This window comes from Nonomuraea sp. NPDC059023, from assembly GCF_042740095.1.
GTDB lineage: Bacteria > Actinomycetota > Actinomycetes > Streptosporangiales > Streptosporangiaceae > Nonomuraea.
In genome coordinates this window covers 57672-113306 of record NZ_JBHYIO010000035.1, presented here as the reverse complement: position 1 = coordinate 113306, position 55635 = coordinate 57672, and the positions used below count along the sequence as shown (strand labels likewise).

The window sequence follows — 55635 nt, the reverse complement described above, 5'->3', positions numbered from 1 at the left end:
GCTGGTCGGCCTGGTACCCCCCACCTCGGGCCAGGTCCTGTACCAGGGCGAGCCCCTGGACCCGCGCCGCATGCGCGCCTTCCGGCGCCGCGTCCAGCTCGTCCTCCAGGACCCCGGCGGCGCCCTGAACCCCCGCCAGAACGTCTTCGACGCCGTCGCCGAAGGCCCCCGCCTGCACGGCGAGAACAACCGACGCCTACGCACCAGACCCGAACCGCAACCGCACACCGGCGACACCGGGTGGCAGCGTGGCCGCGGCGGACGCCCGCCGCACGCCGAGGGCGAAGAGCCGCTGCCCCGCGACCCTGAGGGGCTTCCACCCCGCGACAGCGACGAGCTGTCGTTCCGCGCCGACGAGGCGCCGTGGCGCCGCGAGCATGAAGGGCGCCTGGGCGGTGAGGGGTTGACCCAGCGGGTGCGGGAGGCGCTCTCCAAGGCCGGGCTGCGGCCGCCGGAGGAGTTCTACCGCCGCTTCCCGCACGAGCTGTCCGGCGGGCAGCAGCAGCGTGTGGTCATCGCGGGCGCGCTCGCCCTCGACCCGGCGGTGATCGTCGCCGACGAGCCCGTGGCCTCGCTGGACGCCTCCGTACGCGGCGAGATCCTCAAGCTCATCCTGTCCCTGCGCGACGAGCTGGGCCTGTCGGCGCTCGTGGTCAGCCACGACCTCGGCCTGGCCTGGAACATCGCCGACCGGGTCGCGGTCATGTATCTGGGCAGGATCGTCGAGACCGGCACCGTCGAGGACGTCCTGCTGAGGCCCCGCCACCCCTACACCCGGGCGCTGCTGTCGGTCCTGCCCGACTCGCCCCAGCGGATCGTGCTCACCGGCGAGCCGCCCGACCCCACCCGCGTGCCCTCGGGGTGCCGCTTTCACCCCAGGTGTCCCGTCCGTGTCGCCGGATGCGAAACGATCGATCTGCCCGTCCTGTCCCCGGCCGATTCCGTGGCCTGTTCGGAGGTACCTCAGTGAACCGCCTCATCCCCCCGCCCGCCCTGCGCCCCGGCGACCGGGTCGCCGTCATCGTCGCCTCCAGCCCGTGCAATCAGACCAAGCTGGCAGGAGGCGTCGCGGCGCTCAAGGCGTTCGGGCTGGAGCCCGAGGTCTTCGACTCCGCGCGGGCCGCCGGGACCGGCTTCGACTACCTCGCCGGTGACGACGCCCTGCGCGCCGCCGACCTCACCAGGGCGCTGGCCGACCCCGCGTACGCCGGAGTGCTCATGGCGGGTGGCGGCTACGGCGCCCAGCGCACGCTGGAGCTCGTCGACTGGTCGCGGATCGACCCGGCGGCGCCCAAGGTCGTGGCGGGCTACTCCGACGTGACCGCGCTGCTCGAGGCGGTGGCCGTCAAGCTCGGGTGGGGCAGCTTCTTCGGGCCGATGGTGGCCTGCGACGCCTTCCACGAGGGTGCGGGCTCCTACGCCTTCGACAAGCTCATGGCCATGATCACCACGCCCGTCACGGAGCTGAGGTTCGCCGGCGCGCGCGCCGTCGTGCCCGGTGTGGCGGAAGGCGTCACCGTCGGTGGCAACGCGAGCCTGCTGGCCGCCGGCGTCGGCACCGACACGTCGCTGCCGGCCAAGGGCGCCATCCTGTTCCTGGAGGACGTGGACGAGTACACCTTCCGCCTCGACCGCATCTTCACCCAGCTACGCCGTTCCACCTACACCGACGGGGTGGCCGGGATCCTGCTCGGCACGTTCACCGAGTGCGGCGACCCTGGTGATGTGGAACGGCTGCTCGCCGACCGCTTCGGCGACCTGGGCGTGCCGGTGCTGGCCGGGGCGGACATCGGCCACAACGTGCCCATGCAGACCTACCCCGTCGGCGTGCCCGCCCGCCTCGACGCCGACGCCGGGGTGCTGACCCTGCTCAAGCCCGCCCTGGCATAACCCGCCGCGCCCTGCCTGTGCCCTGCGGCGGCAGGGCGCACCAGGGCGTAACCTCGTGGGTTGTGCCGAGCATTCCGCAGCCCCTCGTACCCGATGACGACGGCAGCGCCGACGTCGCCGTCGCCGCCGCGCTGTCCGCCTACGCGGCGGGCGAGGCCGACGCCGCCCAGGTGCTGTCGGCGCTGAGCGGCGCGCGGCTGCTGGTGCCCGTGGTGGCGCTGCTGACCTCCTCCGAGGTCGGCGAGCACGGGCTCAGGCAGGAGAAGGAGAGCGAGATGGCCCTGCCCAAGCTCGTCGGCCAGGACGGGCGGGAGGCGGTGCTCGCCTTCACCTCGGCGCGGTCCCTGGCCCTGTGGCGGGCCGACGCGCGGCCGATCCAGGTGAGCACCCTCGACGTGTGCCGGGCGGCCGCCGCGGAGAAGGCCGCCGCCGTGGTGGTGGACGTGGCCGGGCCCGTGTCCTTCGTCATCGAGGGCGAGGTGCTGGCGGCGCTGGCCGCGATCGCCACCGGCGACACCGCCGAGGGTGTCACCGTCGCCCGCCTCGAACCGGCCAAGCGCGGCCTGCGCTGGCCCTGGCGCCGCAACTAGCCGCGTGGCCCCGCTCGGGGGCCGGTGGATGGTCGCCGCGTGTTGAGCTTGTCGCGGGTGCCAAGGGTGGCTCTGGGGTGTGCGGGCGGTTGACCCTTCGCGCGTGCGTACGGACTGGGTCTTTCGCCTGTGCGGGGCGGGGCCGCGTGGTTACGCTCCAGGGGTGGGCGGCCTCCTCATCGCGGCGAGTGCGCTCGCCGGGCTGCTCTGGGGCGGGTATGTGCGGGCGATGGCCGATGGGTTCGAGGCCGAGCCGGCCGACACGCGGGCCGAGGCCAGGCGGGCGCTGGCGCGGTGGCCGCGGTACCGGTTCCCGCCCTGGTACGAGCTGGCCGGTGCCGCGATCTGCGCGCTGGTGGTCTGGCGGGCGGGCCTGCCGTACCTCTTCTTCGTGCTCGTCGGGATCGCGCTGGCGGTCGTCGACTGGCGTACCTCGCGGCTGCCCGACGTGCTCACGCTGCCCGCCTATCCGCTGCTGGCGCTCACGCTGGTACCCACCGGCGAGGTGGCGCGGGCCCTGCTGGGCGGGGTCGCGCTGGCCTTCCTGTACGGCGTGCTGTGGTTCGTCAGACCGACCGCCATGGGCCTCGGCGACGTCAAGCTGGCCGGGCTGATCGGCATGGCGGCGGGCGCGCTCGGCTGGGAGCAGTGGGTGGCCGCGGCGCTCGGCGGGCAGCTCCTCGGCGCCCTCTACGCGGTCTGGCTGCTGGCCACCAAACGGGGCGGGCGCGACACCCAGTTCCCGTTCGGGCCGTTCATGCTGCTCGGGGCGCTCGGCGCGCTCTGTCTCGGCAACTGAACACCGACATCAGCACACTGCCACGCATGGAAGACTTGGGGGCATGTTGCGCTGGTTGACCGCCGGAGAGTCCCACGGCCCCGAACTCGTTGCCATCCTGGAGGGCCTGCCGGCCGGGGTCGAGGTGACCACGGCCGCCATCGACGAGGCGCTGCGCCGCCGCCGTCTCGGCTATGGGCGCGGCGCCCGGATGAAGTTCGAGCAGGACGAGGTGACGATCGCCGGCGGCGTACGCCACGGCCGCACCATGGGCAGCCCCGTCGCCATCCGCGTCGGCAACACCGAGTGGCCCAAGTGGGAGAAGGTCATGGCGGCCGACCCGGTCGACCCGGCCGAGCTGGAGGGCATGGCGCGCAACGCGCCCCGCTCGCGCCCCCGCCCCGGCCACGCCGACCTGGCCGGCATGCAGAAGTACGGCTTCGACGACGCCCGCAACGTCCTCGACCGGGCCAGCGCCCGCGAGACCGCCGCCCGGGTCGCGCTCGGCGAGGTCGCCAGGCGCTTCCTCAAGCAGGCGCTCGGCGTCGACATCGTCAGCCACGTCACCGAGATCGGCGGCGCGCGCACCCCGGCCGAGATCCTGCCCGGCCCCGGCGACCTCCAGCGCATCGACGACGACCCGGTCCGCTGCTCCGACACCGAGGGCAGCGCCGCGATGGTCGCCGTCATCGACCAGGCGCACAAGGACGGCGACACGCTCGGCGGCGTGGTGGAGGTTCTCGCGTACGGCCTGCCGCCCGGCCTGGGCAGCTACACCCACTGGGACCGCCGCCTCGACTCCCGCCTGGCCGGGGCGCTCATGGGCATCCAGGCCATCAAGGGCGTCGCGGTCGGCGACGGCTTCGAGACCGCCCGCCGTCCGGGATCCCGCGCCCACGACGAGATCGAGTACACCACCGAAGACGGCGTCAAGCGCATCACCAACCGCGCGGGCGGCGTGGAGGGCGGCATGTCCAACGGCGAGATCCTGCGGGTCAGCGCCGCGATGAAGCCGATCTCCACCGTCCCGAGGGCGCTGGCCACCATCGACGTCCTGACCGGCGAGGCGGCCAAGGCCCACCACGAGCGCTCCGACGTCTGCGCGGTCCCGGCCGCCGGCATCGTGGCCGAGGCCATGGTCGCGCTGGTGCTGGCCGACGCGGCGCTCGAGAAGTTCGGTGGCGACTCCGTCGAGGAGGTCGCCCGCAACCTGTCCGGATACCTGTCGTCGATGGTGATCAAATGAGCCGCGCCGTACTCATCGGGCCGCCCGGGTCCGGGAAGTCCACTCTCGGCCGGTTGCTGGCCGACAAGCTCGGGGTCGCCTACCGCGACACCGACGCCGACGTCGAGGCGGTCGCCGGCAAGCCGGTCAGCGACATCTTCATCGAGGACGGCGAGGAGCGCTTCCGCGAGCTGGAGTTCGAGGCCGTACGCGAGGCGCTGGCCGAGCACGACGGCGTGCTGGCGCTGGGCGGCGGCGCCATCCTGCGCGAGGACACCCAGGAGCTGCTCGCCGGCCACCCGGTCGTCTACCTCCAGGTGGGGCTGACCGACGCGGTCCAGCGGGTCGGGCTCGCCTCGGCCAGGCCGCTGCTGGTGCTCAACCCGCGCAGCCAGCTGAAGAAGCTCATGGAGGCCCGGCGCCCGATCTACGAGCGGCTGGCCGTCCTCACGGTCGCCACCGACGGGCGTGAGCCCGCCGAGCTCGTCGAGGAGATCGCGAAGGGGCTCGGGGCATGAGCGTCGGAAGGATCACCGTCAAGGGCGACAGCCCGTACGACGTCGTCATCGGCACCGGCGTGCTGGGCGAGCTGCCCGGCCTGCTGGGCGAGGGCGTGCGCACGGTCGCGGTCGTGCACCCCTCGACGCTGCCCGAGATCTCCCGTCCGGTCTGCGAGGCGCTGAGCAAGGCCGGCTACGACGTGGTCGAACTGCCGGTGCCCGACGGCGAGCAGGCCAAGAGCGTCGAGGTGGCCGCCGGGCTGTGGTCGGCGCTCGGCCGCTACGGCGTCACCCGTTCCGACGCGGTCGTCGGCGTGGGCGGCGGCGCGACCACCGACCTGGCCGGGTTCGTCGCGGGCACGTGGCTGCGCGGCATCAAGGTCGTGCTCGTGCCGACGACGCTGCTGGCCATGGTCGACGCCGCGGTCGGCGGCAAGAACGGCATCGACACCCCCGAGGGCAAGAACCTCGTCGGCACCTTCCTGCCGCCCGCCGGCGTGTTGTGCGACCTGGCGACGCTGCCGTCGATGCCGCGCGCCGACTACGTGGCCGGCCTGGCCGAGGTCATCAAGGGCGGGTTCATCGCCGACCCGACGATCCTCATGCTGATCGAGGACGACCCCGACGCGGCCACGCGGCCCGAGGGCGAGCACACCCGCGAGCTCATCGAGCGCAAGATCCAGGTCAAGGCCGACGTCGTCGGCGCCGACCTGCGCGAGGCGGGCCTGCGCGAGATCCTCAACTACGGCCACACGCTGGCCCACGCCATCGAGCGGCACGAGCACTACCTCATGCGGCACGGCGAGGCCGTGGCCATCGGCATGACATACGCCGCCGAGCTGTCGCGGCTGTCGGGCCGGGCCGACCTCGTCGAGCGGACCAGGAGCATCCTCACCTCGGTGGGCCTGCCGACCTCCTACCGCGCCGACGCCTGGCCGGAACTGCGCGAGCACATGCGCATGGACAAGAAGAACCGCGGCGCCAAGCAGCGCTTCGTCGTCCTGGACGGCCTGGCCAAGCCGGGCCGCCTGGAGGATCCTGCCGAGGAACTGCTGGCGGCGGCGTACAAGGAGATCGCACGATGATCTACGTGCTCAACGGCCCCAACCTGCGCCGCCTCGGCACCCGCGAGCCCGACGTCTACGGCGCCGAGACCTTCGCCGACCTGACCGAGCTGTGCCGGGCCACCGGCCGCGAGCTCGGCGTCGAGGTCGAGGTACGCCAGACCGACGACGAGGCCACGATGATCGGCTGGATCCACGAGGCGGCCGACGGCAAGATCCCGGTGGTGCTCAACCCGGCCGCGTTCACCCACTACTCCTACGGTCTGCGCGACGCGATCGCCCAGCGCACCGCGCCGCTGGTCGAGGTGCACATCTCCAATCCCGCGGCGCGGGAGGAGTTCCGCCACAACTCGGTGGTGGCCGGTGTGGCGACCGGCACGATCGCCGGGTTCGGGCTACGCTCCTACGTCCTCGCCCTGCACGCGATCATGGAGATGGCAAGCAAGTAATGCGGCACTACGGCTCTTTCGTCGCGCTCGGCGACAGCTTCACCGAAGGCCTGAACGACCCCGGCGCCAACGGCCACTACCGCGGCTGGGCCGACCGGGTGGCCGAGCGCCTCGCCGTGGACAACCCCGCCTTCCGGTACGCCAACCTCGCCGTCCGCGGCAGGCTGATCGACCAGATCGTCGCCGAGCAGGTCCCGGTCGCCGCCGAGATGGCCCCCGACCTGGTGAGCCTGTGCGCGGGCGGCAACGACCTGCTGCGCCCCGGCAGCGACCCCGACACGATGGCCAAGAAGCTCGCCGCCGCCGCCCGCACCCTGCGCGCCGCCGGCGCCGACGTTCTGCTGTTCACCGGCGTCGACCCGCGCGACACCCCGCTGATGCGCCACATGCGCGGCAAGTTCGCCGTCTTCTACCTGCACATACGCTCCATCTCCGACCTGTACGGCTGCCGCCTGGTCGACCAGTGGTCCATGCAGGGGCTGCGCGACTGGCGGGCATGGAGCGCCGACCGCCTCCACATGAACGAGGACGGCCACCGCCTGGTCGCCGCCCGGGTCCTGGACGTGCTCGGGGTGCCGTTCGACGAGTCGTGGCAGAAGGAGTGGCCGGAGCGCGCCCTGGACCCCCGTGCCAAGCGGCGCGAGGACGCCCAGTGGCTCAGGGAGCACCTGATGCCCTGGGTCACCCGCCGCCTGCGCGGAACCAGCTCAGGCGATGGCGTCCTCCCGAAACGCCCCGACCTGACCCCCTGGTCGTAGGGCGAAAAAGCCAATCAAAAGCGCCGTCTCCTAGGCTCACTTCCCGTCGGGACCGGAGGGGCAGAGCACGGCGACGTGCCTGACTCGACCCGTGCTGACCGAGGGAACGTGGTGGCGGAGTCGGGGCGGACCCCGCCACCACGCCCTCTCTTCCACTTCAGGGCTTTCATCCGTTTCAGGGCTTTCATCCGTTACGGCGAGCCGCTCCCACGCCACCCGCCGACCCGCGCGGGCGCCGATCGGGGGGATCGCTTCTCACGTCGGACGTGGTCCCCACCGCAACGGCGCCCGTTGACACGCGCCTGGCCGCCTTTCGGGACCTGGCACGATGCGCCTCGTCTTGTGCGCGAAACGCTGCGGCGCGTGTCTTTGGTGCCCTGGCGCGGGCCAGGAGCGTGGGGTGCCCTGGCGCGGGCCAGGAGGGCGCCGTGACGGTGGTCGGCCCGTCCGACGTGAGAAGCGATCCCCCCGATCTGCGCCCGCGCACGTCGGCGGGTGGCGGGTGGGGCGGCTCGCCGTAACGGATCACAGAGCCCTAAGGCGCGCGACCGCGGGAAGAGAGCTACGCGCTGGAGAGGCGCTTGAGGGCGGCACGGGGGACGGCCGGGTCGGTGGTGCGCCAGAACGGGGGAAGCGAGCCGAGGAGGAAGCCGCTGTAGCGGGCGGTGGCCAGGCGTGGGTCGAGGACCGCCACCACGCCCTTGTCGTCCATGGAGCGCAGCAGCCGCCCCGTGCCCTGCGCGAGCAGCAGGGCCGCGTGCGTGGCCGCCACCGTCATGAAGCCGTTGCCGCCGCGAGCCTGCACGTGGCGCTGGCGGGCCGAGGTCAGCGGGTCGTCAGGACGTGGGAACGGCACGCGGTCGATGATGACCAGCCGCAGCGAAGGGCCGGGCACGTCGACGCCCTGCCACAGCGACAGGGTCCCGAACAGGCAGGTCGGCTCGGACTCCGCAAACTGCTTCACCAGCAGCATCGTCGAGTCGTCCCCCTGGCACAGCAGCGGCACGTCCAGCCGCTCCCTGAGCGCCTCGGTGGCGGCCTTGGCGGCGCGCATAGAGGAGAACAGGCCCAGCGTGCGCCCGCCGGCCGCCTCGATCAGCTCGGTGATCTCGTCGAGGTACTGCTGCGGCAGGCCGTCGCGGCCGGGCTGCGGCAGGTGCTTGGCGACGTAGAGGATTCCGGCGCGCGGGTGGTCGAAGGGGGAGCCGACGTCCAGGCCGTTCCAGCCCTTGTCGTCGGTCAGGCCCCACTGCCGCGCCATGCCGTCGAACGTGCCGCCGAGCGCGAGCGTGGCGGAGGTGAGCACGACCGTGCGCTCGCCGAAGAGCTTGTCGCGCAGCATGCCGCCGACGTTGAGCGGCGCGACGCGCAGGACGGGCGGGCGGCGGTCGTTGCCGTCCTCCAGCCAGACGACCTCGGCGCGGTCCTCCTCGCCGGCGTGGCCGTAGGCCTCCAGCATGCGTACGGCGGTGTCGTGGACCTCGTCGAGCGCGTTGAACGCGGCCTTGCGCTGCCCGGCGCGCTCCGGGTCGTCCTTGTCGGCGCCGCGCGGGCCCATCGCGGTCACGCACCGTGCGGCCGAGTCGCGCACGAGCGCGAGCGTCAGGCCGAGCACCTCGGGCAGTTCGTCGATACGGCCGGCGGGCGCCGCGGCCAGCAGCGCCTTGAGATCCTCGCCCGCCTCCATGAGCTGGTCGGAGACCGGCTGGTCGATCAGGCGGGCCACGCGGCGCACCGCCAGCGAGACCGAAGCCTCCGACAGCTCGGAGGTGACCACGGAGGTGACCCGGTCGACCAGTTCGTGGGCCTCGTCCACGACGACGACCTCGTGCTCGGGCAGCACCGGGATCTCGCCCATGGCGTCGATGGCCAGCAGCGCGTGGTTGGTGACCACGACGTCGACCTCGCCGGCGCGGGCTCTGGCCATCTCGGCGAAGCACTCGGCGCCGCTGGGGCAGCGCTGGGCGCCCAGGCACTCGTGGGCGCTCACCGAGAACTGCCGCCAGGCCTGCTCGCTGACGCCGGGCACGAGCTCGTCGCGGTCGCCGGTCTCGGTCTCCTCCGCCCATTCCTGGATGCGCTGGACCATCCGGCCGGTGGCGCTGACCTCGCGCGGGTCGAAGAGCTGGTCCTGCTCGTCCTCTTCCGGCCAGCCGGCGGTGGCCTTGTAGCGGCACAGGTAGTTGCGCCGGCCCTTGAGTATCGCGAACGACGGCTCGTGGGGCAGCTCCTTGGCCAGCGTCTCGGCCAGCCGGGGCAGGTCGCGGTCGACGAGCTGGCGCTGCAGCGCGATGGTGGCGGTGGAGACGACGACGGGGGAGTCGGTGCCCATGGCGTGGCGGATCGAGGGCACGAGGTAGGCCAGCGACTTGCCGGTGCCGGTGCCCGCCTGGACGGCCACGTGCTCCTCGGTGTCGATGGCCCGCTGGACCGCCCGCACCATCTCGATCTGACCGGCCCGCTCGCTCCCTCCGAGAGCGGTGACGGCGGCGCTGAGAAGCTCTTCGACTGGGGGCAGATGGGAGTCCGGCACCCCACAAAGCTACCGGCATTTCCGGGGTAGTCGGGGAGTGATCGAGTGGACGCATCCCGGCGTTACCGAACCGGTCGGGCATCTCGCATGGCACACTTGCGGTCGGAATCCCAACCGGTCAAGAAAGATCTTCCTATCGTGATCAGAGGGGGTTGCGGTGGGTTTGGGTCGGCCGGTTCAGTAGGGTTTTCCGGGGTTGAGTGGACGAATAAAGGCTGGTTAAAGCAGTATGTCTGCCATGTCGGAAGTTGTCCCGTTGCCGTCGTTCGGCGAGGTGTTCTTCGATGCGCGAGGTCAGGAGCGGTGTCTCCGGGTCACCTGGCACGAGGGAACGCTCGTTCTCAGCCTATGGCGTGGGGAGATGTGCACGGCCTCCTTCCGCATGCCCATGGACGACGTCGGGCGCCTGCTCGACACCCTCGACGAGGGCTTCGCGGAGGCGACGGGCGAGCAGCCCGCCGTGCCCGCGCACGACCCCGAGGTGATCCCCGGCACCGGGCAGTACCACCGCCCGCCGGAGAGCGGGCTCCCGCAGCCACCGCACTACTCCCAGGCCCAGGCCGACGAGCGCCCGACCGCGGCGCTGTCGCCCAACGACGTCCTGGTGGCAAGGGGAGCTCCCGCGCCGCCGGACAAGCTGGTGGCCTCCTACGACACCACCCCGCCGCGCGAGATGCCCATCCCGGGGTACGGCGAGCAGCGCCCCGCCTACGGCGACCAGCCGTCGTACGCCGATCAGCAGCATTACGGCGAGCAGCAGCCCTACACCGAGCAACAGCCCGCCTACAACGACACGCCGCTGTACAACGACACGCCCGCCTACGGCGACCAGCAGCACTACGGCGACCGGTCCGGCTACCACCCCGACCAGACCCAGCCGGTCAAGCAGCCCTTCACCGGCCCGCAGTACGCCGAGCCCGCCGCCCAGGCCGACCCGTTCTACCAGCTGCCCGCCACCGAGTCCCGCCACCGGCAGGCCCCGCTGTCCACCGACCCGCTGGGCTTCCCCTCGCAGGCGGCCGAGCCGTACCACCAGCAGCAGGGCGGCCACTACCAGACGAACCAGCAGTACACCCCGCAGCCGGACCCGTACGCGACCGGCCAGCACGCGGCGCCCGCCGCCTACCAGCAGCAGCCGCAGCACCAGCGTGAACGCGGCCAGGGCACGGTTGGGCTCGGCACGCCCATGCACGGCATCCCCGGCGCCGGCCGGCGCGCCCAGCAGGACTACCACTCGGGCGACCACCAGCCCTACCAGGCCCCGGCCGCCAACCCCGTGGACCCGTTGCTGGCCCTGAGCAACCCGGTGCCGCCGCATCACCCCGACCCCGACATCACCCGGCCCTACGTCGGCGACCCGATGTTCTCCACGGGCGAGCGGTTGCGGCCCGAGCAGCAGTACGACGACCGGGGCGACCGTCGCGAGTGGTGAGCCGCGGAGATCGATGACAGCCTCCTGATCGGGCATCATGCCATGTGACACAGCCTGTCACCGCCCGTTCCGAGGAGGCTGCCGTGAACCCGGAGATGGCCCTGCGCCTGCTGCTCGTCGCCGCGGGCGCGCTCCTGGTGGCCGCCGTCGCCAGGCGCAGAGGCTGGCCGGCGCCGCTGCTGCTGGTGCTGGCCGGGCTGATCGCCTCGCCGCTGGTGCCGCCGGTGCCGCTCGACTCCGAGGTCGTGCTGCTGGTCTTCCTGCCGCCGCTGCTCTACTCGGCCGCCCTCGACAGCTCCTACCTGCGCCTGCGCGAGGTGACCAGGCCGGTCGCGCTGCTGTCGGTCGGGCTGGTGCTGTTCACCATGGTCGTGGTCGGGTACGTCGTTCACCTCCTGGTCCCGGCGCTGCCGATGGCCGCCGCCTTCGCCCTGGGCGCCATCATCGCGCCGCCGGACGCGGTCGCCGCCGTCGCCGTGGCGCGCCGGCTGGGGCTGCCGCGCCGTACGCTGACGATCCTTATCGGCGAGAGCCTGTTCAACGACGCCACCGCGCTGACCGCCTACCGGGTGGCGATCGGCGCGGCCACCGGCACGGTCTTCCAGCTGACCGGCGCCGTCGGGCAGTTCCTGTACGCGTCGGTGGTGGGCGTGGTCATCGGCGTGGCGCTGGCGCTGGTGTTCGGATGGCTGCTGCCCCGGCTGAAGGACGCGCTGGTCGAGAACACGATCATGCTGATGATCCCGTTCGGTGCCTACCTGGCCGCCGAGCTGGTGCACGCCTCCGGGGTGATCTCGGTGGTGATCGTCGGCCTCTATCTGGGGGCCCGGATGCACCGGCAGGGGTTCGGCACCCGGCTGGTCGCCTCCGGCGTGTGGAAGACGGTGGACTTCTTCCTGGAGACCATCGTCTTCGCGCTCATCGGGCTGCAGCTCACGTACGTGATCCCGAAGGAGTACACCGGCTGGCAGCTGGCCGGGTACGCGCTGGCGGTGTTCGCGGCGGCCGTGGTGGCCCGTTTCGTGTGGGTCGTCCCCACCTCCTACCTGCAGAAGTCCCGGCCGCCCTGGCCGAACGTGGTGATCGTGGGATGGGCGGGCATGCGGGGCGTGGTCTCGCTGGCCGCCGCCTTCGCCATCCCGGAGGGGTTCGATGGCGCGGATCTGATGATCTTCCTGACGTTCACCACGGTCATCGGGACCCTGCTGGTGCAGGGCCTGACCTTCCCCACGTTGATCCGCCGCCTCAGGGTGACCAGCGAGAACGAGGTCTACGAGGACAACCTCGGCGAGGCAGCCGCCAAGCAGGCCGCCATCCAGGCCGGCCTCGACGCCCTGAACAGGCAGCTCCCGCCGGACGACGAGATGGACGAGATCACCCAGGACGTGGTCGGCCAGCTCCGCCAGAAGACCGAGCGCCGGGCCATGTCGGCGTGGGAACGGCTCGGCGGCGGCACCGCCCAGGGCGGCTCGGAGACGCCGAGCGCCCTGTACCGGCGGCTGCGCGGCGACATGCTGGTGGCCGAGCGCGAGGTGTTCGTCAGGCTGCGCAACGAGCGGCGCATCGACGACGAGGTGATGCGCCGCATGATGGCGGAGCTGGACTTCGAGGAGGCGATCCTGGAGCGCTAGGCGCAGGGGTCCCTGAAGGGGAGGTCGTCGCCGACGTACGCGCGCCAGTCCGCGCGCGACAGCGGCCGCTCCATCCGCGCGCACACCTGGGGCAGCGCCCGCTCCGCGCTGATGGGCAGGTCGCGCAGCGTGCCGTCGTAGCCGAGCACCCGCAGGTCGCCGCCGGGCAGGAAGGCCAGGCGCGGCGCCGCCTCCAGACCGTCCATCTCGGCCCGGGTGGCGGCCACGGTGCGGGCCGCGCCGAGCCGGTGGCCGGTGTCCAGGTCGAAGACGGTCACCTGCTCGTCGTGCGCGAGCACCAGCGTCCTGCCGTCGGGGGAGAAGGCGGCCCCGCGCACCGTTCCCTCCACCTGGAAGACCTGTCCCGCCGGCTTCCAGGTGGCCGCGTCCCACAGTGCCACCCCGCTCCCGCCGTACGGCGAGGCCCCGCGTCCGCCGGAGCGGTCGAGCACCATCCACAGCCTGGCGACGGTGCCGGGCCCCGACGTCCTGGGCAGGACCGTCATCGCGGCCAGGTCGATCACGTCGACCCGCACCGAGTCCCCGGCCAGCAGGTGGCGCCCGTCGGCGCTGAACGACAGGTCCTGGGAGGAGACCGGCCCGAAGACCTTGGCGATCCGGCGGCCGGGCACGTCCACGAGCGCCACGTGCCCGGTTCCGGGGTAGTCGCTGGACCAGATGAACCCGATCGCCACCCACCGCCCGTCGGGGCTGAACACCATCCGCCCCATGTTGTCGGCCACGCCCCGCTGAGGCCGTTCGATGATCCCGGTGCGGCGGCCGGTCGCGGTGTCCCACACCTGGATCGGCGTGGTCTGGTCGTTGGGGACGGCGGTGAGCAGGGTGCGGCCGTCGGGGCTGAGGGCGAGGTCGGGTTCGAGGCCGAACTCGAGCTTGCCGAAGGCCTTGATCGCCGGGCGGGCGGGCGTGAACGACGGCAGCGTCCACGCACGCGCCTCGGAGCCGACCAGCCCGTAGGCGGTGCTCCCGTCGGCGGTCATGCGCAGCCGGGTGGTCCCGGCGGGCAACGTGCGCCCTCCGCCGGTGTACTGGGCCAGGTCGTAGACGGTGGCCTGGCCGCCGTCGTCGAGCAGGGTGAGCCGCTTGTTGTCGGCGCTGAGCGCGGGCCGCTGGGTGAGCGGCGCGGTCGTGGTGAACCGCATCAGCCTGGCCCGGTCGCGTACCCGCCAGAGCGTGACGACCGAGGGCTCGGTCACCACGACGCCGTAGTCGCTGAGGTGGCTGAGCGTCACCATGTACGCCCCGTCGGCGGAGAAGTCGGCGGTCTGCGCCTCGCCGGGGAAGTCCCGCACGCGCTTGCCGTCGGCGAGCCTGATCAACGCCAGGTTGTCCTCCTCCGAGACCGCGGCGCCGGCGCCGTCCGGGGTGATGCCGGCCACCGTGCCGGGCAGCTGGCGGGGCAGGTTCCTGGCCGGGCCCGAGGGCAGCCCGCGCACCGCGCTGCCGCCCTCCTCCTCGCCGGTGTCCATGACGGTGAACCGGTCGCCGGGACCTACCTCCTGGTCACCGGCCCCGTACCGGGCGAACGTGCCCTCCGCCCTGCTCCACAGCCCGATGAACGGCCCGCCCTGGTTGGCGGTGACCTCCAGGTAGCCGCCCGCCGGGCTGAAGCGCAGCGATCCGGGGATGTTGGCGCCGGTGCCGAGCACGTCCTTCGAGCGGTCCTGCGCCACGAGCCTGCCGGTGCGCAGGCTCCACAGCCGGATCTTGCCGGCGGCGCCGAGCGCGAGCGTGTCCCCGTCCGGCGACAGCGCCGCGCGGAACGGCCCGGCCCCGACGCCGCCGAACTCCCGCTTCACCGCGCCGCTGCGCACGTCGTAGACGCGCACCCGGTCGTCCCCGGCGCTCACCAGCAGCGAGCCGTCGCGGCTGAGCGTCCGTCCGGTGTTGGTGAGCAAAGGATCCTTGAAGGTGTGCGTCTCGGGCTGGGCGAGCGAGCTCAGCACCGCCGCCTTCGCCTCCGGCACGGGCGCGATCCGGTACGCGGCCGCGCTCAACGCCATCGCCTTGGCCGGATCGGTCCGGCGCAGCCCGTCGGCCTGCAGCGCCACCAGCCTGGCCCGCTCCTCGGCCCGCTCGTCGGCGAGCTGCTTCCCGCTGGCCTGGCTGAGCCGCGTCTGCTGCCAGGCCAGGATGCCGGCCACGAGCGCGGTGATCGTCAGGACGGCCACGCCGCCGGTCACCAGGCGCCGCCGTCTGGCCCCGCCCCGGTCGTGGCTCCGGCTCGCCTCGACGAAGGCCCGCTCGGTGGCGTTCAGCGTCAGGTGGCCGGGCACGGGACGGTCGACGACCTCGCGCAGGGCCGTACCCCGCAGCAGGTCTTCGTCGCGGCGGCCGTGCGCGGACCAGCGGCGGGCGGCCTCGCCGAGCCTGCGGTGGCGGGCCAGGGCCGCGCGGTCGCCGGCCACCCACTCGTGCAGGCGTGGCCAGGCGCGCAGCAGCGCGGGACGGCCCAGGGAGACGGTGTCGGGGCCGCGCTCGATCAGCCGGGCGCGTTCGAGCTCGGCCAGCACGGGTTCGGCGGCGGGGCGGCCGTCGAGCAGTTCGCCGAGCGTGGCGGAGCGCGGGCTCTCCTCGCCCTCGCGCACGTCGACCAGGCGCAGCAGCACCTGCCGGGCCAGCTCGCGTTCGGCGGACGGCAGCGCGGCGTAGACCTGCTCGGCGACCAGGCCGAGCGCGGGCTCGCCGGCCAGTTCCTCGGGCGGGCGCACCCCGGCCGCCTCCCGCGCACCGGAGGCCATGAGCGGCTCCCCGGCCATGGAGGCGCCGAGCAGCGCGGTGAGCAGGTCGTGCGCGCCCGGCCGCAGCTCGGGGTCCTTGGCCAGCGCGGCGGCCACGTGCGGGCGCAGCGGCGCGGGCACGGGCGACAGGTCGGGTTCGTCGTTGAGCAGCCGGTTGATGACGGCGACCGTCGTCGGCGCGGTGAAGGCGTCCCGGCCGGTGGCGGCGAAGTAGACCAGCGCACCCCAGGCGAAGACGTCGGCGGCGGGCTCGGCCCGGCCGCCGGAGAAGACCTCGGGCGCCATGTACATGGGCGTGCCGGTCAGCTCGCCGGTCGAGGTCATCGACAGGCCCGCGGCGCGGGCGATGCCGAAGTCGATGACGCGCGGGCCGTCCGGCCCGAGCAGGACGTTCTCCGGCTTGAGGTCGCGGTGGACCACTCCGGCGTGGTGGATGGCGGCCAGCGCCGTGGCCACGCCGAGCGCCAGCCGGTGCAGCGCGTCGCCGGTGAACGGCGCGGCCCGGCGCAGGCTGGGACCGGCCACGAACTCGGTGACGAGGTAGGGCCGCTCCCCGGTCAGGTCGTGGTCGATGATGCGGGCGGTGCAGAAGGAGGCGACGCGCTGGGCGGCGCGCACCTCGCGCAGGAACCTCCTGCGCAGCGCGGAGTCCCCCGACAGGTAGGCGTGCAGGACCTTGACCGCCACCCGGTTGGCCGCCTCGTCATAGGCCTCGTAGACGACGCCCTGGCCGCCGGCTCCCAGCCGGCCGGCCAGCCAGTAGTCCCCCAGCCGCAGCGGTTCCCCGTTCACGAGCGGTTAGATGCGCGCTCAGCCCATCTGGTTGTCGACGTAGCACCACCGCCAGCTCTCGCCGGGCTCGAAGGACTGGATGACCGGGTGGCCGTCGCCGCCCGCGTGCTTGCTGGCGTGCCGGGACGGTGAGGAGTCGCAGCAGCCGATATGTCCGCACGACAGGCAGCGCCTCAGGTGCACCCAGCGACCACCGGTCGCCAGGCACTCCTCGCAGCCCTCGGGCGTACGCGCGGGCGGGTCGCCGGCGTTGGAAAGATGTTCGCAGATTGCCATAAGCGAAATCGTAGGACTAGAAGCACATTCCAATTTGGCCGCACCTATTGATCGAGCGCTTGGTCCAGTGGACTCTTTGCTAATCGGGGGCGGCGAAGGGAGCCCTCGTGCTTGAGGTCCGCAACCTCGAGGTGGTCTACGACGACGTGATGCTCGTGCTGCGCGGCGTCAGCCTGAGCGTCCCGCCCGGCTCGATCGTGGCGCTCCTGGGCGCCAACGGAGCGGGCAAGACGACCCTGCTGCGCGCGCTGTCCGGCCTGCTCGACGTGCACGACGGAGAGATCACCAAAGGAACGGTCACCCTTGAAGGCCAGCCGATCCACCACCTCAAACCCGCCCAGATCGTACGGCGCGGCCTCAGCCAGGTCATGGAGGGCCGCCGCATCCTGGCCGAGCTGACCGTGGAGGAGAACCTCAAGGTCGGCGGCCACACCGCGGCGCGATCCCACCTCGACCGGGTCTACGGCCTGTTCCCCGTGCTGGCCGAACGCCGCAAGAGCGTCTCCGGCTACCTGTCCGGCGGCGAGCAGCAGATGCTGGCCGTCGGCCGCGCGCTCATGGCGGGACCGGCGTACCTGCTCCTGGACGAGCCCAGCCTCGGCCTGGCCCCGTCGCTCGTCGCCCAGATCCGCGACCTCATCGTCGAGATCAACAAGCAGGGCACCACCGTCCTGCTGGTCGAGCAGAACGCCACCATGGCGCTGTCGATCGCCGCCCACGGCTACGTGATGGAGACCGGAAAGATCGTGATGGACAAGCCGGCCGCGGAACTGCTGGCCGACGAGGACATCAGGGAGTTCTACCTCGGGCTCGGCGCCGAGGGGGCGGCCAGGTCCTTCCGCGAGGTCAAGCACTACAAACGGAGGAAGAGATGGCTGTCCTGACCGTCGAGGACGTCGGCCTGTCCTTCGCCGGCGTCCGCGCCATCGACGGCGTCTCCTTCGAGGTCGGCCCCACCGAGCTGTTCGCGGTGATCGGCCCCAACGGCGCCGGCAAGACCTCGATCTTCAACGTCCTGTCCGGCGTCTACCGGCCCCAGCGCGGCAAGGTCGTCTTCCTGGAGACCGACCTGCTCGGCCGGCGCCCCGACGAGATCGCCGCGATGGGCCTGGCCCGCACCTTCCAGAACGTCGAGCTCTTCCACAACCTCACCGTCCTGGACAACCTCATGCTCGGCCGCCACTGCCACTTCCGGTACGGGACGCTGTCGGCCATCGCATGGTTCGGCCGGGCCAGAAGGCAGGAACTGGAGGCCAGGGCCAGGATCGAGGACATCATCGACTTCCTGGAGCTGACCGCCTGGCGGCGGCATCCGGTGCGGCTGCTGCCGTACGGGATCCAGAAGCGGGTGGAGCTCGGCCGCGCGCTGGCGATGGAGCCCAGGCTGCTGCTGCTCGACGAGCCCGTCGCCGGCATGAACCTGGAGGAGACCGAGGACATGGCCAGGTTCGTCCTGGACATCCGCGACGAGCTCGGCATCCCGATCGTGCTGGTCGACCACGACATGGGCCTGGTCATGGACCTGGCCGACCGGGTGCTCGTGCTCGACTTCGGCCGCCAGGTGGCCCTCGGCACGCCCGCCGAGGTGCAGCGCGACCCCAAGGTCATCGAGGCGTATCTGGGAGGGACCGCGTGAGGCCGACCATCGTCACCCGGGTCCGGGACCGGGCCGCGCGCACGCCCGGCGTCGTCGCCCTGCGGCACAAGGACTTCGGCGTCTGGCAGGAGATCACCTGGTCCGGCTACTGGAGCCAGGTCGAACTCGTCGCGCACGCCCTGCTGGCCCTCGGGGTCGAGCCGGGCGACCGGGTCGCCGTCCACTCCGAGAACCGCCCGGAATGGCTCTACGCCGACCTGGCCACGGTCGCCGTGCGCGGCATCACCGTCGGCCTCTACCCGACCAACCCGCCCGCCGAGGTCGCGTACCTGCTGGCCGACTCCGGCGCCCGCATCCTGCTGGCCGAGGACCAGGAGCAGCTCGACAAGGCGCTGGCCGTCGAGGACCTGGAGCGCATCGTCTACCTGGAGCCCCGCGGCATCCGCGGCAGGTACGACGACCCGCGCCTGCTCCACTGGCCCGACCTGCTGGCCATCGGCGCCGCCCACCGGGCCGAGCACCCGGACGCGCTGGCCCGCCGCATGGACGAGGCGACGGCCGGCGACGTGGCCACCCTCATCTACACCTCAGGCACCACCGGCCCGCCCAAGGGCGTCATGCTCACCGTCGGCAACATCGAGTTCGCCATCAAGACGCTCGTCGAGGACGGCGGCTTCACCTCGCCGCCGCCCTCGGAACGCGACCTCATCCTGTCCTACCTGCCGCTCTGCCACGTCGCCGAGCGCGCCTTCACCGTCTGGTTCAACGCCGGCGCCGGCGTCCAGGTGAACTTCGCCGAGTCGATCGAGACCGTCCAGGCCAACCTGCGCGAGGTGCAGCCGACGATCCTGTTCGGCGTCCCGCGCATCTGGGAGAAGGTGCTGGCCCAGGTCAACATCAAGCTCGACGCCGCCTCGCCGCTCAAACGGGCCGTGACCAGGCTCTGGCTGCGGGTCGCCGACCGGGCCGGCGACACGCTGGTGCGCACCGGCGGCACCCACACCGCCGCCACCCGCCTGCTCTACGCGCTGGGCTGGGTGTTCTGCTACCGCTCGCTGCGCGAGCGGCTCGGCATGCGCCGCGTCCGCTACGCCGCCTCCGGCGCCGCCCCGATCGCCCCCGACGTGCTCAAGTTCTACATGGGCATCGGCGTGGCCATGCACGAGGTGTACGGCATGAGCGAGAACACCGCCATCGCCACCGCCAACCGTCCCGGCCGGGTCAGGCTCGGCACCGTCGGCGAGCCGCAGGCCGGCATCGAGCTGAAGATCGACGAGGCCACCGGCGAGATCATGACCAGGCACCCGGGCACCTTCGCCGGCTACTGGGGCAACCCGCGCGCCACCGCCGACGTGCTCGACGCCGACGGCTGGCTGCACACCGGCGACGTGGGGGAGTGGGACGGCGGCACCCACGTGCGCATCACCGACCGGATGAAGGACATCATCATCACCGGCGGCGGCAAGAACGTCGCGCCCTCCGAGATCGAGAACGCGCTGAAGGCCTCGCCGTACATCAAGGAGGCGGTCGTCGTCGGCGACCAGCGGCCCTACCTCGTGGCGCTCATCGGCATCGAGCTCGACACCGTGGGGGAGTGGGCGCGCCGGCGCGGCATCGCCTACACCACCTACCGCGACCTGTCCGAGCGGCCGCAGACGCGGGCGCTGGTCCAGGACGTCGTCCTGCGGGTCAACGAGCGCTTCGCCCGGGTCGAGCAGGTCAAGAAGTTCGCCTTCCTGCCCAAGGAGCTCGACCACGAGGACGGCGAACTGACCGCCACGCAGAAGGTCAAGCGCGGCGCCATCGCCAAGCTGTTCGAGGAGCTGGTCGAAGGGATGTACCGCGCGTGATAGGAGTGCTCGAATCGGTCATCAGAGGTCTGGGCAACGGCTCGGTCTACGCGTTGCTGGCACTCGGATTCGTGATCATCTACAAGGCGACCAGGGTCATCAGCTTCGCCCAGCCCGCGCTCATGCTGGCCGGGGCCGTGGCGGTCAGCTACCTGACCGAGGTGACCGGCTTCTACCTCGCGGTCCTGCTGGCCGCGCTGCTCATCGCCGGGGTCGCGCTCGGCATCGAGCGGGTGGCGATCCGACCCATGGTCGGCCGCCCGGTGTTCGTCGTCGCGATCATCACGCTGGGCGTGGACGTGGTCGTCCGTGTGGTCGTCAACGGCTTCATCGGCCGCGACGTACGGCAGATGGGCGACCCGTGGGGCCTGAACCAGGTCGCGCTCGGCCCGCTGGTCGTGCAGCAGCGGTGGCTGGCCATGCTGGCCGTGACGGCCGTGCTGGTCACGCTGCTGTTCCTGTTCTTCCGCCACACCAGGTACGGCCTGGCCATGCGGGCCGCCGCCTTCGACCAGGAGACCGCGCTCGCGCAGGGCGTCTCGGTCGGGGCGGTGTTCGCGCTGTCGTGGGCCCTGGCCGGGTTCCTGGCGGCGATCGCCGGCATGTTCGTCGGCACCGGCCAGGGCGTGGAGCAGCTGACCTGGATCGTCGCGCTCAAGGCGCTGCCGGCCATCATCGTCGGCGGCCTCGACTCGCTCGGCGGCGCGGTCGCCGGCGGGCTGACGATCGGGGTGGTCGAGTCGCTGTTCCAGAGCTACCAGGGCGAGTTCGCGCCGTGGCTGGGACAGAACTTCGCGGTGGTCACGCCGTACGTGGTGATGCTGGTCGTGCTGCTGGTGCGGCCGTACGGGCTGTTCGGCACCCGGGAGGTCGAGCGCGTATGACCGACACCAGGTCCACCGCCAAGGCGGAGGTGCCCGACGCCCCGGCCGGGCGATCGCGCCGCCCGCGCGGGCGCCCGCTGCTCTACACCTCCTACGCCCAGGACATGGCGCTGCTCGACACCCGGGCCAAGAAGATCTGGACCGGGCTGCTGGTGCTGCTCGCGCTGTCGCTGTCCGTGGTGCTGGCCGACCGGTCGCTGGAGGTGCTGGCGGGGGCGTACGTGCTGGCCATCGGGGCGATCGGGCTCAACATCGTCACCGGGTACGCCGGGCAGGTGTCGCTGGGGCACGCCTTCTTCGTGGCCATCGGGGCGTACACGGCGGCGGCGGTCTCCGGGCCGCGCGGGGGTGAGCACCTGGGGTTCGGGCTGGCCGAGATCTGGATCTGGCTGCCGGCCGCCGGGCTGGTCGCCGCGCTGTTCGGGGTGCTGGTCGCGCCGCTGGCCACCCGGCTGCGCGGGCTCTACCTGGCCGTCGTCACGCTCGGGCTGGTCTTTCTCGGCGAGCATGTCTTCAAGGAGTGGGACCACCTGACCGGCGGCCCCGGCGTGGGCCGGGAGGCGGCGGTGCCGCAGCTGTTCGGCCTGCCCCTCGACCAGGACGGCGCCGCCACCAAGGAGCAGCAGCTCTACGTTCTCATGCTCGTGCTGCTGATCGTCTTCGCGGTGGCCGCCCGCAACCTCGCCCGCTCGCGGATCGGGCGCGCCTTCTCGGCCATCCGCGACCGGGACATCGCCGCCGCGGTCATCGGCGTGCCGCTGACCCGCTCCAAGGTGCTGGCCTTCGGGATCTCCTCCTTCTACGCCGGGTGCGCCGGGGGGCTGTTCTACAGCATCTCCGGGTATGTGGAACCCGGCTCGTTCAGCCTGCTGCTGTCGGTGCAGTTCATCGCGATGGTGCTCATCGGCGGGGTGGCGACGGTGTCCGGGGCCATCGCGGGGGCGCTGTTCATCTCGCTGCTGCAGCCGATCACCCGGTCGCTGCCGGAACTGCTGCCGATCGTCAGCGCCGACACCACGGTCACGCCCAATGTCTTCCAGGTCGAGACCGTGCTCTACGGCCTGCTGATCATCCTGTTCCTCGTCTTCGAGCCGCGCGGCCTGTTCGGCATCTGGATCCGCGTGCGTACCTACTGGAAGTCCTGGCCGTTCTCCTACTAACGAGAGGAAAACTGATGAAGGTGCGCTATGGCGTGACATTCGTCGCGATAGTGGCCCTTCTGTCCGCGTGCGGCGTCATCCGGGGGGACGACGAGGGCAGCAAGGGCGCCGTGACGACCGGCGTCACCCGGGAACCGTGTCCGCTGGCCGTCGACAAGAACAAGGGCTGCATCTACCTGGGCACGATCTCCGACCTGACCCAGGGGCCGTTCGCGGCGCTGGCCGTACCGATCACCGACGCGCAGAAGGCGTTCTGGAAGCGCGTCAACACCGCCGGCGGCATCGGCGGCAAGTACGAGGTGGACGTGCAGGCCTACGTGCGCGACAACAAGTACAACCCCGAGGTGCACCGGCAGGTCTACAACGAGATCAAGGACAAGGTCCTGGGCCTGGCGCAGACGCTCGGCTCACCCACCACCGCGGCGATCATCGGCGACCTGAAGGCCAACAACGTCGTCTCCGCCCCGGCCTCCTGGACCTCGGCGTGGGAGTTCGAGGACGTGATCGTCGAGAGCGGCGCCAACTACTGCGTCGAGGCCATGAACTCCGTCGACTACGCGATGGAGACCTACAAGCCCAAGACCGTGATGGCCGTCCACCTGGCCGGTGACTACGGCGCCGACGCCGCCGCGGGCGCGAAGGTCGCGGCGGAGAAGAACGGGCTGACGTTCACCGCCGTCGAGACGCCGCCCGGCGCCACCGAGCAGGGCCGGGCCATCACCGAGATCACCAAGAACAAGCCCGACCTGGTCATCCTCACCACCGGCCCCGCCGACGCCGCCGCCATCGTCGGCCAGTCGGCCGCCGCCGGGTTCAAGGGCCGCTTCATCGGCACCGGCCCGACGTGGAACCCCGCGCTGCTCAAGTCGCCTGCCGCGCCCGCGCTCAAGGCCCTGTACGAGCAGTCGTCGCCCGGCAAGCCCTTCAACGCCGACACGCCCGGCCACAAGGCCATGCGCGAGGCGCTCACCGGCGTCACCCCCAACGACGGCTACACCTCCGGCTGGGTCTGGTCCTACCCGCTGAAGGCGGCGCTGGAGAAGATGGTGGCCTCGGGCGACATCAGCCGCAAGGGCCTGCTGGCCGCGGTCAAGACGCTCGCGACCGTGGACTACGAGGGCATGCTGCCGCCGGAGGCGGGCAACTTCTCCGGCGACCCGAACACCGCCACCTTCCGCCAGACGCTCGTCAACAAGCTGGACGAGACCGCTCCCACCGGTGTCACCACGGTCAAGGACTTCTTCATCGGCCCCACCGCCCAGGCCCACGCCATGGACGGTCCCTGCTACGCCAAGCTGTAGCCGCCGCCGGGGGCGCGAGCCGTTGGGTAGGGTCGCAGGTATGCGACTCCGGTTTGTGCCCCTAGCCCTTTTCGCCTCTGCCGTCTTCCTCGCCGGGTGCGGCGAGGTCAACAGCACCATCGACAAGGCCCAGGCGTGCCTGGAGGCGCCGAAGATCGTCGCCGACCTGGTGGCCGAGGTCGGCAAGTTCACCAACGATCCGAAGGCGATGGACAAGGCCATCGACGACGCCGCGACCAAGCTGAACGGCGTGGCCGACAAGGCCTCCAACACCACCCTCAAGGAAGCCACCGACAGTCTGGCCACGTCGCTGGGCAACATCAACGTCAAGACCGCCAACGACGCCGTCGACTCCGCGCAGAAGGTGACCGCCGACACCGCGGCCTACCTGGAGAAGATCGCCAAGGCCTGCTCCTAGCGGCCCCGGCCCGCGCGACCCCTTGGGCCGCGGGCCCACAAACCCCGCGGGCCCTCAAACCCCGCGGGTGCTCAAGACGCGCGGGTGCTCAAACCGCGCGGGCCCTCAAACCGCGCGGGCCCTCAGGCCGTGGGTCTGACGGGCCGCTGGGGCCTGGCCCGTCAGGCCCTGGCGCGGCGGCGGCCATCACCCCTGGTGTTCTGTGGCCAGGTGGGCGGGCAGCAGCGCGGCGCCGAAGTCGGCGCCGGGACGACGCAGCACCGAGTGGGCGTGGTTGGCGCCGTTCTGGGTGTTGTCGTACTCGATGAGCAGGCCGGGGCCCTGGACGCGGTAGTAGTGGCCCAGGCCGCGCTCGGCCGGTCCGGCCCAGGCGAAGGCCAGCTTGCCCGGCTCCACCGGTACGCGTAGCGCGGGCGCCAGGCGGTCGACGTAGACCGAGGCCAGCTTGCCCAGCAGCGCCGCCGCCGAGCCCGCCAGCTCCGCGCCGCGCACGCCAGGCGGGTCCAGGAGGTCGGTGGCGATGGCGGTGCCGGTGAGGATGTCCGGCGGGGCCGTACCGGCGATGAGGGCCGCCGCGCGGTGGGTCGCGGGCAGGTCGGCGAGCAGCGCCCGCGCGAGCTCCTCCTCCAGCGGCAGCGGGCGGGTGACCGCGACGCCCTCGTAGCTGACCGTGGCCGGGTTGGCGCCCAGGAACAGCGGCGCCACCTCCACCTCGTCCCCGCTGACCGTGGCGGTCACCGAGACGTGGTGGCCCTCGAAGCGCCAGCTCCAGCGGGGCGCGCCGGGCGCGCCGAAGAGCGCGAGGTGGTAGTCGTCGCTGTGGCGCCTGCCCCGGCCATCCTCGCGCAGGTCGAGCACCTCCTCCAGCGCCATCACCGTCACGGCCTGCGCGAAGGCGTGCGGGGCGAGCGCGGTGGCCAGCAGGCGGTGGGCGGCGTTGCGGGCGCTCCTGCCCAGCCCGAGCAGCGGGACGCCCGGCCGCCACGCGGGCACGTACGTCCACTGCACGCGCAGCGGATCGGCGAACTCGTGCGCCGCGAGCCCCCGTTGTTCCTCGTCCAGGGCGTCGAGGAACTCCCCGGCGACGGCCGCCATGGCCTGTGCGGTCATGGTGATTCCCGCCTTCTCTAGGGGTTGTATGTACGAATTATGGTGATTCTATGGAGCCCGACCCCAGATTCACCCTGGCAAATGAACGTACCTTTTTGACGTGGTTGAGCACCGCTTTGGCGTTGAGCGCGGGCGGCGTGGCGATGGCCGCCGTGCCGGAAGACGTCTTCGTCCCGTGGATCCGCACCAGCCTGGCCATCATGCTCGTCGCCCTGGCCGCGCTCGCCGCCGGCATGGCCTACCCGCGCTGGCGCAACATCCAGCGCGCGCTGCGCGACCAGTCTCCCCTGCCGCCGCCCGCCCTCGCCGCCGTCTTCGGGTACGGCGTCGCCGCCGTGGCCGTCATCGCCCTGGTGCTCATCGTTCTCGCGATCTGACCATGTCGAAGGAGATCTGGGACCCCGGGCTGCAGAGCGAACGCACCCGCCTGGCCTGGGTACGGACCGCCGTCGCCCTCTCCACCGGCGGGCTCGCGGCGGCCGGGCTCACCCTGCGGGCGGGACTGCCCCCGGCCGCCGTGGCCGGCTTCGCCCTGGCCGCCCTGAGCGGCGGCGTCCTGCTGGCCAGGACCGGCGCCCGCTTCCGCAGCCACCAGCGCGCCCTGCACGAAGGCGTCCCCCTGGACGCCGGCCTCGACGTGCTGTTCGCCTGGCTGGGCACCCTCTGCGTGGTGGGCGGGGCGATCTTCTTCGTCCTCAGCTGAGTCCGCGCGTACGCCAGCCATGGGGGAACTCCCCGCGCCCCAGATCGTCCAGCAGGGACAGCAGCCGGTAGCGTCCCGGAACCGGCGGATCGTCCAGCAGATCCCAGAAGCAGCGGAAGTAGCCGTCCGCCCGATCCCGCCCCCGCAGCGGCTCCAGTTCCCGCACCGCCTCGTCGGTGCGGCCCAGGCAGGCCAGCGCCAGCGCCCGTACGTGGCGGTCCTTCTCGCTGCCGGTGTGCGCCGGGTTCGGCTCTGCGGCCTGGACCAGCAGCCGTTCCGCCCGCTCCGGGTCGGACTTGCGCAGCATCACGCCCAGCCGGACGCTGTAGCCCCGGTAGCCGTCCCGCTCCGCCGCGTGCGCCAGCTCCAGATGGGCGCGGGCCGCGTCCGGGGCGCCGCGCATCAGCTCGACCATGGCGCAGTCCAGGTGGTCGGCGTTCGCCGCGTCCGCCTCGGTGATCGCCGCGTCCTCGCCGGACATGGCGTGGACCACCGCCAGCCCCGCCTTGATCCCGGAATGGTCGGGACCGGCCCGCAGCCCCTGCCGGTAGACCTGAGCCGCCTCCTCCAGCCGGCACAACGCCGTCAGGTGCCCGCCGAGCAGGTAGTAGGCCCTGGCGTAGTCGGGTGAGACCCTGATCGCCGCCCGGTAGGCGCTTTCTGCCGCCTCGTTGTCGCCGAGCGCGAAGTAGGCGTTGCCCAGCTCCAGGTGCGCCGCGGCGTGCTCCGGATCCAGGCGTACCGCCTCCTCCAGCGACCTGGCCGAGGCGGCGACGTCGCGCAGGCACGCGTGCAGGACGCCCGCCAGATAGTGCAGCCCCGAGGAGCCCGGCCGAAGCTCCAGCCGCCGCTCGGTCAGCTCGACCGCCGTGCTCCAGGCCACGACCGCCTCCGCGTGCCGGCCGAGGTCGCGCAGCACGTACCCCAGACCCTCATGGGCGTAGGGGTTGCCGGCGTCCATCTCGATCGCCATCCGGTACGCCGCCTCCGCCTCCTGCGGCCGGTCCAGGGCGTGCAGGGTGTCGGCCAGCTGCTTGCCGATGAACATCGTGCGCCCGATCTCGATCACCCGCTGGTAGGCGCGGGCCGCCGCCTCATGCTCTTCGAGGTTGGAGTACAGGGCCCCCAGCCACTCGTACATCGGGCCCGACCCCGGGTTGCGCTCCACCTCCGCCTGCAGGATGCGCAGCCCGAGCCGCCACTGCCGCCGCGCCTCCTGCGGCCGGTCGAGCTGCGCGAGCACCGACCCGAGCCGCCCGTAGGCGCTGAAGTCCTCGGGATCGAGCTCCACCACCATCCGGTACGCCGCCTCCGCCTCCTCCATCCGGCCGAGGGCCAGCAGGGCGTTGCCCCGGTAGGTGTGGGTGTCGGGGTTGTCGGGGCGTACCCGGGTCAGCCGGTCGGCCAGGGCCAGCGCCTGCTCGTGCTCCTCCGACGCCTCGGCCAGCAGGCACGACCAGTCGAGGAAGCTCGGGTCCTCCGGCGCGTGTTCGAGCTGCTCGGCCAGGATGCTCCTGGCCCGCCCCCGGTGCTCCAGCTCCAGGACCCTGGGGCCGGACAGGTGGTAGGAGTTCCAGATGTGCAGCGCGGGCCAGAAGCGTTCGTCGTCGTCGTTCCTGGCCGCCTCGAAGGCCCGGATGGCCTCGGCGTACCTGCCGTACTGGCGCAGGGCCAGGCCGAGCTGGGTCCAGGCCCCCTCGTCGCCGGGCTTGAGCTCGGCGGCCTCGCGGTAGAAGCCGAGCGCCAGGCCCTGGTAGCCGAGGGCGGTGATGTCGTGGCCGAGTCCCATCGCCAGCGACGCCGGGTCGGCGGCGAGCCTGACCGCGGTGGCGAAGGCCTCCTCGGCCCGTGACTGCTCGCCCAGGGCCAGCGCGGTCAGCCCGAGGTGGCGCCAGGCGTCGGCGGCGTCCGGCGCGTACCGGGTGGCCAGCTCGGCCGCGCGCAGCGCGTCGTTCGACGGCGAGCGGCGCAGGTTGGCCGGGTCGACCAGGTCGCGGGCGATCTCCATCGCGGCCTGCGCGACCTGCTCGAGCACGGCGGGCGACGACCCGGCCAGGAGCGCGGCGGCCCGCTCGGTCAGCACGATCCGCGCGCCGGTGTCGAGCGACAGCCAGCGGGCGTGCCGCAGCCGCAGCAGGTCGAGTAGGCCCGCCCGGATCTCGCCCTCGACCGGGCTGTAGTCGGAGCGGGCGCTGTCCATCAGCGCGAACGTGCGCTCCAGCGTCTTCTGGTAGGGGGTGAAGCCCGGCCTGAGCATGTCCTGCATGGTGTCCAGGTGCTCGCGCTGGTCGGGGGTCAGCACGGGCTCGAAGAAGCGCGCGGTGAGCAGGAGGTCGCCGGCGAAGCCGCGGTCCAGGACGCAGATCGGGAAGAGCCTGGCCATCAGCCGCAGGCCGTCCACGTTGTCGGTCCAGAAGGCGTGCCACAGCAGCGTCTCGACGTTCTCCCGCCAGGCCCGGTCGTCCAGGCGCTCGGCGCCGTCCAGGCCGTCCTGGCCGGCCAGCCGTTCGGACAGCACCTCGATGGCGCGGCGGTTGGCCTCCAGCACGGTGTAGCGATCCTGCGGCCCGAGCAGGAACGAGCGGAACGTGGAGCGTACCGCCTGGTGCAGGCGGCGGGTCCTGGTCAGGATGAAGTCGTGCCGGCGCACCAGCTCGTTCATGATGCGGGCGAAGGCCAGCGGCTCGCCGACGTCCCACAGCGCCGACAGCAGCGAGGCGTCCAGGCGCTCCGAGCGGTGCAGGGCCATGCCGAACAGCAGCATGCGCTCAAGCGGGTCGTGGGTGTGCTTGAGGTAGCGCTCGGCCAGCGTCCTGATGACGAAGGAGACCTCGCCGTTCTCGCCGATCTCGGCCAGCGCGTCCTCCACGTCGCCGGTGCTCTCGATCTCGTGACACAACATCGACACCGCCAGCGGGATGCCCCTGCTGGCCCGCCAGATCCGCTCCACCGGCAGGTCGTCGGCGGCCGGGCCGAGGCGGCGGTCCAGGTACTCGGCGAGCGTCCCCATGTCGAAGACCTCCATGAGGATGCGGCGGAAGCGGGTGCCGGGCAGGTGGCGCTGGTAGAGGGAGGCCTCGTTGCCCTCGGTCGGGCTCAGCTCCTCCTCCAGCCGCATGGCGATCACCCAGACGACGCCGGGTCCCGACAGGCGTATCGCCTCGCGCAGCCGCCGGTGGTCGGCCGGGCGCAGCAGTTCCGCCGTGTCCAGGAAGATCGCGATGGGCGAGCCCTTACGGCCGCCGGTCAGGCCGCGCAGCCCCGCCGCGAACGCGGACACCACCTGGTCGCGCATCCGCGCCACCCGGTCCTGCTCCCTGGCCAGCCGCTCGGCCTTCTGCTGCTTGCGGCGGTGCAGCGCGTCGGCGCCGCGGTCGACCATCCGGTCCAGCGGGCTGGTCGGCAGCGGCACGCCGAACAGCGCGTCGCCGACCAGTTCCCCGCCGAGCTCCAGCGCGCCCTTGGTCCAGGCGCGGGCGCCGGAGTCGGCCTCCTCGCCCTCCGGCGCGTCCTGGTCGCTCTCCCCGAGCGCGTCCACGGCGGCGACGAAGTCCTCGAACTCCTTGCCCGCCGCGCGGCCCTGCCGCCGCTCGCCCGGCGGGCACAGCTCGAACGCGATCCGCTCCAGCGTGCTCACCAGGCTGGCCCGCCACAGGCCCACCGCCTGGTCGAGGTCCTGCACCTGCTCGGCGTCGAGGTCCACCAGCACCCCGCGCAGCCCGGCCGCCGCGGCCATGTCCACGTAGCGGTTGACCAGCGTGCTCTTGCCCATGCCGCCGTGGCCGTGCACGAGAACGGCGAAGCCCTCGTCGGGCCCGTCCCCCGGATCGCGCAGCGCGCTCAGCAGCGAGGCGAAGCGCTCCTGCTCTTCCGTACGGCCTACGAAGATCTGACGCGCCACTGCCGCTCCAGGTGGGGGGTTACCGGGTCCGTGCCGATGTTTCTACCCCGCTTGCGGCCATGCGCAAGCCGGGCGGACACTCGAAGGGAGGGGGTGACCTCATGGAAGAACAGCGCAGGAGCGTGCCGTTCGAGTGCCGGGGATGCTGGCATGTATGGGAAGAGGACTACCTCGTGCGATCGGTCGACGACCGCCATGGTAACGAAAGGGAGGTGTGGGTCCGCTCGGGCGTGCTCGTCCCGCCGCCGTCGAGCGCCGCGGTCTGCCCCCACTGCGGCGGGCAGCAGACCACGACCTTCCCCGAGGGCTATCTCGCCCGCCACCCGGAGGCGCGGCTGGCCGCGCAGCCGGTGGTCACCGACGAGACGGCCCTGCTGAGCCCGGTACGACCCCGGCTGCTCTGAATCCTGGCGAAGACCCGGAGCCCCGCCGCGAAGGGGAATCCCGGAGGGGCCTCGCGCCCCTCCGGGAAACCGTCAGCTGAGGCTCTCCAGCCAGGCTCTGTGCAGCCCGGCGAAGCGGCCGGAGGCGGCGATGAGCTCGTCGGGCTGTCCGTCCTCGACGATCTCGCCGCGCTCCATCACCAGCACCCGGTCGGCGATCTCCACGGTCGACAGCCGGTGCGCGATGATCAGCGCCGTGCGGTCGGCCAGGATCGTGCGCAACGCCCGCTGGACCAGCCGCTCGCTCGGCACGTCCAGTGACGAGGTCGCCTCGTCCAGGATGAGCACCGCCGGGTCGGCCAGGAACGCCCGCGCGAACGCGACCAGTTGCCGCTGACCGGCGGACATGCGCCCGCCGCGCTTGCCCACCTCGGTGTCGTAGCCGTCGGGCAGCCCGCTGATGAACTCGTGCGCGCCGATCGCCCTGGCCGCCTCGCGTACCTCGTGGTCGGAGGCGCCCGGCCGGCCGAAGCGGATGTTGTCGGCGACCGTGCCGGAGAACAGGAAGTTCTCCTGGGTCACCATGACCACCGCGCGGCGCAGCGTCGGCTCGTCGAGCATCGTGAGGTCGACGCCGTCGAGCAGCACGCGCCCCTCGGCCGGGTCGTAGAAGCGGGAGATCAGCTTGGCCAGCGTCGTCTTGCCCGCGCCCGTCGCCCCGACCAGCGCCACGCTCTGCCCGGCCGGGATCGTCAGGTCCAGCCGCGGCAGGATGGGCATCTCCTCGGTGTAGGCGAAGCGCACGTCCTCGAAGCGCACCTTGCCCCTGGCGCTCTCCAGCGGGGCCGGCTTGCGCGGCTCGGGCACCGCGGGCTGCTCCTCCAGCACGCCGGACAGCTTCTCCAGCGCCGCGCCCGCCGACTGCAGCGTGTTGTAGAACTGGCTGATCTCCTGCATCGGCTCGTAGAACTGGCGCAGGTAGAGCAGGAACGCCGCCAGCACGCCGACCGTGACCTCCTGGTGCAGGGCCAGCCAGCCGCCGTACATGAGCACGCCGGCGACGGTCACGTTGCCGATGAGCTTGATGCCCGGCATGAAGATCGCGAGCAGCTGCATGCTGCGCGCGTTGGCGTCGCGGTAGTCGGCGTTGAGCTGCTTGAAGATCTCCTGGTTGCGGTGCTCGCGGCGGAAGGCCTGGACCGCGCGGATGCCGGTCATCGACTCGACGAAGTGCACGATGACCAGCGCGACCGTCTCGCGGGTACGCCGGTAGACGATCGCCGACTGCCTGCGGAACCACCGGGTGAACAGCAGCAGCAGCGGCAGCGGGATCAGCGCGAGCAGGCCGAGGTGCACGTCCAGGACGATCAGCAGCGCCGCCGTGCCGAACATCGTCAGCACGGCCGTGACCAGGCCGTCGAAGCCCGACTGCAGCAGTTCGGCGATCGCCTCGATGTCGGAGGTCAGCCGCGAGATGACCCGGCCCGATGTGTACTTCTCGTGGAAGGACAGCGACAGCCGCTGGAAGTGGTCGAACACGCGCCGGCGCAGCTCCAGCAGGATGTCCTGGCCGATGCGCCCCGACAGCTTCAGGAACGCCTGCCGGGTGAGGGCCTGGGTCGCCGCGGCGGCCAGGATCACGCCGACCACGGTCAGCAGCGTGCCGGTCCCGGTGCCCTTGAGCATCGGCGGGATGCCCTCGTCGATGCCCACCTTCACCAGGTACGGGATCGCCAGGCCCGCCAGGTTGGAGACGATGATGATCGCGGTCAGCAGCGCGATCTGCTTCTTGTGCGGTTTCAGCAGGTCACCGAGGAGCTTTCGGGAGCGCTCCCGCAGCAACACCGAGACCTTCTCGTCGAGCTCGTCCTGCTCCTCGGAGGCCACGCCTCGCCAGGCCTTGGTCGGGGTGGTCATCGCAGCGCTCCTTCCGAGGGGTCGAGGTCGGCGTCCTGGGCCAGCAGTTCCCGGTACTCGGGCACCGCCTCCAGCAGTTCGTGGTGGGTGCCGACGTGCGTGATCGTGCCGCCGCGCAGCAGCGCCACCTTGTCGGCCAGCAGCACCGTCGAGGCGCGGTGCGCCACGACGATGCCGGTCGCGTCGCGCAGCACCCGCCGCAGCGCCTCCTCCACGAGCGCCTCCGTCTCGACGTCCAGCGCCGAGAGCGTGTCGTCCAGGACGAGAATCCTCGGCTTGCTCAGTACGGCCCGCGCCAGCGCCAGCCGCTGCCGCTGCCCGCCCGACAACGACATGCCCTGCTCGCCGATCCGGGTGTCGAGCCCCCAGGGCAGGTCGTAGACGAACTGCGCCTGCGCCGTGCGGATCGCCGCGTCCAGCTCCTCCTCGGAGGAGTCGAGGTGGCCGAGCGTGAGGTTCTCCCTGACGCTCATCGAGAACAGCGTCGGTTCCTCGAACGCGGTCGCCACGATCTGCCGCAGCGAGCCCAGCTCCAGCTCGCGTACGTCGTGGCCGTCGATCGTGACCCGGCCGCGGGTCGGGTCGAGCAGGCGGGGGACCAGCGAGGTCAGCGTTGTCTTGCCGGAGCCGGTCGCGCCGACGACGGCCACGGTCTCGCCGGGCCGTACCTCCAGCCAGAGGTCGTCGAGCACGGGGCTCTCGGCGCCGGGGAAGCGGTACTCCACGCCCTCGAAGCGCAGGTGGCCGCGTGGTTCCCTGGCCGTGTCCGCGCCGTCCTGGATCTCCGGGACGGTGTCCATGACCTCCATGACGCGGTCGGCGGCGGTCATGGCCTCCTGGGACATGGCCAGGATGTAGCCGAGGCTGGCGATCGGCCAGACGAGCTGCAGCATCAGCGTGGTGAAGGCGACCAGCGTGCCCAGCGACAGGTCGCCGCCGCCCACCGCGAGCGCGCCGAGCAGCAGGACGAGCGCGAGCGTGAAGTTGGGGATGACCTCGAGGAAGGTGAAGAAGCGCGCGGAGTGGCGCACCTTCTCCATGGAGGTCCCGTACACCTTGAGCGCGGAGTCGTCGAAGGAGTCGAAGACGTGGTGCCGGCGGCCGAACGCCTTGATCGTCCGGATGCCGATGGCCGACTCCTCGACCAGCGTGGCGAGGTCGCCCTGCTCGTCCTGGACCCGGCGGGAAATGAGGATGTAGCGCTTCTCGAACCGCAGCGACACCACGACGATCGGGATCGCCGACCCGGCGACCAGCAGCCCGAGCGGCCAGTACATGTTGAGCAGCACGATGGTGACGGTCGTCAGCTGCAGGATGTTCATGACGAGGAAGAGCATCCCGAAGCCGAGGAAGCGCCGGATCGCCGACAGGTCCGTCGTGGCACGTGACAACAGCTGGCCGGACTGCCATTCGTTGTGGAAGGCCATCGGCAGCCGCTGGAGGTGCCGGTAGAGGTTGTCCCGGATGCGGGTCTCCAGCCCGAGGACCGGCCCGACCTGGGCCCAGCGGCGGAGGAAGGTGAGGAGTGCTTCGATGACGCCGACACCGAGCGCCAGAAGCCCGAGCGGAAGCAGCGCCCCCTGGTCACCGCTGGCCACGGGCCCGTCGATGACTTCTTTCCCGATGAGGGGGAGCGTGATGCTGGCCCCGATGCCGAGGAGGGCGACCAGCCAGATGAAGACGAGTTTGCCGATGTAAGGGCGGAGGTAGCCCTTCATCCGCCAGAGGGAGTTGGTAGACAGCACAGGACGGCGGGAGGTTGTGGTATCGGGAGGCACTCAATCAATGCTAACTCGACCGATCAACCCATTTTTGGCCGGGGTTGGTTTCGGTCGGGCCCTAAATCGGCGTGGCGGACGTGCGCGTGATCCAATGTCGCGCGTGACCGTCATCGTGAACGCTGAAGCGTCCCCCGTCCTTTTCCTCCGTCCCTGGCGAGACGACGACCTGGCCGCGCTGGTGAGCGCGTACCGGGATCCCGAGCTGCGCAAGTGGACGCTTCACCCCATCGTGACCGACGACGACGGGCGGCGCTGGCTGGACCTTCAGCACCAAGGCTGGGAGAGCGGGGAGCGGATGAGCTTCGCCGTACGGGAGGAGGGGAAGGACGCGCTTCTGGGCAACGTGGTCATGAAGCGCACCGACCCGCATGGTGACATTGGCGAGGTCGGCTACTGGACGGCGGCGCCCGCCCGCGGCAGGGGAGTGGCGCCGCGGGCGGTGGAGTCGCTGACCGCCTGGGCGTTCGCCACCTATCCCGCCCTGGCCCTGCTGGAGCTGCTCCACCAGGTCGACAACCTCGCCTCCTGCAGGGTGGCGGAGAAGACGGGCTACCTGTTCGAGGAGATCCTCCCGGCCGAGGGGCCGTATCCGAACGACGGTCACCGGCACTGTCGCCGCCGCCCCGATTAGGCAGGGAATCGGTCAAGGCGGCGCGTCGCGCGGCGGACAGGCATGATCACGCGCGGCACAGTGGGACGCGACCGGCCCACGATCCCGCCGGACCGCCGTAGCCCGTGAGGAGCGCATGGAGCCGCTGCTGATCCTGCACGCCGTGGCGGCGATGTGCGCGCCGGTGCTCGTGCGGGTGATGGGCAGGGGTGCCTTCACGGTGCTGGCGGCGGTCCCGGCGATCGCCCTGGTGTTCATCGCGGCATGGGTCCCGTACGAGCACACACGCGCGTGGGCGCCGCAGCTCGGGCTGGAGCTGGCCTTCCGGGTCGACGAGCTGTCGGCGCTCATGGTGACGCTGGTGACCGGGATCGGGGCGCTGGTCCTGTGGTACTGCTCGCGCTACTTCGGGCGGGACGCCCAGGGGCTCGGGCGCTTCGCCGGTTTCCTGGTGGCGTTCGCGGGGGCCATGCTCGGGCTGGTGGTCGCCGACGACCTGCTCCTGCTGTACGTCTTCTGGGAACTGACCACCGTCTTCTCCTACCTGCTGATCGGCTACGACCCCGAGAGCCGGGCCAGCCGGGTCGCCGCCATGCAGGCGCTCACCGTCACCACGCTCGGCGGGCTGGCGATGCTGGCCGGGCTGGTCGTCATCGGCCAGGCGGCCGGCACGTACCGGATCTCGCGGATCGTGGCCGACCCGCCCCAAGGCGGCATGGTTGTGGCGGCGCTCGTCCTGGTGCTGGCCGGCGCGCTGGCCAAGTCGGCGATCTTCCCGTTCAGCCTGTGGCTGCCCGGCGCGATGGCCGCCCCGACCCCGGTCTCGGCGTACCTGCACGCGGCCGCGATGGTGAAGGCGGGCGTCTACCTGCTGGCCCGTCTCGGGCCGGCGTTCGGGGACGTGGCGGTGTGGCGGCTGGTCGCGGTGCCGCTGGGCCTGGCGACGATGCTGCTGGCCGGCTGGCGGGCGTTGCGCGAGACCGACCTGAAACGCCTGCTCGCCTACGGCACCGTCAGCCAGCTCGGCTTCCTCACCGTGCTGTTCGGCGCGGGCACGGGCGCCGCTGCCCTCGCGGGCGTGGCCATGCTGCTGGCGCACGCCCTGTTCAAGGCGGCGCTGTTCCTGATCGTCGGGATCGTCGACCACGCCACCGGCACCCGCGACCTGACCGTGCTGAGCGGGCTGCGTACCACGATGCCGTGGGTGTGCGCCGCCTCCGTCCTGGCCGCCGCGTCGATGGCGGGGCTGCCGCCGCTGCTGGGCTTCGCCGGCAAGGAAGCGGCCTTCGAGGCCCTGCTACACGACCCGCTCGTCCTGGCCGGTGTCGTCCTCGGCTCGCTGCTGACCGTCGCCTACACCGCCCGCTTCCTCTGGGGCGCCTTCGCCGCCAAGCCCGGCCTGCCGCCCACGCCGGTGCGGCCCACGCCGGCGCCGATGTTCACCCCGCCCGCGCTGCTGTCGGTCCTCGGCCTCGCCACCGCCTTCTCCGCCGGCTGGTACGGCGCCGCCATGACCCCCTACACCGCCACCTACCCCGACCACGGCCCGGAGGTCCACCTGGCCCTGTGGTCCGGCGCCATGACCCCGCTCGCCCTGTCGGCCGTCGCCCTCGCGGGCGGCATCGCCCTCTTCCTGATCAGGGAACCCGTGGCCAGGCTCGGCGCCTCCCTCCACGTGCTCGACGCCGCCCAGCTCTACTGGGCGTTCATGCGCGGCGTGGACCGCAACGCCACCATCCTCACCGGTCTCCTCCAGCGCGGCTCCCTGCCCGCCTACCTCACGCTCGCCCTCGCCGTCATGGCCGCCACCGGCTGCTTCTCCTTCCTGTACGGCGGCGCCCCCGTCCTCGACCTGGACGTCACCGCCTGGGCCAGGCCCGAGCAGCCGGTCATCGGCGCGGTCCTGGTGGCCGGAGCCGTCGCCCTGCTGTTCGTGCGCGGCCACATCCTGCTCGCGCTGATGGCCGGCGTCACCGGCTACGGCGCCGCCCTGCTGTTCCTGGTCCACGGCTCGCCCGACCTGGCGCTCACCCAGTTCCTCGCCGAGACGCTCAGCCTGGTGATGTTCGCGCTGGTGCTCAGGCGGCTGCCGGTCAGCCCGGAGCGCGACTCGGCCCGGGTGCCGTTCGGGCTGCGGCTGGGCCTGGGCCTGGTCACCGGGGTCGTGGCCGCGGGGGCCGGGATGGTGGCGCTGCACGAGCGCACCGCCGTACCGGTCGGGACGCAACTGGCGGCGGCGGCCGAGCGGGCGGGGGCGACGAACATCGTCAGCGCGCTCCTGGTGGACATCCGCGCCTGGGACACGCTGGGCGAGAGCTCGGTGATCATCGTGCTCACGCTCGGCGTGACGAGCCTGGTCTTCCTGCGCCGCCGTACCTTCAGCCTCGAACGTGAGGACGCGGCGCCGCTCCCGGACGGGCGCACGCACTGGTTGTCGGCCACGCTGCCGGCCGGCCAGCGCTCGGTCATCTTCGAGATCGTGGCCAGGCTGACCTTCCACACGATGTTGCTGCTGTCGGTGTTCCTGCTGCTCACCGGGCACGGCCGGGTGGGCGGCGGCTTCGCGGGCGGCATCGTGGCCGGGCTCGCGGTGGCGGTGCGCTACCTGGCGGGCGGGCGCTACGAGCTGGCCAGGGCACTGCCGGTCAACGCGGGCGTGCTGATCGGGGTGGGGCTGACGCTCTCGGTGTGCTGCGCGCTGATCGGGTGGGGCGCGGGCGGGGACGCGCTGCGCATGCTCGCGGCCGACGTGACGCTGCCGCTGGTCGGGACCCTGCACCTGTCGACGGTGCTGCTGTTCGACTTCGGCATCTACCTGTCCGTGGTCGGCATGGTCGGCGACGTCCTGCGCAGCCTGGGGGCCGAGCTGGACCGGCAGATGGAGGGCTCGTGAGCCTGCCGCTGGTGCCGTTCGCGCTGTGCGCGGTGCTCATCGCCGCGGGCGTCACGCTGCTGCTGGAGCGGAGCCTGGTCAGGATCCTGATCGGCGTCATCGTCCTGTCGAACGGTGTCAACCTGCTGATCGTCACCGCGGGCGGGCCGGCGGGCCGCCCGCCGTTCACCGGCACCGAGGGGATGGCCGACCCGCTGCCGCAGGCGATGGTCCTGACCTCGATCGTGATCACGCTGGGCGTGACCGCCTTCCTGCTGGCCATGGCGCACCGTTCCTGGCAGCTGACCGGCGACGACGCGGTGCAGGACGACACCGAGGACCGCCGGGTGCGCATCAGGGCCACCGCGGGCGAGCTGAGCCGGGGACTGCGCGACAGGGAGAAGTCCTACGAGCGGCTCGTCGCCGACCAGCGCGCCGAACTGGCCCGCCTGGACGCCGAGCGGATCGAGCGCGAACGCCGCGCGGCCGCCGAATTGGAGTCGCGGATCCTGGAGATCAACGTGGATCTCGGCCGCTGGATGGAGGCGCACAAGAACGACGGGCTGACCTCTGAGGAACTGCTGCGCCGCTTCGAGGAGGCCAGGCAGCAGGAGGAGGCTCAGGCCCGCGGCAAGGACGATCGGGTACGCGCGCTGCGAGACGACTTCGCCCGCCGGCAGCGCGAACAGGACGCCGCCGAGCAGGAACTGCGGCGCAAGCTGCGGACCAGGCAGCGCGAGGCGCGCAGGAAGCTGCGGGCGGCGATCCGCGAGGACCTGCGCAGGCAGGCGCTCGCCCAAGATCCCGAGCTGGAAGGGGAGGACTGACATGCAGGCGCTGATCCCGGCGCCGGTGCTGCTGCCCCTGCTGGCCGCGGCACTGAAGCTGGCCATCGGCGGGCGGCTGCGCCGGCTGCACGCGCTGATCAGCCTGGCGACGCTGGGCGCCATGGTCGTGATCTCGCTGATCCTGCTCGTGGCGGCCGACCGCGGCGGCCCGCTGGTCGCGTGCGTCGGGGGCTGGCCGGCGCCGACCGGCATCTGCCTGGTCGCCGACCGCCTGTCCACGCTCATGCTGGTGGTGTCGTCGGCGGTGACGTTCTGCGTCATGCTCTACTCGCTGGCCAACGCCTACGCCGACCAGGAGCACCTGGCGCCGATGGCGATCTTCCACCCGGCGTACCTGATCATGGTCGCGGGGGTGGCGGACGCGTTTCTGTCCGGTGACCTGTTCAACCTGTTCGTCGCCTTCGAGATGCTGCTGGGCGGCTCGTACGTGCTGCTCACCTTCGGCGGGACCCTGCCGCGCATCCGGGCCGGCGCCACGTACACGGTCATGGGGCTGGCTTCGTCCATGCTCTTCCTGATCGCGCTCGCGATCACCTACGCCAGCACGGGCACCCTGTCGATGGCCCAGCTCGCCGAGCGCTTCGCCGGGCTGCCGCAGCACCTCAAGCTGCTGGTCGAGCTCACGCTGCTGCTGGTCTTCGCGATCAAGGCGGCGGTCTTCCCCATGTCCGCCTGGCTGCCCGACTCCTACCCCACCGCCCCGGCCCCGGCCACCGCCGTCTTCGCCGGCCTGCTCACCAAGGTCGGCATCTACTCGATCATCCGGCTGGAGGCCCTGCTGTTCCCCGGCGGGCCCGTGTCCACGATCCTCATGTGGGCCGCCCTGCTGACCATGCTGATCGGCGTCGCCGGCGCCGTCGCCCAGACCGACATCAAACGCATGCTCTCCTTCACCCTGGTCAGTCACATCGGCTACATGGTGTACGGCGTCGCGTTGTCGTCGATCGCCGGCATGGCCGGCGCCGTCATGTACGTCGTGCACCACATCACCGTCCAGACCAGCCTCTTCCTGGTGACCGGACTGATCGAGCGGCGCACCGGCACCACGTCCGTGGACCGGCTCGGCGGGCTGATGCGGCTGGCCCCGCTGATCGCCGTGCTCTTCTTCATCCCGGCCATGAACCTGTCCGGGATACCCCCCATGTCCGGATTTTTGGGGAAACTTCTGCTGGTTCAGGCGGGGCTGGCCGACGGCGGACCGCTGGCGCTCACCCTGGTCGCCGGCAGCCTCGTGACCAGCCTGCTGACCCTGTACGCCGTGGCCAAGACCTGGGGCAAGGCGTTCTGGCGCAGCCCGCCGGCCGCGGCCGGAGCGGAGGAGACCGTGCTGGACAGCGAGGAGTCGTCGGAGGAGGGCGCGATCCGCACCACCGTGCTGCCGCCCTGGCCCATGGTGGCCGCCACGGCGGCGCTGGTCGTGCTGGCCCTGTCGTACACGGTTCTGGCCGGGCCGCTGTCGGCGCTGGCCGGGCGGGCCGCCGGTGAGCTGATGGCGCGGCAGCCGTACCTGGAGGCCGTGTCGGGGAGCGGCCGATGAGGACGCGTCTGTTCGCGCCGCGGGTGTTCGGGCGGCACGTGCCGCTGCCGCTGGTGATCTGGCTGGCGCTCGTCTGGGTGCTGCTGTGGGGCGACCTCAGCGTCGGCAACGTCCTGGGCGGGCTGCTGGCCGGGGCGGTCATCTCCTGGATGCTGCCGCTGCCGTTGCTCGATCCCGGCATCCGGCTCAGGCCCGTGGCGCTGCTGGCCTTCCTGCCCCGCTACGCGCTGGACATGGTCGTCTCCAGCGTGCGCGTGGCCTGGTGGGCGCTGCGGCCGGGGGCCTGCGACCCGCCGGTCCACCTGGCCACCGCGACGCTGCGCACCTCGTCGGAGCCGATGACCACGCTGATCATCGTGGCGCTGTCGTCGCTGCCCGGCAGCCTCGTCGTCGAGGCCTACACCGGAAGGAAGGAACTGGTCGTGCACGTGCTCGGCACCACGGACACCGGTTCGGTCCAGGAGGAGGTCACCCGGCTCGAAAGCCGGGTGATCGCCGTCTTCGGCACCAGGGCCGACAGGGAGGAACTCCGATGAGCGTGGTCTACGTCGCGGTGGTGATCCTGCTCGGCGGCGCGGCGGCGATGACCGTCTACCGGCTGGCCCGCGGCCCCTCGATGCTGGACCGGGCGGTCGCCTTCGACGTGCTGACGGCCGTGGCCATGTGCGCCGTCGGCACCGCCGCCGCCGTCTACCGCGAATACTCGGCGATACCGATCCTGCTCGTCCTGTCGCTGCTGGGCTTCGTCGGGTCGGTCTGCCTGGCCAGGTTCTTCGCCAGGAGCGGCCGATGACCGACGTCCTCGCCGGAACCTGCCTGCTGCTCGGCGCGGCGCTGACCTTCGTGGCCGGGGTCGGCCTTGTCCGCTTCCCCGGCACTCTGGCCCGCATGCACGCCGGCAGCAAGCCCCAGGTGCCCGGCATCCTGCTCATCCTGGCCGGCATGTGGCTGCGCGAGCCCACGGCGGCCACGGGCGGACCGCTGCTCATCGTGGGCTGCGCGCAGATCATCACCGTGGCCGTGGCCACCTATGTGGTCGGCCGCGCCGCGTACCTGTCCGACTGATCACGGTCGTCCGCGTCATGAGGCTTGGCGGGACTTCTCCGCGGTGAGGTGGTCGTCCAGGACGCGGGCCGCGCGGACCAGAGCGCTGGAGCGGGGCCGGTCGGCGAGTTGCGCGACGACCCCCACCGCGCCGTGAGCGCCGGCCCAGCGGGCCACGTCCAAGGCGAAGGCGAGGATCCGGGTGTGGGCGGCGGTGCCCCGCTCGTCGGCGGCCGGCAGGTAGGACGTGAGCAGGCCGGTCATGATCTCCCAGACCTCGCGGTGCGCGCCCTGCCTGGCACAGGACTCCAGGGAAGAGCGCGCCTCGGCCGACTTGATCAGGCCCGCCCGCAGCGCCAGGCCGAGATGGTGGCCGCACCGCTCGGCGGGCAGGCCGCCGGTGGCCGCGGCCTCCAGCAGCAGCCGCTCGGCCCGCTCCGCCGGCATGTACCACTCGCGCTCGCCGAGCAGGGCGGCCAGCAGCGCCCCGACGGCCTCACCGGCCGGGCCCTCCAGATGGAACACGGCCGACACGAGGTCGCCGAAGTTCGTCGGCCGCTCCCAGGTCGCGTGCACGTGCGGTAGCAGGTGCATGGCCAGCGCCTCCCGGTCCGACGGCAGCACCCGGTGCCAGTCCTCCATCGACTGTCCGAGCCGGGTGGAGGACACCCGTCCGAGCAGCGCGTCGACCAGATCGAGCCCGGTCCGCTCCAGGTGCACGACGACCTGCGGCCGCAGCCCGCGCCACACCACCCGCAGGCGCGGCTCGGGCCGGTCGGCCAGCCAGCGCGCCAGCGTGGCTCCCGCCTCGGACGTGAGCCGCCCGGCCCGCTCGGCCACCTCCGCCGGGACCGCGCGCGGCAGCCTCAGCAACGCCTGCTGCAGGTCGGCGGGCAGCGCCTGCGCCCCGACTCGCTCGTAGCCCTCCAGCCGGGTGACCAGCTCGGCGGCCTCGACCTGCCCCGCCGCCGTCGTGGGCGGCGCCAGCAGGTACGGCGGCAGCGTCCCTGCCCGCAGCCCGGCCAGGATCTCGGCGCACCGCTCCAGCATCATCCGGTGCGGCGCGGCGACCGTGCGCGGCTTCGGCAGGTGCTCCCGCGGCTCTCCCGTGCGCTCACCCGGATGGGCGGCCTCGCGCATCAGCGCCTCGGCCCACAGATCCACGCTGCTCCAGGTGCGCTCGGCGTCGAGACGGCTCCGGGGCAGGTTCAGCGCCGCCATCACCGCCCCGCGCACGGCGGCCGGCCCGCGCCGCCCGCCCGCCGCCGGCGCGTCCTTGACGAATCCGTCGAGCCACTGCTCGAACGGGTCCAGCTCATGGACAGGCGGCTTGAACTCCGGCAGTGCGACCGGCACGAATCCGTCGTCCAGGCCGCCCTCCGGCTCCACGTGGCCGTACGCCTCGGACAGCCGGGCGAGCAGGTCCGACGGCAGCACGGTCGCCGCCTCGCGCACCGCCTCGGCGCCGACGGGGGTGAAACGCCCCGCATGCCGTACGGCCAGCCGTACCGTCCGCTCCTGGACCGGGTAGGACTCGCACAGGAACGCCGACGCCAGCGCGGGCGCCAGGTGGTCGAGGTCGCCGTCGCTCTCGCGGGCCAGACGGTCCAGCCAGGTCAGCCCGGCCCGCACCAGCTTGCTCTCGGGCCGGAACAGCAGCGCGGACACCGCCTCACCGGCGTCGTCGCCGTCGAGCGTGCCCCGCAACTGCTTGAGCGCCACCTCGGCGATCGGCCCCGGCGCGGCGGGCAGCAGCCGCAGGTAGTCGCGGGCGCGGCCGGGATTCGGGGCGGGATCGAGCAGCTCGTGCAGGCGGACGAAGAAGCGCAGGTCGGCGGCGTTGCCACCGCGCAGGAACCGGCGCACGCAGCCGTCGGTGAGCATCTCGCGGTCGAGGACGCCGGAGGCGGCCAGGTCGCGCAGCGTGCGCGACCAGGAGTGCTGCGGCTCCCACTCCCACTGCGGCGGCTCGATCCGGTCCTCGCGCAGGGCCCGGCCCACCCCTTCCGCCTCGAACATCCGCGGCAGCAGGTACGCCGCCAGCGGATCGTCAGGCAGTTTGGGCGGTAGGGCGACCCAGGCGGCGACCAGCGGTTCGTGGTCGGGCGGCACGGTCCCGGTCCTGCGCAGCAACTCCAGCGCCAGGGCGGCGCTGTCGTCACCGGCCTGGGCGCGCGAGCCGCGCAGCCGCAGCGCCAGCCGTACGGCCAGGTCGGCCTGCCACGCGGCCGGGCGGGCCGCGATGACCTTCAGCAGCGGCTCCATGTCGGACACCGGTGACCATCGGGCGAACTCGCGCCGGTAGAGCCAGCTCGCGACCGCCGCCGCCCCGCCGATCGTGCCCGCTCCGGCCACCCGCATGGGCTCGATCCACTCCTGGGTCAGCTGCCAGTCCCAGGTGCGCCGCCGTTCGGCCAGCCGCCGCTGCGCCGCCCTGGCCGGGGCGATGTGGCCGGGCAGTTCGCGGGCGACCTCACGCCGCCCGGCCTCGTCCAGCTCCAGGACCCGCTCGGCGACCTCACCCGCGTCGCCCCGGGTGATCCCCTTGCGCACGGCCTCCCACGCCCGGCCGTTCACGCGACCACCTTGACGCCCGCGCGGCTCTCCCACGCCTGCCCGTTCACACGACCACCTTGACGGTCGGCGCGGCTCTTCCACGCCTGCCCGTTCACGCGTTCACCCCGACGGCCACGCGGGCGACGATCCTGGCGGCGAGCACGTGTTTGCACGGCCCGCGTGAGCCGCGGTGGTCGAACCACCACTCGCACGTGCACGAACCGTCGGCCAGCCCGACGATCCTGACGCCGCCCGGCGTGGTCACCTCGGCCCGATCGCCCGACACCCGCACCGCCCCGGAGGACGCCAGCGCGCGGGCGGCGGTCAGCCGCGGGTTGAGCTCGGCGACCTGGTCGCGGTCGTAGGGGAGCTCCCGGTGGAAGTGGGCGCTCTCGTGGAGGTCGTAGCCGACCCGGCCCGCCGTGCCGAGCTGGGTCAGCGCCGCCCGTACGCGGGCCGGCGCCAGGCCGGAGGCGTCGGCGAGCGCGCCGACCTCGATGGCCGGCTCGAAGGCGAGCAGCGGGGCCAGCACGTCGGCGTCGCCCGCCGCCTCGTCGGTGGACAGGTGGTCGAGGACGGCGCCCTCGCCGGAGAAGCCGCGCGAGGGCGCGGGGGAGATGGCCAGCGTGTAGCGCATCCCGGGCAGCTCCAGCTCCCATACGCTCGCGGTGGAACCGGATCCGGCGGGCGGGCCGTACACGCGCAGGGCCTTGGCGAAGCGCAGCAGCGGCAGGAGCGTCGCGACGCGGCCCGCGCCCGCCAGGCAGACGGCGCCGGGCCGGGCGTCGGTGTGGACGCGCAGGTCGCGTCCGGCGGGGGTGACCCAGACGGTGGCGCTGGCGGCGCGCGGCAGCGAGCGCAGGAAGCGCACCGCGTGCGGGCCGGTCAGCTCCGCGCGCAGGTCGAACCCGGCGGCGATGACCTGGACCTCGGCGAAGCCGCGCAGCCAGCGCGGCGGCAGCGGGACCTTCTTCTCCACGACCGCGCCGTCGAGCGTGGTCACGGACATCTCGTCGGCGCCCACGCCCAGGTGGAGCGGGTCCTTGCCGCCGACGCGGGCCAGCGCCTCGCGCAGCGGGCCGTTGACGTCGACGTTGGTGGTGCCGCGGTCGAGGATGTCGCCGTCGAGCGCGGCCAGGTCGAGCCGGGCGTAGACGCCGCCGCACGCGGAGAACGACTCCATCCGCAGCCGCTGCCCGTCGCAGGTCACCACCGGGTCGCGGGTCCAGCCGGGACGCGGCTGGTGGTAGCGGGTCATCGCCACGTCCGACAGGGCCAGCAGCCCTGCGGCGGCGGGGGCGGCTTCGGTGACCAGCCCGCTGAAGAAGCGCGGGCGGGGCAGCGGGCCGGACAGCGCCCGTCCGCCGGAGGTGGACAGGCCCAGCCGGGAGCCGTCGAGGAAGGAGGGTGCGGCGTAGGAGTACGCCTGAACGGCAGTCATGGCGGTGAAGTTAGAGATCGACTCCGACAAAATCGCCGACGCGTGTTCCGCCCCTGCACCCGCGCCATTTCCGGCCCGCCCGCGCGTCTCTTCCGGCCCGCCTGCACGCCACTGACGGCCCGCCTGCGTCTCTCGCGGCGCTGTCCGCGTGGTGCTTTCGGTCTGTCTCGGGCCCGTGGTTGTGGTCTTTTCGGGGTTGAGGCCGGTACGCCCGGCCGGGGTCAGGCGGTGACACCACCGTCGATCACCAGGTCATGGCCGACGGCGAACCCGGCCTCGTCGGAGGCCAGCCAGAGCACCGCCGCGCTCACCTCGTCGAGCGTGCCGATGCGGCCGAGCGGGATCAGCGAGGCGTAGCGGGCGGCGCGCTCCTCGTGGCTCTCGCCGGGCAGCGACGACATCGGGCCCTCGTTGGCCCCGGGGCTGACGGCGTTGACGCGGATGCCGTCGCCGATGTGGTCGCGGGCAGCGGACCTGGTCAGCAGGCTCACCGCGCCCTTGGAGGTGGCGTAGGCGGCGAAGCCGGGGCGGCGGCCGTGCGCGCCGATGTTGGAGGAGGTGTTGACGATCGCGCCGCCGCCGTGCTGGCGCATGTGGGCGATCTCGTGCTTCATCGACAGGAACACGCCGGTCAGGTTGACGTCCAGGACGTGGCGCCAGGTGTCGGCGTCGAGGTCGGCGACGGGGCCGAGCGCGCTGAGGACACCGGCGTTGTTGTGGGCGACGTGCAGCCCGCCGTACCTGCGCACGGTCTCGGCCACCATCGCGGCGACGTCGTCCTCGCGCGTCACGTCGGCGGCCACGGCCGCGGCCTCGCCGCCGTCGGCGGCGATGAGCTCGACTGTCTCCTTCAGCGCGCCGGCGTTGCGCCCAGCCACCATCACGGCGGCGCCCTCCCGCGCGAACGCCCGCGCGCTGGCCCGCCCGACCCCGCTGCCGCCACCCGTGACCAGAACGACCTTGTCGCTGAAACGCATGACACGACTCCTCAGTATTTAAGAACGATCAGTCTTGAAAAAGGGCATCAGTCGAGCAGCGACAGCGCCTGCTCGGCGGCGTCGCGCACCCGCGCGGCGTCGTCGGAGGCCTTGCCGATCACCCGCAGGCCCTGGAGCACGACGAGCAGCAGGCGCGCGATCGCCCGCGGATCCTTGCCCTCGGCCAGCTCGCCCCGCTCGCGCGCCCCGGAGAGCGCGGCGGCCAGGCTGTCCTCGACGAAGTCCCAGTTCACGCGGACGCGCCGGGCGATCTCCGTGTCGTGCGGCGCGAGCTCGACCGCGGTATTGACGACCAGGCAGCCGCGCCGCTGCGCGTCGTGCGCGGCCTCCTCGGCGTACTGTCGCACCAGCTCCCGTACGGCCGGCAGCACCGGCCCGGGACCGCCCAGCCGCCCCGTGAAGTCGACCCCGTTCTCCAGGTAGCGCTCGTAAGCCTGAAGGTAGAGCTCGCGCTTGCCGCCGAACGTCGCGTAGATGCTGGCCCGCGCCACACCCAGATGCTCGACCAGATCGGCCATGGAGGTGGCCTCGTAGCCCTTGCGCCAGAAGAGCTCCATGGCCCGGTGCAGCGCGAGATCCGGGTCGAACTCCTTCGTCCTTGCCATGGCCCAGAACCTAGCCCATTCAAGAACGAACGGTCAAATATCAGCCCTGCTCGCCGCCCAGGGCGATGGTCTCGGCGACCTCGGCGTGGCGTTCCGCCTCCTCCTCGGCGAAGCGGGCCTCGTCGAGCTTGTCGGCGATCTCCTCGTCCTGGCGCATGAGCGTGTCGAGCGACTGCCCGGCCATGTCCAGGACGCCCATGTCGGCGTAGGCCTGCTGCAGGCGCGGGCTCCAGAGGCCGATGTCCTTCACGCACGGCACGATCCGGCTGAACAGCAGCGACCGGAACAGCCGCAGGTACTCGGACTGGTCGACCGCCCGCATGGCCTCCTCGACGTCCGCCTTCGACAGGCCGATCGTCTCCCAGGTCTCCCTGCCGCGCAGCCGGTCGCGCATGAGGTAGCAGCCCTCGATGACGAAGTCCTCGCGCTCGTTGCGCTCGGCCTCGGTCAGGTTCTGGTAGTAGTCGCGCAGCGCCATCCGACCGAAGGCGACGTGGCGGGCCTCGTCCTGCATGACGTACGCGAGGATCTGCTTGGGCAGCGGCTTGGTGGTGATGTCGCGCATGACGCCGAACGCGGCCAGGGCCAGGCCCTCGATGAGCACCTGCATGCCCAGATAGGGCATGTCCCAGCGGGAGTCGCCGAGCGTGCTGTCGAGCAGCGCCTTGAGATGCTCGTTGATGGGGTAGGCCAGGCCGACCTTCTCCTGCAGGAAACGGGCGTAGGTCTCGGCGTGACGGGCCTCGTCCATGGTCTGGGTGGCGGCGTAGAACTTCGAGTCGAGGTCGGGCACCGACTCCACGATCTTCGCCGAGCAGATCATGGCGCCCTGCTCACCGTGCAGGAACTGGGAGAACTGCCAGGCGGCGCTGTGCAGCCGCACGTCCTGGCGCGTCTTCTCGTCCATCCGGTCCCAGAGCGGCGTGCCGTAGATGGCGATGGTCTGGTCGGGGATGCCGAGCACGTTGTACGGGTCGACCTCGAGGTCCCAGTCGATGCGTTTGGTGGAGTCCCACTGCTTGTCCTTGCCCTTCTGGTACAGGGCGAGCATGCGGTCGCGGCCGTCGTCGTACTCCCAGGTGAATCTGCTCGAACCGGCCATCTCCACGTTCCAGGTGGAGAGCTCCGCGGGGATCGTGTAGAGATCGTGCGTCGACATGCCGCCTCCAGGGGGACGTACACCGTACGTATGCCTGCAGGCTCGCATGGACTCTCGGGGTCCGTCAATGAAACTAGAATGAGCCATGCCCTCCGAGCCGCTGTCCAAGAAGCGCATCGTCACCGCGGCGATCGGCCTCATCGAGCGCGAGGGCGCCGACGCGATATCCATGCGCAGGATCGCCGCCGAGCTGGGTGTGGGCGTGATGTCGCTCTACAACCACGTGCCCAACAAGGACGCCCTGCTGTCCGAGGTGGCCGAGGCGGTGCTCAGCGAGATCGAGTTCACCGACGACCCCGGCGCCGAGTGGACCGAGCGGGTCCGCATCCAGGCGCGCGCCTTCCGCCAGATCGCCCATCACTATCCCCGCTCGACCATGCTGGTCGTCAGCCGGCAACTCCACTCCAACGCGGGGCTGCTGCCGGTGGAGCGGGCGCTGGCCACGCTGCGCAGCGCCGGGTTCGACGGGCCGGAGGCGGTGAAGGTGCTGCGCATGTTCATCGCCTACATCGTGGGCTCGCTGCTGCGCGAGGTCGGGGTGACGCCGTCGTTCGCGCCGCTGCCCGCCAGGATGCGGGCCGAGCGGGTCGACGCCGAGTTGTTCCCCACGGTCGCCTCGCTGGCGCCGCTGCTCGACTCCTGCGATCCGGACGAGGAGTTCGACTTCGGCGTGGAACTGCTCATCCAGGCGATCGCCGTCCACAGGAAAAGGGCACCCGGCGCGCCGGATGCCCTTTCCGGGGCAGCCGCCCCTTCCCCTGAGCGGCTGTCCTAGTACCAGTTGTGCGACCTGAAGTGACCCCAAGCGCCGCACGGCCTGCCGTACCTGCCCTTGATGTACTTCAGGCCCCAGCGGATCTGAGTGGCCGGGTTGTAGCGCCAGTCGTGCCCGGCTCCCCGCATCTTGCCGCCGGGCAGTGCCTGCGGGATTCCGTAGGCGCCCGACGAGCGGTTGTACGCCCGGTGGTTCCAGTTGCTCTCCCGGGTCCACAGGCTGTCCAGGCACTGGAACTCGCGAAGCGACCAGGCCCGCTGAACCACCAGGCCGAGCGCGATCCTCTTGTTCCGTCCCTCGGGCCGCCTGGGCGTGGTCTTGGGCCTGGCCTTGGTGCTCCAGGTCCCTTGCCTGACGTCCGGTGTCTCCACGCTGGTACGCCAGATACCCCGGTGCTCCACCTCGGTGTCGGCCGAGGCGGCGGCAGTACTCCCGCCGGTCGCTCCCGCGAACGAGAGCAGGGTGACGAGGGTGCTGCGCAGAGCGCGTTTGCTGTCCAAATCGATCCTTGCTGTCAGGCCGTGTGCGGACGATTACTCAGCGTCACCGCTCAGTACCTGCCGATCCCCGATCCGTGGCTTGGATGAGGAGGGTCCGCGCGGCTTCCCGGGATCTGGTTCCGCCCGTTGAGGGCGGCCCGGAAGCTCCACGACATGTCCTAGGCGTTTTCTAGTGCGCGGGGTCGGCGCTGGTCAGGGACCTCGGGCCTGCGGAGGACAGGACTTTGTGTTGTGGCGGGGTCGGGTTGGCCCGGTCCGGCCGCTTCCTGGGCCGGGGGATTCGAACATCCGGTTCCCGCTTGGGAAAAAGGGCCCGCGGGGCGTGGATGGCCAGAGGGGGCCCGGCGCGCCGCCGTACCGCCGGGGGTGGGGTTTTGCCTGGTCTGAGCGGTTTTGGGGAGGAGTACTGTGGGGATCATGAGCCTTCGTGACATCCCCGTCCGCACCCTCGCGGACGTCCCCACCACACTCGCCGAACTCGCCGGCGACAAGGCGCTACTCATAGTGAACGTGGCCTCCCGCTGCGGGCTGACCCCGCAGTACTCCGGGCTGGTCAAACTCCAGCAGGAGTACGGCCCGCGCGGCTTCACCGTCGTCGGCGTGCCGTGCAACCAGTTCATGGGCCAGGAGCCCGGCTCCGCGGAGGAGATCCAGGAGTTCTGCTCGACGACCTACGGGGTCGACTTCCCGCTCCTGGAGAAGGCCGACGTCAACGGCGACACCCGCCACCCCCTCTACACCGAGCTGACCAAGACCGCCGACGCCGAGGGCGCGGGCGGGGACATCCAGTGGAACTTCGAGAAGTTCCTCGTCACCCGGGACGGCGCGGTCGCCGCCCGCTTCCGCCCCGGCACCGAGCCCGGCGCCCCCGAGCTCGTGCGCGCGATCGAAGGCGTGCTCTGAGGACGCCTGCTCTGAGCGTGCTCTGAGAACGCCTACTTTGAGGACGCCTACAGACGGGGGCCGCAGCTGCCGCGGATGACCAGTTCGGTCGGCAGCAGCACGCTGCGCGGGCGGCGGGAGCCGGCGCGCAGCACCAGCTCGGCCGCCCGGTAGCCCATGTCGCGGGCCGGCTGCGCGATCACCGTCAGCGGCGGGGAGCACAACTCGGCCCACGGCACGTCGTCGTACATGACCACCGACAGGTCGCGGGGCACGCGCAGGTCTAGCTCGCGCGCGGCCAGCACCGCCGCCTCGCCCAGCATGTTGCCGCCCGCCACCAGCGCGGTCAGGTCGGGGCGCGTCTGGAAGAGGCCGGAGGCCGCCGCGTAGGCAGAGTCGCGGCTGCCGTCGGAGAAGACGATCAGCTCCTCGTCCGGCACGCCGCCCACGGCCTGGCGGAACGCCTCCACCCTGCGTTCGCGGCCGGGGCCGCCCAGGTAGGCGATGCGGCGGTGGCCCAGGCCCCTGAGGTACTGCACCGCCGTACGGATGCCCGATCGGTCGTCGGTGAGGATGGCGGGCACGTCCAGCGGCCGCGCGGCGGGCCGTGGCGCGGCCGGGCGGGCGCCGGGCAGAGCGCCGACGCCGTCGAGCATCATCAGCTCCGACAGCGCCGCCGAGCTGAGGCCGCTCAGCGCGCCTTCCAGCTCACTTTCCGGTACGGCCCCGCCCAGCTCGGCCCCGGCCGGAGCGGGCCGAGGCGTGCCCAGGTCGGGCTCGGGCGGCAGCCGGTCGGCGAACACCACGGTCATGCCCGCCTTGAGCGCCGGACGCCAGGTGTCGGCGTCGCCGCAGGGCACCGCGATCAGCCGGTCGACGCTCTGCTCCAGCAGCATGCCGATCAGCTCGGCCTCCTGCTCGGGATCGTCGGCCGTGGAACCGATCACCACCGGCTCCCCGGCCGAGCGGGCGCAGGCGAGCACGCCCTCGGCAAGCTGGCCGTAGAAGCTGTCGGTCAGGTCGGGCAGGAGCAGGCCCATGCCGCCGGTACGTTGCTGGCGCAGGTTGCGGCCGAGGGCGCTGGGCCGGTAGTCGAGCTGCGCGGCCACGGCCAGCACCCGCTCGCGGGTCTGCGGGCTGGCCGAGCCGCCGGACAGCACCCGGGATACGGTCGCGACGCCGACGCCCGCCGCCTCGGCCACATCCTTGATGGTCGCCCTCTTCATGGAAACGATTCCATCATGGTTTCGACGCGCTTTCCAGTGTTGCCCCTGGCTCTTGACATGGATGTCCGTTTCGGGTGAGATGCATGAAAACGTATCCACGCAGGAGTGCGCATGGCTTCCATCGTCCTAAACAACGTCGACAAGATCTACGCCGGTGGCGTCAAGGCTGTGAACGGGCTCAACCTTGAGATCAAGGATGGCGAGTTCATGGTGCTGGTCGGCCCATCCGGTTGCGGCAAGTCGACCGCGCTCCGGATGATCGCCGGCCTCGAGGACATCAGCGGCGGTGAGATCTCCATCGGCGACAAGGTGGTCAACCACCTCCCGCCGAAGGATCGCGACATCGCGATGGTCTTCCAGAACTACGCGCTCTACCCGCACATGACGGTCGAGGAGAACCTCGCCTTCGGCCTGAAGCTCCGCAAGATGCCCAAGGCGGAGATCCAGAAGCGTGTCGGCGAGGCCGCCAAGATGCTGGGCCTCGACACCTACCTCAAGCGCAAGCCCGCCGCGCTCTCCGGTGGTCAGCGCCAGCGTGTCGCCATGGGCCGCGCCATCGTGCGTGAGCCGCAGGCCTTCCTCATGGACGAGCCGCTGTCCAACCTGGACGCCAAGCTCCGTGTCTCCATGCGCGCCTCGCTGAACACGCTGCACGAGCGCCTCGGCGTCACCACCGTGTACGTCACCCACGACCAGGTCGAGGCCATGACGCTCGGCGACCGGGTCTGCGTCCTGCGCGACGGCCTCCTGCAGCAGGTCGACACCCCGCAGAACCTGTTCGACAAGCCGGTCAACCTGTTCGTCGCCGGCTTCATGGGCTCGCCGTCCATGAACTTCGTGACCGCGGAGCTCGTCCGCGACGGCGGCGGCGCGGCCGTCTCCTTCGCCGACATCAAGCTCTCCATCCCCGAGTCGACCTTCTCCGACAAGCCCGGTCTCGACCAGTACATCGGCAAGAAGATCATCCTCGGCATCCGTCCCTCCGACTTCGAGGACGCCGCCTCCGCCGGCAACCACGCCAACGGCTGGGCCACCCTGCACGTCAAGGCGGAGGTCACCGAGGAGCTCGGCTCCGAGATCAACGTCCTGTTCCTGATCGACGCCCCGCCGGTCGAGCACAAGGACACCGTCGCCGCCCAGGACACCGGCGACGACGACGAGGCCGCGCTGCCGCTCGTGGGCGACAAGTCCCTGTGGACCGCCCGCGTGAACGCCCGCAGCCACGCGCGTCCCGGCCAGAGCATCGACCTGGTCATCGACACGCACAACCTGCACTTCTTCGACTCCGCTTCCGGCCTGTCGATCGGGCACGAGGCGAACATCGGCAAGTAACGCCCCCCGAGCTCCGATCCCCACCACAACCCCCTCCTGTGGTGGGGATCGGCTGTTTCCTGGACCCCTTCGGGGGTCCTTTTTGTTTGGGTAGCGCGACAGGCGGCTCCGGAGCTGTTACCTGGGGAAACGCTGTCCAGAAGGTGCGAAGATCCTGACCAGGCACCCCAACCTCTTGAGCCGATCGTTACTGATCCACTACTGTCGGTAATCGTTCGCAGCCTGAAACAGGAGGTTTCATGCCCCGCACGACTCGTCTCCTCGCCCTCTCCGCCCTCGCCGCAGGTGGCCTGCTGCTGGCCACCGCACCGGCCCACGCCGTGGTCGACCCCGCAGCCGTGCTCGGCTGCCTCACCGAAACGGCCGTCGACGTGACCGCGCTGGTCGACCCCACCGCGCCGGGCGTACCCGCTGAAGTGCCGGCGGTCAACTGCCTTCAGCCCTGACCCGACAGGCGGCGCGGCGGGCCACGCCGCGCCGTCCCTCCGGCATCCCCCTTCGCGAAGGAGTTCCGTTGGACATCCGAGCCCTCGTAGCAAGAACGGCCGCGGCACTCGCGGTCGCCGCCGCCCTGATGGGCAGCAGCGACCCGGCCACCCTCAATGTGCAGGCCATCGTCGACAGGCTGAATCTGTACGTCCTGACCTCCTGAGATGCAACCACTGCTATCCATAGCCCGAGTGCCTCAGCCGCGCGGCGCGCTGAGGCGCCTCGGCTACGTCATGTTCCTGAGCCGCTGGATCCAGGCCCCGCTCTACCTCGGGCTCATCGCCGCCCAGGTGGTCTACGTCTGGCGCTTCATGGCCGAGCTTCTCCACCTCATCGAACTCGGCTTCGGCGGCAGGCCCGCCGAGACCACGGTGATGCTGATCGTGCTCGGCCTGGTCGACGTCGTGATGATCTCGAACCTGCTGATCATGGTGATCGTGGGTGGCTACGAGACCTTCGTCTCGCGGCTGCGGATCGAAGGACACCCCGACCAGCCCCAGTGGCTCTCCCACGTGAACGCCAACGTGCTCAAGGTCAAGCTGGCCATGGCGATCATCGGCATCTCCTCCATCCACCTCCTTCAGATCTTCATCAACGCGGCCAAGCCCGCCATAACCGACAGAGAACTCCTATGGAAAACGCTCATTCATTTGACCTTCATCCTCTCGGCGGTCGCGCTCGCGGTGATCGATCGCATCATGGACGGACCGCGTCCCGCCCACCGGTCCGACCCCCAGACCCCGGCCGCCGACGAGCAGCCCCGCAAGCAGATCGCCGCCTGAGGACCGGCCTCGCCCTGGCCGCCGGACTGCTCGGCGGCGCGCTGCTGGCATCCCCGGCCCAGGCCGCACCCACCCAGGCCGCACCTGCTCCGGCCGCACCCGCCCCGGCGGAATCCACCCAGGCCGAGCCCGTCCAGGCCGAGGCCGCTGAGGCGGAACCCGCCCAGGCGCCCACGGCCCTCGTGGGCGACGTGATCGTCTTCAACGACGAGATCGTCGAACCGGTCTCCCTTCCGGTGAGCACCTGTGGCGGCCCCGGCGTTCTGTTCAGCACCTCGGTCACCGACTGCGGCGGCGCCTCCCGGGTGTCCGACGACGACGCCTGACCCTCCGAGCCGGGTGCCCGCTTGCCGCGGCGGGCACCCACCCGGCTCCCACGTTCGTGATCTTTCGGCTATGTTCTGGGCCGTGAACGCGGTACGCACGTGGGGTCCGGCATTCGCCTTCATGGCCGTCGCCGCCCTAGCGGTCGTCGCCATCGCCGTGGTCCCCTGGGGGTTGGAGGACTGGCGCAGGTGCGGCGAGGCGTACGACCGGATCGAGGGGGCGCTGACGCCGGTCGATCTCCTCGCGTTACGCCCGCCCGGCGCGCTCGCGCGCGGCGAGCGCGAGTCCGGCTGTGACACCGACGACTACTTCGCCAGCGTCGAGCAGTCCTATCGTCCGGGACCCTCGCGGGCGGAGGTGGAGCCCTACTATCGCGAGGTCGCGCTGCGTCATGGCTGGCGGTGGGTCGCCGGCGAGGGGAGCTGCTTCGAGAAGGGCGGTGTCACGTTCTCGCTCCTGATGGAGGGAGACGAGTACGTCGTGGGCGCGTCCACCGTGTCATGTGACGGCATGTAGGTGTTCGCCAAGCTTGCATCGTTAGTTCTCTTGTATCGTTCGTGTTTATGCGGGTAGCTTTGGCGCCATGACCGCACCCGTGACTCCGACCACCGCCGAGGAACTGCGTGGGGCCGGCCTTCGGGTGACGGCCGCCCGTGTCGCGCTGCTCGAGACCGTCCGCCACGGCGACCACCTCGGTGTCGAGGAGATCGCCTCCAGGGTGCGTGAGCGCGTCGGCCACATCTCGCTGCAAGCCGTGTACGAGGCACTCCACGCGCTCACCGCCGCGCGGCTCGTCCGGCGCATCGAGCCGGCCGGCAGCCCCGCCCTGTACGAGGGGCGCGTCGGGGACAACCACCACCATGTCGTGTGCCGCTCGTGCGGTGCCGTGGCCGACGTCGACTGCGCCGTCGGCCACGCGCCCTGCCTGAGAGCCGCCGACGACCAGGGCTTCACGATCGACGAGGCCGAGGTCGTCTACTGGGGCCTGTGCCCCGCCTGCACCACCGCACGCAGTGCCTGAACATGATCCGACAGTCCGGAAGGATTCCCATGTCTGAGAACCACGACGCGATCGTCACAGACGCGAAGACAGAGGAAGCGGGCGGTTGCCCGGTCGCGCACGGGCGTGCCGCGCATCCGACCCAGGGCGGCGGCAACCGCCAGTGGTGGCCGGAGCGGCTCAACGTGAGGATCCTCGCCAAGAACCCCGCCGTCGCCAACCCGCTCGGCGAGGAGTTCGACTATGCCGAGGCCTTCAAGAGCCTCGACCTCCCGGCCGTGAAGCAGGACATCCTGGAGGTGCTCACCACCTCGCAGGACTGGTGGCCGGCCGACTTCGGCCACTATGGCCCGTTCATGATCCGGATGGCCTGGCACAGCGCGGGCACGTACCGGATCAGCGACGGCCGCGGCGGCGCGGGGGCCGGCCAGCAGCGCTTCGCCCCCCTCAACAGCTGGCCGGACAACGGCAACCTCGACAAGGCCCGCCGCCTGCTGTGGCCGGTCAAGAAGAAGTACGGCAAGAACCTGTCGTGGGCCGACCTCATGATCCTCACCGGCAACGTCGCCCTGGAGTCGATGGGCTTCAAGACCTTCGGGTACGCCGGCGGCCGCGAGGACGTGTGGGAGCCCGACGAGGACGTCTACTGGGGCCCCGAGTCCACCTGGCTCGGTGACGAGCGCTACACCGGCGACCGTGAGCTGGAGAACCCGCTCGCCGCGGTCCAGATGGGCCTCATCTACGTCAACCCGGAGGGCCCCAACGGCAACCCGGACCCGCTCGCCGCGGCGCGCGACATCCGCGAGACGTTCCGCCGCATGGCGATGAACGACGAGGAGACCGCGGCCCTGATCGTGGGCGGTCACACGTTCGGCAAGACCCACGGCGCCGGCCCGGCCGACAACGTCGGCGCCGACCCGGAGGCCGCCTCGATCGAGGAGCAGGGCCTGGGCTGGAAGAACGCGTT

52 protein-coding genes (2 of these 52 running past the window's edge) are annotated in these 55635 nt (G+C 71.8%); 38 read left to right on the top strand and 14 right to left on the bottom strand.

Annotation, left to right across the window (positions count from 1 at the left end; translation table 11 throughout):
• From ACFWYW_RS43495 to ACFWYW_RS43455, 9 genes are all read left to right on the top strand, one after another.
• Positions 1–970, top strand: partial view of an ABC transporter ATP-binding protein gene (locus tag ACFWYW_RS43495; RefSeq protein ID WP_379618744.1) — the 3' portion only. The gene continues 155 nt to the left of window position 1, outside the view; the window shows 970 of its 1125 coding nt (coding positions 156–1125); its start codon lies off the left edge, out of view; it ends in the stop codon at positions 968–970.
• Positions 967–1890, top strand: a complete 924-nt coding sequence (locus ACFWYW_RS43490) for an LD-carboxypeptidase (protein ID WP_379618746.1) — start codon at positions 967–969, stop codon at positions 1888–1890. The genes ACFWYW_RS43495 and ACFWYW_RS43490 overlap by 4 nt, the downstream gene beginning before the upstream one ends.
• A gap of 62 nt (positions 1891–1952) precedes the next feature.
• Entirely contained in the window at positions 1953–2480 is a 528-nt protein-coding gene (locus tag ACFWYW_RS43485) for an SseB family protein (RefSeq protein WP_379618748.1), read from the top strand.
• Between the two features lie 163 nt (positions 2481–2643).
• The gene (locus ACFWYW_RS43480; RefSeq protein ID WP_379618750.1) at positions 2644–3279 is read left to right on the top strand and encodes a prepilin peptidase; all 636 of its coding nucleotides are present in this window, start codon (positions 2644–2646) and stop codon (positions 3277–3279) included.
• Between the two features lie 43 nt (positions 3280–3322).
• A complete protein-coding gene (gene aroC / locus ACFWYW_RS43475) occupies positions 3323–4504 on the top strand; it encodes a chorismate synthase (RefSeq protein WP_379618752.1) in 1182 nt (393 codons plus the stop codon).
• Positions 4501–5001, top strand: coding sequence for a shikimate kinase (locus ACFWYW_RS43470; protein ID WP_379618754.1), 501 nt, complete (start codon positions 4501–4503; stop codon positions 4999–5001). The genes aroC and ACFWYW_RS43470 overlap by 4 nt, the downstream gene beginning before the upstream one ends.
• Positions 4998–6068, top strand: coding sequence for a 3-dehydroquinate synthase (aroB, locus tag ACFWYW_RS43465; protein WP_379618756.1), 1071 nt, complete (start codon positions 4998–5000; stop codon positions 6066–6068). The genes ACFWYW_RS43470 and aroB overlap by 4 nt, the downstream gene beginning before the upstream one ends.
• Positions 6065–6496, top strand: coding sequence for a type II 3-dehydroquinate dehydratase (gene aroQ, locus ACFWYW_RS43460; RefSeq protein ID WP_379618758.1), 432 nt, complete (start codon positions 6065–6067; stop codon positions 6494–6496). The genes aroB and aroQ overlap by 4 nt, the downstream gene beginning before the upstream one ends.
• Positions 6496–7254, top strand: coding sequence for an SGNH/GDSL hydrolase family protein (locus tag ACFWYW_RS43455; protein ID WP_379618760.1), 759 nt, complete (start codon positions 6496–6498; stop codon positions 7252–7254). Before aroQ ends, ACFWYW_RS43455 begins: the two co-directional genes overlap by 1 nt.
• A gap of 562 nt (positions 7255–7816) precedes the next feature.
• On the opposite strand, the gene ACFWYW_RS43450 is transcribed toward ACFWYW_RS43455, so the two are convergent.
• Positions 7817–9787 (bottom strand): ATP-dependent DNA helicase, encoded by a 1971-nt coding sequence (locus ACFWYW_RS43450; protein WP_379618763.1) that lies wholly within the window; start codon positions 9785–9787, stop codon positions 7817–7819.
• 238 nt (positions 9788–10025) lie between these two features.
• Here ACFWYW_RS43450 and ACFWYW_RS43445 point away from each other — a divergent pair, with 238 nt between their 5' ends.
• The gene (locus ACFWYW_RS43445) at positions 10026–11219 is read left to right on the top strand and encodes a hypothetical protein (protein WP_379618765.1); all 1194 of its coding nucleotides are present in this window, start codon (positions 10026–10028) and stop codon (positions 11217–11219) included.
• Positions 11220–11302: 83 nt separating this feature from the next.
• Positions 11303–12850, top strand: coding sequence for a Na+/H+ antiporter (locus tag ACFWYW_RS43440; RefSeq protein WP_379618767.1), 1548 nt, complete (start codon positions 11303–11305; stop codon positions 12848–12850).
• On the opposite strand, the gene ACFWYW_RS43435 is transcribed toward ACFWYW_RS43440, so the two are convergent.
• Together ACFWYW_RS43435 and ACFWYW_RS43430 are read right to left on the bottom strand one after the other, a co-directional pair.
• Positions 12847–16404 carry a protein kinase gene (locus ACFWYW_RS43435; protein WP_379618769.1) on the bottom strand — a complete coding sequence of 1186 codons (3558 nt, stop codon included), beginning with the start codon at positions 16402–16404 and terminating at the stop codon, positions 12847–12849. The genes ACFWYW_RS43440 and ACFWYW_RS43435 overlap by 4 nt on opposite strands.
• An 18-nt stretch (positions 16405–16422) precedes the next feature.
• Entirely contained in the window at positions 16423–16680 is a 258-nt protein-coding gene (locus tag ACFWYW_RS43430) for a UBP-type zinc finger domain-containing protein (RefSeq protein ID WP_379618771.1), read from the bottom strand.
• Positions 16681–16787: 107 nt separating this feature from the next.
• On the opposite strand from ACFWYW_RS43430, the gene ACFWYW_RS43425 reads away from it, so the two are divergent.
• From ACFWYW_RS43425 to ACFWYW_RS43395, 7 genes are read left to right on the top strand one after another with little or no spacing between them, the layout of a single operon-like run.
• Entirely contained in the window at positions 16788–17564 is a 777-nt protein-coding gene (locus tag ACFWYW_RS43425; protein WP_379618773.1) for an ABC transporter ATP-binding protein, read from the top strand.
• Entirely contained in the window at positions 17552–18316 is a 765-nt protein-coding gene (locus ACFWYW_RS43420; protein ID WP_379618775.1) for an ABC transporter ATP-binding protein, read from the top strand. The genes ACFWYW_RS43425 and ACFWYW_RS43420 overlap by 13 nt, the downstream gene beginning before the upstream one ends.
• A complete protein-coding gene (locus ACFWYW_RS43415; RefSeq protein ID WP_379618777.1) occupies positions 18313–20127 on the top strand; it encodes an AMP-dependent synthetase/ligase in 1815 nt (604 codons plus the stop codon). The genes ACFWYW_RS43420 and ACFWYW_RS43415 overlap by 4 nt, the downstream gene beginning before the upstream one ends.
• Positions 20124–21011, top strand: a complete 888-nt coding sequence (locus tag ACFWYW_RS43410; protein ID WP_379618779.1) for a branched-chain amino acid ABC transporter permease — start codon at positions 20124–20126, stop codon at positions 21009–21011. Before ACFWYW_RS43415 ends, ACFWYW_RS43410 begins: the two co-directional genes overlap by 4 nt.
• On the top strand, positions 21008–22171 hold the full coding sequence (locus ACFWYW_RS43405) for a branched-chain amino acid ABC transporter permease (RefSeq protein ID WP_379618781.1): 1164 nt from the start codon (positions 21008–21010) through the stop codon (positions 22169–22171). Before ACFWYW_RS43410 ends, ACFWYW_RS43405 begins: the two co-directional genes overlap by 4 nt.
• 14 nt (positions 22172–22185) lie before the next feature.
• A complete protein-coding gene (locus tag ACFWYW_RS43400; RefSeq protein WP_379618783.1) occupies positions 22186–23472 on the top strand; it encodes an ABC transporter substrate-binding protein in 1287 nt (428 codons plus the stop codon).
• Between the two features lie 40 nt (positions 23473–23512).
• Positions 23513–23890, top strand: a complete 378-nt coding sequence (locus tag ACFWYW_RS43395; RefSeq protein ID WP_184962838.1) for a hypothetical protein — start codon at positions 23513–23515, stop codon at positions 23888–23890.
• Positions 23891–24076: 186 nt separating this feature from the next.
• Here the strand turns inward: ACFWYW_RS43395 and ACFWYW_RS43390 are convergent, their stop codons facing one another.
• A complete protein-coding gene (locus tag ACFWYW_RS43390; RefSeq protein ID WP_379618785.1) occupies positions 24077–25000 on the bottom strand; it encodes a DUF3500 domain-containing protein in 924 nt (307 codons plus the stop codon).
• Between the two features lie 50 nt (positions 25001–25050).
• Here ACFWYW_RS43390 and ACFWYW_RS43385 point away from each other — a divergent pair, with 50 nt between their 5' ends.
• Together ACFWYW_RS43385 and ACFWYW_RS43380 are read left to right on the top strand one after the other, a co-directional pair.
• Complete coding sequence (locus ACFWYW_RS43385) at positions 25051–25377, top strand: YidH family protein (RefSeq protein WP_379618787.1); 327 nt, start codon at positions 25051–25053, stop codon at positions 25375–25377.
• Between the two features lie 2 nt (positions 25378–25379).
• Positions 25380–25703, top strand: coding sequence for a DUF202 domain-containing protein (locus tag ACFWYW_RS43380; RefSeq protein WP_379618789.1), 324 nt, complete (start codon positions 25380–25382; stop codon positions 25701–25703).
• Here the strand turns inward: ACFWYW_RS43380 and ACFWYW_RS43375 are convergent.
• A complete protein-coding gene (locus ACFWYW_RS43375) occupies positions 25696–29604 on the bottom strand; it encodes a tetratricopeptide repeat protein (RefSeq protein ID WP_379618791.1) in 3909 nt (1302 codons plus the stop codon). The two genes, ACFWYW_RS43380 and ACFWYW_RS43375, sit on opposite strands and share 8 nt — an antisense overlap.
• Positions 29605–29705: 101 nt before the next feature.
• On the opposite strand from ACFWYW_RS43375, the gene ACFWYW_RS43370 reads away from it, so the two are divergent.
• Positions 29706–30008: a hypothetical protein gene (locus tag ACFWYW_RS43370; protein ID WP_379618793.1), complete on the top strand. Its 303-nt coding sequence runs from the start codon at positions 29706–29708 to the stop codon at positions 30006–30008.
• Between the two features lie 72 nt (positions 30009–30080).
• On the opposite strand, the gene ACFWYW_RS43365 is transcribed toward ACFWYW_RS43370, so the two are convergent.
• On the bottom strand, positions 30081–31904 hold the full coding sequence (locus ACFWYW_RS43365) for an ABC transporter ATP-binding protein (protein ID WP_379618795.1): 1824 nt from the start codon (positions 31902–31904) through the stop codon (positions 30081–30083).
• Complete coding sequence (locus tag ACFWYW_RS43360) at positions 31901–33622, bottom strand: ABC transporter ATP-binding protein (protein ID WP_379618797.1); 1722 nt, start codon at positions 33620–33622, stop codon at positions 31901–31903. Before ACFWYW_RS43360 ends, ACFWYW_RS43365 begins: the two co-directional genes overlap by 4 nt.
• Positions 33623–33785: 163 nt before the next feature.
• On the opposite strand from ACFWYW_RS43360, the gene ACFWYW_RS43355 reads away from it, so the two are divergent.
• The 7 genes from ACFWYW_RS43355 (at position 33786) to ACFWYW_RS43325 (ending at position 40617) form a co-directional block, all read left to right on the top strand.
• A complete protein-coding gene (locus ACFWYW_RS43355; RefSeq protein ID WP_379618799.1) occupies positions 33786–34316 on the top strand; it encodes a GNAT family N-acetyltransferase in 531 nt (176 codons plus the stop codon).
• A gap of 115 nt (positions 34317–34431) precedes the next feature.
• Positions 34432–37188, top strand: coding sequence for a Na+/H+ antiporter subunit A (locus tag ACFWYW_RS43350; protein ID WP_379618801.1), 2757 nt, complete (start codon positions 34432–34434; stop codon positions 37186–37188).
• On the top strand, positions 37185–37994 hold the full coding sequence (locus ACFWYW_RS43345) for a Na(+)/H(+) antiporter subunit C (RefSeq protein WP_379618803.1): 810 nt from the start codon (positions 37185–37187) through the stop codon (positions 37992–37994). The genes ACFWYW_RS43350 and ACFWYW_RS43345 overlap by 4 nt, the downstream gene beginning before the upstream one ends.
• A 1-nt stretch (position 37995) precedes the next feature.
• The gene (locus ACFWYW_RS43340; protein WP_379618805.1) at positions 37996–39552 is read left to right on the top strand and encodes a Na+/H+ antiporter subunit D; all 1557 of its coding nucleotides are present in this window, start codon (positions 37996–37998) and stop codon (positions 39550–39552) included.
• On the top strand, positions 39549–40088 hold the full coding sequence (locus tag ACFWYW_RS43335; RefSeq protein ID WP_379618807.1) for a Na+/H+ antiporter subunit E: 540 nt from the start codon (positions 39549–39551) through the stop codon (positions 40086–40088). Before ACFWYW_RS43340 ends, ACFWYW_RS43335 begins: the two co-directional genes overlap by 4 nt.
• Positions 40085–40345 carry a monovalent cation/H+ antiporter complex subunit F gene (locus ACFWYW_RS43330; RefSeq protein ID WP_379618809.1) on the top strand — a complete coding sequence of 87 codons (261 nt, stop codon included), beginning with the start codon at positions 40085–40087 and terminating at the stop codon, positions 40343–40345. Before ACFWYW_RS43335 ends, ACFWYW_RS43330 begins: the two co-directional genes overlap by 4 nt.
• Positions 40342–40617, top strand: coding sequence for a cation:proton antiporter (locus ACFWYW_RS43325; RefSeq protein WP_379618811.1), 276 nt, complete (start codon positions 40342–40344; stop codon positions 40615–40617). Before ACFWYW_RS43330 ends, ACFWYW_RS43325 begins: the two co-directional genes overlap by 4 nt.
• A 15-nt stretch (positions 40618–40632) precedes the next feature.
• Here ACFWYW_RS43325 and ACFWYW_RS43320 read toward each other — a convergent pair whose 3' ends face one another.
• The 5 genes from ACFWYW_RS43320 to ACFWYW_RS43300 all read right to left on the bottom strand — a co-directional run bounded on the left by ACFWYW_RS43320 (position 40633) and on the right by ACFWYW_RS43300 (position 47355).
• A complete protein-coding gene (locus ACFWYW_RS43320) occupies positions 40633–43173 on the bottom strand; it encodes a hypothetical protein (RefSeq protein ID WP_379618813.1) in 2541 nt (846 codons plus the stop codon).
• Between the two features lie 91 nt (positions 43174–43264).
• Positions 43265–44593 carry an SWIM zinc finger family protein gene (locus ACFWYW_RS43315; protein ID WP_379618815.1) on the bottom strand — a complete coding sequence of 443 codons (1329 nt, stop codon included), beginning with the start codon at positions 44591–44593 and terminating at the stop codon, positions 43265–43267.
• A gap of 221 nt (positions 44594–44814) precedes the next feature.
• Positions 44815–45570, bottom strand: a complete 756-nt coding sequence (locus tag ACFWYW_RS43310) for an SDR family NAD(P)-dependent oxidoreductase (protein ID WP_379618817.1) — start codon at positions 45568–45570, stop codon at positions 44815–44817.
• A 47-nt stretch (positions 45571–45617) separates the two neighbouring features.
• A complete protein-coding gene (locus tag ACFWYW_RS43305) occupies positions 45618–46196 on the bottom strand; it encodes a TetR/AcrR family transcriptional regulator (protein WP_379618819.1) in 579 nt (192 codons plus the stop codon).
• A 40-nt stretch (positions 46197–46236) separates the two neighbouring features.
• A complete protein-coding gene (locus ACFWYW_RS43300; protein WP_379618821.1) occupies positions 46237–47355 on the bottom strand; it encodes a ferritin-like domain-containing protein in 1119 nt (372 codons plus the stop codon).
• Positions 47356–47440: 85 nt separating this feature from the next.
• Between ACFWYW_RS43300 and ACFWYW_RS43295 the strand changes: the two genes are divergently transcribed.
• Complete coding sequence (locus ACFWYW_RS43295) at positions 47441–48130, top strand: TetR/AcrR family transcriptional regulator (protein WP_379618823.1); 690 nt, start codon at positions 47441–47443, stop codon at positions 48128–48130.
• Here the strand turns inward: ACFWYW_RS43295 and ACFWYW_RS43290 are convergent.
• A complete protein-coding gene (locus ACFWYW_RS43290; protein ID WP_379618825.1) occupies positions 48127–48630 on the bottom strand; it encodes a transglycosylase SLT domain-containing protein in 504 nt (167 codons plus the stop codon). The two genes, ACFWYW_RS43295 and ACFWYW_RS43290, sit on opposite strands and share 4 nt — an antisense overlap.
• 417 nt (positions 48631–49047) lie before the next feature.
• On the opposite strand from ACFWYW_RS43290, the gene ACFWYW_RS43285 reads away from it, so the two are divergent.
• Entirely contained in the window at positions 49048–49533 is a 486-nt protein-coding gene (locus ACFWYW_RS43285; protein ID WP_379618827.1) for a glutathione peroxidase, read from the top strand.
• Between the two features lie 47 nt (positions 49534–49580).
• Here ACFWYW_RS43285 and ACFWYW_RS43280 read toward each other — a convergent pair whose 3' ends face one another.
• Positions 49581–50738: a LacI family DNA-binding transcriptional regulator gene (locus ACFWYW_RS43280; RefSeq protein WP_379618829.1), complete on the bottom strand. Its 1158-nt coding sequence runs from the start codon at positions 50736–50738 to the stop codon at positions 49581–49583.
• A gap of 111 nt (positions 50739–50849) precedes the next feature.
• Between ACFWYW_RS43280 and ACFWYW_RS43275 the strand changes: the two genes are divergently transcribed.
• The 8 genes from ACFWYW_RS43275 to katG all read left to right on the top strand — a co-directional run.
• On the top strand, positions 50850–52070 hold the full coding sequence (locus ACFWYW_RS43275; protein ID WP_379618831.1) for an ABC transporter ATP-binding protein: 1221 nt from the start codon (positions 50850–50852) through the stop codon (positions 52068–52070).
• A 239-nt stretch (positions 52071–52309) separates the two neighbouring features.
• A complete protein-coding gene (locus tag ACFWYW_RS43270; RefSeq protein ID WP_379618833.1) occupies positions 52310–52516 on the top strand; it encodes a hypothetical protein in 207 nt (68 codons plus the stop codon).
• Positions 52517–52584: 68 nt separating this feature from the next.
• Positions 52585–52722, top strand: coding sequence for a hypothetical protein (locus tag ACFWYW_RS43265; protein WP_184962790.1), 138 nt, complete (start codon positions 52585–52587; stop codon positions 52720–52722).
• 28 nt (positions 52723–52750) lie between these two features.
• A complete protein-coding gene (locus ACFWYW_RS43260; RefSeq protein WP_379618835.1) occupies positions 52751–53341 on the top strand; it encodes a TIGR00645 family protein in 591 nt (196 codons plus the stop codon).
• A gap of 191 nt (positions 53342–53532) precedes the next feature.
• Entirely contained in the window at positions 53533–53667 is a 135-nt protein-coding gene (locus tag ACFWYW_RS43255) for a hypothetical protein (protein ID WP_379618837.1), read from the top strand.
• A 70-nt stretch (positions 53668–53737) separates the two neighbouring features.
• Positions 53738–54184, top strand: coding sequence for a hypothetical protein (locus tag ACFWYW_RS43250; RefSeq protein ID WP_379618839.1), 447 nt, complete (start codon positions 53738–53740; stop codon positions 54182–54184).
• A gap of 67 nt (positions 54185–54251) precedes the next feature.
• A complete protein-coding gene (locus ACFWYW_RS43245) occupies positions 54252–54689 on the top strand; it encodes a Fur family transcriptional regulator (protein ID WP_379634939.1) in 438 nt (145 codons plus the stop codon).
• 29 nt (positions 54690–54718) lie between these two features.
• On the top strand, positions 54719–55635 hold the 5' end (the start) of the coding sequence (gene katG / locus ACFWYW_RS43240) for a catalase/peroxidase HPI (protein ID WP_379641265.1). Its footprint extends 1303 nt past the window's final position; the window shows 917 of its 2220 coding nt (coding positions 1–917); it begins with the start codon at positions 54719–54721; the stop codon falls past the right edge of the window.

Excerpts from the sequence above, each read along its gene's own strand:
- aroC (WP_379618752.1), top strand. The coding sequence starts at position 3,323 with ATGTTGCGCTGGTTGACCGCCGGAGAGTCCCACGGCCCCGAACTCGTT.
- ACFWYW_RS43470 (WP_379618754.1), top strand. The coding sequence starts at position 4,501 with ATGAGCCGCGCCGTACTCATCGGGCCGCCCGGGTCCGGGAAGTCCACT.
- aroB (WP_379618756.1), top strand. The coding sequence starts at position 4,998 with ATGAGCGTCGGAAGGATCACCGTCAAGGGCGACAGCCCGTACGACGTC.
- aroQ (WP_379618758.1), top strand. The coding sequence starts at position 6,065 with ATGATCTACGTGCTCAACGGCCCCAACCTGCGCCGCCTCGGCACCCGC.
- ACFWYW_RS43455 (WP_379618760.1), top strand. The coding sequence starts at position 6,496 with ATGCGGCACTACGGCTCTTTCGTCGCGCTCGGCGACAGCTTCACCGAA.
- ACFWYW_RS43445 (WP_379618765.1), top strand. The coding sequence starts at position 10,026 with ATGTCGGAAGTTGTCCCGTTGCCGTCGTTCGGCGAGGTGTTCTTCGAT.
- ACFWYW_RS43430 (WP_379618771.1), bottom strand. The coding sequence starts at position 16,680 with ATGGCAATCTGCGAACATCTTTCCAACGCCGGCGACCCGCCCGCGCGT.
- ACFWYW_RS43420 (WP_379618775.1), top strand. The coding sequence starts at position 17,552 with ATGGCTGTCCTGACCGTCGAGGACGTCGGCCTGTCCTTCGCCGGCGTC.
- ACFWYW_RS43405 (WP_379618781.1), top strand. The coding sequence starts at position 21,008 with ATGACCGACACCAGGTCCACCGCCAAGGCGGAGGTGCCCGACGCCCCG.
- ACFWYW_RS43400 (WP_379618783.1), top strand. The coding sequence starts at position 22,186 with ATGAAGGTGCGCTATGGCGTGACATTCGTCGCGATAGTGGCCCTTCTG.
- ACFWYW_RS43395 (WP_184962838.1), top strand. The coding sequence starts at position 23,513 with ATGCGACTCCGGTTTGTGCCCCTAGCCCTTTTCGCCTCTGCCGTCTTC.
- ACFWYW_RS43390 (WP_379618785.1), bottom strand. The coding sequence starts at position 25,000 with ATGACCGCACAGGCCATGGCGGCCGTCGCCGGGGAGTTCCTCGACGCC.
- ACFWYW_RS43385 (WP_379618787.1), top strand. The coding sequence starts at position 25,051 with ATGGAGCCCGACCCCAGATTCACCCTGGCAAATGAACGTACCTTTTTG.
- ACFWYW_RS43380 (WP_379618789.1), top strand. The coding sequence starts at position 25,380 with ATGTCGAAGGAGATCTGGGACCCCGGGCTGCAGAGCGAACGCACCCGC.
- ACFWYW_RS43370 (WP_379618793.1), top strand. The coding sequence starts at position 29,706 with ATGGAAGAACAGCGCAGGAGCGTGCCGTTCGAGTGCCGGGGATGCTGG.
- ACFWYW_RS43365 (WP_379618795.1), bottom strand. The coding sequence starts at position 31,904 with ATGACCACCCCGACCAAGGCCTGGCGAGGCGTGGCCTCCGAGGAGCAG.
- ACFWYW_RS43360 (WP_379618797.1), bottom strand. The coding sequence starts at position 33,622 with ATGAAGGGCTACCTCCGCCCTTACATCGGCAAACTCGTCTTCATCTGG.
- ACFWYW_RS43350 (WP_379618801.1), top strand. The coding sequence starts at position 34,432 with ATGGAGCCGCTGCTGATCCTGCACGCCGTGGCGGCGATGTGCGCGCCG.
- ACFWYW_RS43340 (WP_379618805.1), top strand. The coding sequence starts at position 37,996 with ATGCAGGCGCTGATCCCGGCGCCGGTGCTGCTGCCCCTGCTGGCCGCG.
- ACFWYW_RS43335 (WP_379618807.1), top strand. The coding sequence starts at position 39,549 with ATGAGGACGCGTCTGTTCGCGCCGCGGGTGTTCGGGCGGCACGTGCCG.
- ACFWYW_RS43330 (WP_379618809.1), top strand. The coding sequence starts at position 40,085 with ATGAGCGTGGTCTACGTCGCGGTGGTGATCCTGCTCGGCGGCGCGGCG.
- ACFWYW_RS43325 (WP_379618811.1), top strand. The coding sequence starts at position 40,342 with ATGACCGACGTCCTCGCCGGAACCTGCCTGCTGCTCGGCGCGGCGCTG.
- ACFWYW_RS43315 (WP_379618815.1), bottom strand. The coding sequence starts at position 44,593 with ATGACTGCCGTTCAGGCGTACTCCTACGCCGCACCCTCCTTCCTCGAC.
- ACFWYW_RS43310 (WP_379618817.1), bottom strand. The coding sequence starts at position 45,570 with ATGCGTTTCAGCGACAAGGTCGTTCTGGTCACGGGTGGCGGCAGCGGG.
- ACFWYW_RS43305 (WP_379618819.1), bottom strand. The coding sequence starts at position 46,196 with ATGGCAAGGACGAAGGAGTTCGACCCGGATCTCGCGCTGCACCGGGCC.
- ACFWYW_RS43300 (WP_379618821.1), bottom strand. The coding sequence starts at position 47,355 with ATGTCGACGCACGATCTCTACACGATCCCCGCGGAGCTCTCCACCTGG.
- ACFWYW_RS43295 (WP_379618823.1), top strand. The coding sequence starts at position 47,441 with ATGCCCTCCGAGCCGCTGTCCAAGAAGCGCATCGTCACCGCGGCGATC.
- ACFWYW_RS43285 (WP_379618827.1), top strand. The coding sequence starts at position 49,048 with ATGAGCCTTCGTGACATCCCCGTCCGCACCCTCGCGGACGTCCCCACC.
- ACFWYW_RS43280 (WP_379618829.1), bottom strand. The coding sequence starts at position 50,738 with ATGAAGAGGGCGACCATCAAGGATGTGGCCGAGGCGGCGGGCGTCGGC.
- ACFWYW_RS43275 (WP_379618831.1), top strand. The coding sequence starts at position 50,850 with ATGGCTTCCATCGTCCTAAACAACGTCGACAAGATCTACGCCGGTGGC.
- ACFWYW_RS43270 (WP_379618833.1), top strand. The coding sequence starts at position 52,310 with ATGCCCCGCACGACTCGTCTCCTCGCCCTCTCCGCCCTCGCCGCAGGT.
- ACFWYW_RS43250 (WP_379618839.1), top strand. The coding sequence starts at position 53,738 with ATGTTCTGGGCCGTGAACGCGGTACGCACGTGGGGTCCGGCATTCGCC.
- ACFWYW_RS43245 (WP_379634939.1), top strand. The coding sequence starts at position 54,252 with ATGACCGCACCCGTGACTCCGACCACCGCCGAGGAACTGCGTGGGGCC.